We start from the raw sequence: 56,206 nt of genomic DNA, 5'->3' as shown, positions 1-56,206 counted from the left end.
GCGAGCGCGCTTGACATATTTCGATAGTTAGCTAACTATCGCATTATGAGCCAGGTATTCAAAGCCCTTTCCGACCCCACCCGGCGACAGGTGCTGCAACTCCTGCGCAAAGGCCCGCTGAGCGCGGGGGAGCTGAGCGACCACTTCGACGTCTCCAAGCCGACGATGTCCGCCCACTTCGCGGTGTTGAAGGAGGCGGACCTGGTCCACGCGGAAAAGGCCGGCAAGTCCGTCATCTACCACTTGAAGCTGACGGTGCTGGAAGACGCACTGCTCGGCTTCGTCCATTCCTTCGGCGCTGGTGCCGGGAAATCGAAGTCCAGGAAGGAGAGAGCACGATGAACAGAGAGCTGGCTTCAGACCTCGCGTGGGGTATCGGCATCGTGGTACTCGCACTTGCAGCGAAGTACGCACGCACCCTGGGCTACATCGAAGACGAGACGGTCACGCGAATCGTCATGTGCGCCATTGGCTTGATGGTCGCCTGGTTCGGCAACCGGATGCCAAAGAAGTTCGTTCCCAACGCTTCGGCACGCCGGGCCGCGCGCGTTGGCGGCTGGTCGATGGCACTCAGTGGGCTCATCTACGCTGCGCTCTGGGTGTTTGCCCCGACACAGGTAGCCGTAGTGGGAGGTTCGGCTGCCGTCATCCTGGGAATCGTGGTCACGATCAGCTACTGCCTGTCGCTGCGCAGCAAAGCGAGAACGCGTCCATCCCCCTGATTCGGCCCTGCTTCCTTCTACAGAGTCGGGTCGTCAGCCGGGGCCGGCCCACAAGCCGGCGCCTGGGCAGACGCCACATCCATGTCCGAATCCGGCCAGTCCGAGCCCATCCACGGTGCTAGCCTGCACCCATGCCGACCCCTTCCCCCAGCCACTCCGACATCCTGCCCGCCTGGCAGGTCTGCGAGCAGGCGCGCAAGAGTCGCGACCCTCGCTTCGACGGCCTGTTCTTCACCGCGGTGCCGAGCACGCGCATCTACTGCCGTCCGGTCTGCCCCGCGCCGATGGCGAAGACGGTCACGTATTACCGCCATGCCGCGGCCGCCGAAGCCGCCGGCTTCCGTCCGTGCCTGCGTTGCCGACCCGAGCTGTCGCCCGATGACGGCAGCTGGCGGCGTGGCGATGCCGCGGTGGCACGCGCGCTCAAACTCATCGACGACGGCGCTTTGGCGGAACAGCCACTGTCCGCGCTGGCCGAACGCGTGGGACTGGGCGAACGGCAACTGCGCCGGCTCTTCGTCGAACGTGTCGGCGTGGCGCCGATCGGCGTGCACGGCACCCGTCGCCTGTTGTTCGCCAAGCAGCTGCTGACAGAGACCACGCTGCCCATCACCGAGGTCGCGCTGGCATCGGGATTCGGCAGCCTGCGCCGTTTCAACGATGCATTCCGCGCGGCCTACCGCATGGCGCCGCGTGACTTGCGCAAGCAGCGCGAACACGTGCGCCACGACAACAACCAGCCGCTGACGCTGCGACTGGGGTATCGCCCACCCTACGACTTCGAGGCAATGCTCGACTTCCTCCGCGGCCGCGCCCTGCCCGGCGTCGAGGTCGTCGACGTGCACAGTTACTCGCGCGTGATCGGTCCGATCGAGCAGGCCGGGTGGCTGCGCGTGAGCGCATGGCCCGGTGGTGAGCATGCGCTGAAGCTGGAGTTGTCCGGCCCGGCAACGACGCGACTGCTGGAGATCGTGCAACGCCTGCGCCGCATGTTCGATCTGGATGCCGATCCGCAGGCGATCGCCGCGGCACTGTCGAGTGACGCCAGGCTCGCACCGCTGCTGGCGAAGCGCCCCGGATTGCGCCTGCCCAGCGGCTGGGACGGATTCGAGATCGCCGTGCGCGCGATCATCGGCCAACAGGTCTCCGTCGCCGCGGCACGCACCGTCGCCGCGCGCCTGGCGCAGCGATTCGGCCAGCCCTTGCCGCAAGCGTTCGCACCCGGCCTGGAGCATCTGTTCCCGACGCCGCAGGCACTGGCCGATGCCGACCTGGGCGCAAGCGGCATGACCCGTGCGCGTGCCGAAACGGTACGCACCGTCGCACGCGCATTGCTCGACGACCGCGTCGATTTCCGCGCCGAGCGCACGCTCGACGATTTCGCGTCGCGTTGGGTGGCCCTGCCCGGGATCGGACCGTGGACCGCGCAGTACATCGCCCTGCGCGCACTAGGCCACCCCGACGCGTTCCCCGCCGAAGACCTGGTCCTGCAGCGCGCGGTTCCCGCCGACGGATCCCGCCTGACTGCGAAGGCACTGACAGCGGCGTCGCAGGCGTGGCGACCCTGGCGCGGCTACGCGGTCATCCACCTGTGGCGCGACACGATGACCGCGCCACTGCCGGCCAAGACACCGTGATCGTGCACACCACCATCGACAGCCCGGTCGGCCCGCTCCTGCTGGCAGCGAGCGATGGCGGCATGCACCTGATCGAGTTCCACACCCCGCGCCACCCGATGCGACGCGATGCCGGTTGGCACGAAGGCGACAACGCGCTGCTGCGCATGGCACGGCGGCAACTGGAGGAATACTTCGCCGGCGAGCGCCGCCAGTTCGAATTGCCGTTGGCGCCGCAAGGCACGGCCTTCCAGTGCGAGGTCTGGCACACGCTGGCGGCGATCCCCTACGGCGAAACCATCAGCTACGCGCAACTGGCGCAGCAGGTGGGCAAGCCGAGCGCGGTGCGTGCCGTGGGCGCGGCCAACGGCCGCAACCCGTTGCCGCTGGTCCTGCCGTGCCACCGCGTGATCGGCAGCGATGGCAGCCTGACCGGATTCGGCGGCGGCCTGCCGACCAAACAGTTCCTGCTGCAGATGGAAGGCGCCCTGCCCGCCAGCACCGACCTGTTCGGCGCTTAAACCACTTGCCTCAGGCCATCAGCTGCGACATCGCCGCACGGTAGCGGGCGGCGATCGCATCGCGCTGCACATGGTGCCCGCCGGCCACCACGCGTCGTCCACCGACATGCACGTCGCGCACAAGGTTGCGGTTGCCGCTGAAGATCCAGCGGTCGATCGCATCGGCCGCCGACAAGCCGAACAACGGCGGCGCATCGGTGTCGAGCACCACCGCATCGGCGAGCTCGCCGACGGCAAGGCGGCCGATCGCATGCCCGGTCGACTGGCGAGCACTGGCCGAAACGTCCTGCAGCAGCGTCTCGCCGACACTGGGCGAGGTCGCCCGCACGGCAATGTTGCGATGGCGCGTGATCAGGCGCTGGCCGTACTCGAGCCAGCGCAACTCTTCCACCGGCGACACCGAGATGTGCGAGTCCGAACCGATGCCCCAGCGTCCGCCGGCGGCGAGATAGTCGCGCAGCGGAAACAGGCCGTCGCCGAGGTTGGCCTCGGTGGTCGGGCAGATCGCCACCGTGGCGCCGCTGCGAGCGATGCCCTGCACTTCGGCCGCGGTCAGGTGGGTGGCGTGGACGAGGGTCCAGCGCTGGTCGACCGCGGCGTTGTCGAGCAACCACTCGACCGGCCGCGCATTGCGGATCGCCAGGCAGTCCTGCACTTCGCCGACCTGTTCGGCGATGTGGATGTGCACGGGCATCGCCGGCGGCAATGCGGCCAGCACCGCCTTCATCGCATCGGCCGGCACTGCGCGCAGGCTGTGCAGTGCGCAGCCGATGTGCAGGTCCGGCGCGGCCTCTTCGCACAGCGTGTCGATCAGTTGCAGGTAGGCATCGAGGTCGTGGCCGAAGCGGCGCTGGCGCTCGCCCAGCGGGCGACCGTCGAAGCCGCCGGTCATGTACAGCACCGGCAGCAGCGTCAGGCGGATGCCGGTTTCGCGCGCGGCAGCGATCAGCGCGCGCGACATGGCCGCCGGGTCGTCGTACGGGCGGCCGTCCGGCGCGTGGTGCAGGTAGTGGAACTCGCAGACGGTGGTGTAGCCCGCTTCCAGCATCTCGGCGTAGAGCTGCGCGGCGACGGCCTGCAACAGCTCCGGGCTGAAGCGTGCGGCGAACCGGTACATGGTCTCGCGCCAGGTCCAGAACGAGTCCTCCGGGTTGGTCTGGCGCTCGGCCAGGCCGGCCATCGCCCGCTGGAACGCATGCGAGTGCAGGTTGGCGATGCCGGGCACGATCCAGCTGGCGCTGGCGGTCGGTTCGGCGGCGTCGACTGCGACTATCCGGCCCTGGTCGTCGATGTCGAATCCGGCATCGGCCTGCCAGCCATCCGGGGTCCACAGCATCGCGGCGTCGAGTGTCTTCATGGCGTGGATTGTCGCCTAGAATCGCTGGCATGACCGCAAGCACCCCACCGGCCTGGGACGGCATCGTCCTCGGCGTTTCCCTGGCCACGCTGGACTCGCCCCAGGGCTATGCCGAAATCGTCGACGGCGCGCTTGCCTGGAAAGACGACCTGCTGACCTTCGTCGGCCCGCGCGCCAACCTGCCCGATGCGCCGCAACGTCTCGCGCGCGAGGTGATCGAAGCCAAGGGCTGGATCACGCCCGGCCTGGTCGACTGCCATACCCACCTGGTGTTCGCCGGCGATCGCGCACGCGAGTTCGAGATGCGGCTGCAGGGTGCCAGCTACGAGGACATCGCCCGCGCCGGCGGCGGCATCCTCTCCACCGTGTCCGCCACCCGCGCCGCCGACGAGAGCGAACTGCTGCGCCAGTCGCTGCCGCGTGCGCACGCGCTGATCACCGACGGCGTGACCACGCTGGAGATCAAGTCCGGCTACGGCCTGGACTTCGAGAACGAGCGCAAGATGCTGCGCGTCGCGCGCCGGCTCGAACAGCTCGGCATCGGCGTGCGCACCACGTACCTTGCTGCACACGCGTTGCCGCCCGAATACGCCGGTCGCAGCGACGACTACATCGATGCGGCGATCGAATGGTTGCCGCGCCTGCACCAGGACGGCCTGGTGGATGCGGTCGATGCGTTCTGTGAGGGCATCGGCTTCAGCCCCGCGCAGACGCGCAAGCTGTTCCAGGCGGCGCGCGCACTCGGCCTGCCGGTCAAGCTGCATGCCGACCAGCTCAGCGACCTCGGCGGTGCCGCGCTGGCGGCATCGTTCGATGGCCTCTCGGCCGACCACGTCGAACACACCAGCCTCGACAGCGTGCGCGCGATGGCCGCCCACGGCACCGTCGCGGTGCTGCTGCCGGGCGCCTTCCATGTGCTGCGCGAAACCCGGCTGCCGCCGCTGGACGCGTTCCGCGAGCACGGCGTGGCGATGGCGGTGGCCACCGACTGCAACCCGGGCACGTCACCGCTGCAATCGCTGCGGCAGGCGATGCAGCTGGCCTGCACGCATTTCCGCCTGACCCCGGAAGAAGCCTTGCGCGGTGCCACCGTCCACGCCGCCCGAGCGCTCGGCCTGCACGATCGCGGCGTGCTGCGCGTTGGCACGCGCGCCGACTTCACCCTGTGGAACATCAACCACCCCGCCGACCTGTGCTATTGGCTCGGTGGTCGCCTGGCGCAGGCGGTCTACGCTGGCGGACACCGCGTCATCTGAACAACACCGATTCCAATCGCTGCTCACCTGGGGATAAAAGCATGCGTCTTCCGTTCGTCTTCGGCCTGACCCTTTCCATCGCCGCCGCGCCCGCACTGGCCGCCAGCAGCGACGCTGCGCACAAGCTGGCGCAGGACGCCATCATCGTCGACACGCACATCGATGCGCCGGGCGAGTTGATGTCGCACTGGGACGACCTGGGAGAGGCGACGCCCAAGAAGGAGTTCGACTATCCGCGCGCGCGCCAGGGCGGGCTCAAGATCGGTTTCATGTCGATCTACACCTCGCCCGACGAGGACGACGCCGGCACGGCCTGGCAGATCGCCAACGCGCAGATCGACGCGGTCGAGGCGATGGTCGGCCGCCATCCGGACAAGTTCGCCAAGCTGACCTCGCCGGCCGACGTGGCGCGCCTGCGCAGCGGCGGCAAGGTGCTGCTGGCGCTGGGCATGGAGAACGGCGCGCCGATCGGCGCCGACCTGTCGCAGCTGGCGGCCTTCCACAAGCGCGGCGTGCGTTACATCACCCTCGCCCACAGCGCCAACAACCGCATCAGCGATTCGTCCTACGCGCTGCAGAAGAAGTGGGGCGGCCTGAGTCCGTTCGGCGAGAAGGTCGTGGCGGAGATGAATCGCCTCGGCATCATGGTGGATGTCTCGCACCTGTCGGACGATTCGATCCGCGATGTGCTGGCCGCGACCGATGTGCCGGTGATCGCCAGCCATTCGGGCATGCGTCACTTCACGCCGGGCTTCGAGCGCAACATCAGCGACGAGCTGGCCAAGGCGGTTGCCGCCGAAGGTGGCGTGGTGCAGCTGGTGTTCGGCACGGGCTTCATCGATGCGAAGGCAGCATCGGATCTGCAGGCATCATTCCAGGCCGAGGCGGACTTCGATCGCGAGAATGCGGCGCTGGTCGCGGCTGGCAAGCCGGCACGCTCGAAGGACGATTTCGAGAAAGCGTGGAAGGATGCGCATCCGATGCCGGTCACGCATATCGAGGCGGTGCTCGACCAGATCGACTATGCGGTCAAGCTGATCGGCATCGACCATGTCGGCATCGGTTCGGACTTCGACGGCGTGAGCGGCAACCTGCCGGTCGAGCTGAAGTCCGTAGCCGATTATCCGAACCTGGTCGCCGGCCTGCAGGCGCGTGGCCACTCGGATGCGGACATCCGCAAGATCCTCGGCGGCAACCTGCTGCGGGTCTGGACGGCGGTGGAAAAGGCCGCGACCGCGCGGTAGTGGTCGTTCCCGCGAAGGCGGGAACCGATGGACGCTGCTTCTCGCTCGTCAGTCCCACAAAAAAGCCCCGCGTCAGCGGGGCTTTTTCGTTCGGAACAGCGCCGGGGCGCTTATTCCTTGGAAGCGGTCTTCTTGGCCGGGGCCTTCTTGACAGCCGGGGCCTTGGCCACGGTCTTGGTCGCCTTCTTGGCGACCGGCGCAGCGGCGTTGCCGGTGGCCTTGGTCACGGTCGAGCTGCTGCGGGCGTTGCCGTAGCTGGAGTTGTAGCGCTTGCCTTTGGCGGTCTTGCGGTCGCCTTTACCCATGGTCGTGCTCCTGGAACTATCGAAAATCCGCACGAAGGGTGCGGCGTTATAAGAATGCGCGGCCGCAAAGTCTATCACGCGGGTGCCGGCATGGGCTCCGGGCCTGGGGTCTCGGCCTGCGCCGGGATGACCCGCTTCAGCTCAATGCATGCACGTAGCGTCGTGTATATGGCCCAGGCGCAGATTCGCCAGATGTCCCAACCCGACCAGCGTGCCGCCGAGAGTCATCGTGATGGCGTGCGGGATCAGGGTTTCATGCAGCGGGCGGTACAGCACGCCCAGCCACAGCAACGCCAGGCCCGGCACCACCAGTGAGAGGGCGCGCAGGCCATGGTGGCGGCGATAGCCCCACAACGTGCTGAAGAGCCCCAGCCCGGTGGCGAAGATGACGAAACCCGCCTCGAAACTGCTGCCCAGCCAGCTCGCGACACCCAGCGACGGCAGCGTCGCGATCAGCACCGGCAGCAGCGCGCAGTGGATCGCGCACAGCAGCGAGCCGAAGGCGCCGAGGCGATCGATCAGGCGGCGGGGGAGGATCTGCGGCATGGGCATGACTTCCGGGGGAGTGCGTGACCGTTGGTTGTTATAATATAACATTCCACGGAACCCGCCACGCCACTTTACCCGAACCCATGCCCAAGCGCTTCTCCCCCCGTCGCCTCCCCCTCGCCCTGGCCCTGGCCATCGCCCTCCCCCTGTCGGCCCAGGCCGCAGACGACCAGGACACCAACCACGACCATCCCACGGACCTGGCCGGCGTCGAGGTCAAGGCAACGCCGCTGGCGGGCACCGCCGAGGACCTAGCGCGGCCGGTGGAGGTGCTGGCGGGCGAGAAGCTGGACGAAATGAAGGCCAATTCGATCGGCGAGACGGTCAGCAAGCTGCCCGGCGTGCAGTCGTCGTACTTCGGCCCGGGCGTCGGCCGGCCGATCGTGCGTGGCTTCGATGGCGCCCGCGTGCAGGTGCTCAGCGACGGCCTGGGCTCCGGCGACGTGTCCACGGTCAGCGTCGACCACGCGGTCAGCGTCGAGCCGTTCCTGGCCGACCAGATCGAAGTGCTCAAGGGCCCGGCCACCCTCCTCTACGGTAGCGGCGCGATCGGCGGCGCGGTGAATGTGGTCGATGGGCGCATCCCCGAAGTCGTCACCGACCAGCCGCTGCAGGGCCGCGCCGAGTTGCGTGGCAACACCGTCAACGATGAGACCACCGGCATGTTCCGCCTCGATGGCACCTCGTCCGGCGGTGGCTTCGTCTTCCACGTCGACGGCCTGCATCGCGAGACCGGCGATTACGACATCCCCGGCTACCCCGAGAGCGCGCAGCGCATGGCCGAGGAAGGCGAAACGCCGGACCCGGCGGAAAAAGGCACGCTGCCCAACAGCTTCGTGCGCACCGACAGCGGCGCGCTGGGCGTGACCTGGATCGGCAGCCGCGGCTTCCTCGGCGTCGGCGCCAGCCTGTTCAACACCCGCTACGGCGTTCCGGGCGCGGCACACGAACACGACGACGGCGCGCCGCCCGCAGAGGACGGAGGCGAGGAAGGCCCGGTCAGCATCTCGATGGACCAGCACCGCTATGAGCTGCGCGGTGGCCTCGACAACCTCGGACCGTTCAAGTCGTTGCGCGCGAAGGTTGCACGCACCGAGTACACCCACACCGAGTTCGAAGGCGAGCAAACCGGCACCATCTTCGAGAACACCAGCACCGAAGGCCGCATCGAACTCGTCCATGAGCCGCTGCTCGGCTGGAACGGCGCGATTGGCCTGCAGTTCGGCCAGCGCGACTTCGAAGCGATCGGCGACGAAGCGTTCGTGCCGCCGTCGAAGTCGAACGACGGTGGCGTGTTCTGGCTCGGCGAGCGCTCGTTCGGCGCCGTGAAGGCCGAGCTGGGCGCACGCGTCGACCGCAACCGCATCGACGTGGACCAGGCCATCGCGATCGGTCCCGACCGCGACTTCGACACCAGCAGCCTCTCGGCCGCGCTGAAGTGGGACATCAACCAGGCCTGGCACCTTTCGTTCGGCCTCGATCGCGCGCAGCGCTCGCCGACCGCGGAAGAGCTGTATTCCAACGGCCTGCACGTCGCCACCTCGAGCATCGAGCTGGGCTCGCCCGAGCTCGACGTCGAAACCGCCAATCGCGCCGAGATCGGACTGCACTGGCACAGCGGCCCGTTCAAGCTCGGCGCCTCGCTCTACCACGTGCGCTACGACGACTTCATCTACCTGGCCGACACCGGCGTCGAAGACGTTGACGGGCCGGTGCGGGTGTGGACCCAGGACAACGCGCGCTTCAACGGCGCCGAGGCCGAGGCCAGCTGGAACTTCGCCGAGAACGACAGCGGCGACTGGGAAATGCGCATCTTCGCCGACATGGTGCGTGGCGAACTCAGCGGCAGCGGCAGCGGCACGCGCGAGCTGAGCTTCGCCGTACCGCACGGCGACCACAGCGACGAGTACACCATCGACCTCGCCCGCGGCGGCAACCTGCCGCGCATCGCGCCGGGCCGCATCGGCGGCGAACTGCGCTGGGAGCGTGGCCCGTGGCGCGCATCGCTCGGCGCGGTGCGCTACGGCAAGCAGGACGACGTGGCCGAATTCGAAAGCACGACGCCTGGCTACACGCTGGTCGACGCGCACGTGGCCTGGCATCGCGACACCAAGGCCGGCAACGCTTGGGAACTGTTCGCCGACGGCAGCAACCTGCTCGACGAGGAAGCACGCGTGCACACGTCCTTCCTCAAGGACGTCGCCCCGCTTCCGGGCCGCGGCGTCGCCTTCGGGGTGCGCGCCTACTTCTGACGCAGGTCGCTACCGCAGCTTCGGAGAACGCCGGCCCCGTGCCGGCGTTTTTCGTTCAGGGATGACGGCGGTCGAATATAGGTGTATATACACGCTTATGGAAAACACCGCCCTCCAGCCCAGCCAATGCACCTGCTTCCGCCTGCGCAAGCTGGCGCGGCTGGTCAGCCAGCGCTACGACCGCGAGCTGGCGCCAGTCGGCATCAACATCAACCAGTACTCGATCCTGCGCCGCGCCGCGGCGACGCCCCGCGCGGTCGGCGACCTGGCGCGCGAGCTCGGCATGGACCGCACCACGCTCAGCCGCGACCTCAAGCCCCTCGCGGCCGCCGGCTGGGTCGAACTCGTCAGCGGCGACGACGCGCGCCAGCGGCTGATCAAGGTCACTGCCAGCGGCAAGCGCCTGCTCGCCCGCGCCCAGCCAGTCTGGCGCCGCGCGCAGGACGCCATCGAAGACAGCATCGGCAGTGATCGCATCGAAGCGCTGAACGCGCGACTCGACGACGCTGCGCATTCGCTCGACGCCGGAGCCAGCGCATGAGCACCGCCACCCACCAGGCGTCGCGCTACTGGCCGCTGGTCCTCGCCGCGACGGCGATGCTGATGATCACCATGGGCGTTCGCCAGTCACTCGGCCTGTTCGTGGCACCGATCGGGCGCAGCACTGGCCTGGGCGTGGCGCAGATCAGCTTCGCCCTCGCCGTCGGACAGTTTGTATGGGGCGCCGTGCAGCCGGTGTTCGGCGCCATCGCCGACCAGCGCGGTCCCGGCCGCGTGCTGGTCTTTGGCGGCCTGCTGCTCGCCACCGGCATGGTGCTTGCACCGGTGCTGGATTCGTCGTGGGGCCTGTTGCTGACCGTGGGCGTGCTGTCGGCCGCCGGCGCCGGTGCAGGCAGCTTCTCGATCCTGATCGGCGCAACCGCACGGCACATGCCCGCCGAGAAGCGCTCGATGGCCGCCGGCGTGATCAATGCCGGCGGATCGTTTGGCCAGTTCCTGTTCGCGCCGCTCGTGCAGGCCGTGATCAGCGCCGCCGGATGGGCCGCGGCAATGTGGACGCTGGCACTGTCGGCGCTGGCGACGTTGCCGCTGGCATGGCCACTGCGCCGGCGTGAAGGCAGTGGGGAAGCGTCGCAGTCACAAGTCGCGACCGGAATGACCCTGCGCCAGCAACTGCGCGTTGCCCTGCGCGACCGCAGCTACTGGCTGCTGCACGTCGGCTTCTTCACCTGCGGCGTGCACATCGCGTTCCTGGTCACGCACCTGCCGGGCGAGATCGCGCTGTGTGGCCTGCCTGCCAGCGTGTCGGCAATTTCGCTGGCGCTGATCGGTCTGTTCAATGTCGCCGGCAGCCTTGGCGCCGGGTGGCTGGGCCAGCGCTACCGGATGAAGCACCTGCTTGCCGCCATGTACGCCAGTCGCGCGGTAATGATCGCGATCTACCTGGTCTCGCCACCGACGCCGCTGACGTTCTTCGTGTTCTCCGCAGGCCTCGGCCTGACCTGGCTCGCCACCGTGCCGCCCACGGCCGGACTGGTCGGCAAGCTCTTCGGTCCACGCTACCTCGGCACGCTGTTCGGCCTGACCCTGCTGTCGCACCAGCTCGGTGGCTTCTTCGGCGCGTGGGTAGGCGGACTGGTGATGGAACGCTTCGGCGACTACAGCTGGATGTGGTTCGCCGACATGGCCTTGGCCGCGGCGGCGGCATTGGCGAACCTTCCGATCCGTGAGAGTCGTCCTGTCTTGCAGGCGGCGGCGGCTTAACTCGACAAACCCGGGTTGCGTCTTGCCGGGAACGGCCCGATCGCACCGTTCGCGCCTTCCCGAAAATCAAGCGAAGTACTTGTACTGAAGCCTCCGACGAATGGACGGCCACTCGGCAGTGGGCCGGCCTAGTCTGGCAACGCGGTGAAGCGAATCCAAACGCCCGCGCCGTGTCTCATATGGGAAATGGAACCCCTGGAGAGATCACCATGAAATTTGTCGCAGCAAGCGTTGTGGCGTTGTGCAGCCTCGCCATCGGAGCGATGCAGGCCGCTTCTGCCACTGATGGCACCATCTACTTCAACGGCGAGATCGTGCTGTCTACGATGGCGCCCGAGGAGTCCACGGCGCCGATTTTCCATTCGATGCCGCAACACTCCATGGTCCGGAAATCGCTGGCACTGGAGGCGGAGTTCGACCTGCTCGACTACTACGCCGAGTACATGGTTGAGCGGGGTGTCGCCCGCACCAGGTTGACCCTGCAGACGTCGGCGTACGATTGACCCGTCGCGGCGGGATGGCTGTCCCGCAGCCTCAGGCCGCCTCTTTGCCCGCGCAGTCGGCGCAGACGCCATGCACTTCCAGCGTCTGCGCCTGGGCGGTGAAACCCAGCGCGCGAGCGCGCGCATCAAGCAGTTCGACGATGCGTTCGTCTTCGAGCTCGGTCGCCGACTGGCAGCGATCACAGATCAGGAACGGCACCGCGTGCTGGGCCGCGCCCGGGTGGTGGCAGCCGACGTAGGCATTGATCGAGGCCAGCTTGTGGATGAAGCCGTGCTCGAGCAGGAAGTCGAGCGCGCGGTACACCGTCGGCGGCGCCGCGGCATCGTGCGTGGCCTTCATCTGGTCGAGCAGTTCGTAGGCCTTGACCGGCCGGCCCGCATCGGCGATCAGTCGCAATGCATGGGCACGGATCGGCGTGAGCCGCAGGCCACGCTGCTCGCACGACCGCTCCACCTCCTGCACGAAGGCGTCGCCGTCGTGGACGTGGTGCTTGGGGTCGGTGCAGGCGTGATCGTGGCTCATCAGCGTCAGTGTCGGCTATGAACCCGATTTAGGCCCCGACCGGCACTTTTGCAAGGGCCGCATCGATGCGGGCGACGGCTTCGCCCTGCCCCGCCAGGTAGACGGTCTGCGAAATGTCCGGGCTGACCTGGGTGCCGGTGATGGCCACGCGCAGCGGCTGGGCGACTTTGCCCATGCCGATGGCGAGTGCCTCCGCGGTCTCGTGCAGGGCCTCCGACACGCTCTCGGCACTCCACTGCCCCAGGGCGGCCAGACGCTCGCGCGCATCGGCCAGCGGCGCGCGCGCGGCCGCGACCAGATGCTTGGCGACCGCGGCATCGTCGTAATGCGTGAGCGGCTGGAACCACACCGCCGCGCGCTCGGCCATTTCCTTGAGCGTCTGCACGCGGTCGCGCAGGGCGATGACGACGTCCTTCGCCGCCGGACCCTTGGCGAGGTCGTAGCCATGCTCGCGCAGGTGCCATTGCAGGTGCTCGCCGACGTCCGCCGGATCATCGGACTTGAGGTACTGCTGGTTGAGCCAGCCAAGCTTCGCCGGGTCAAGGCGCGAGGCCTTGGAATTGACGTCCTTGAGGTCGAACAACTCGGTCATCTGCGCGATCGAGAACACTTCCTGGTCGCCGTGCGACCAGCCCAGGCGCACCAGGTAGTTGAGCAGCGCGTGCGGCAGGTAGCCCATGTCGCGGTACTGCATGACGTCGGCGGCACCGGTGCGCTTGGACAGCTTTGCGCCTTCCGGGTCGAGGATCATCGGCAGGTGGGCGAAATGCGGCACTTCGGCGCCCAGTGCGCGGTAGATGTTGATCTGGCGCGGAGTGTTGTTGACGTGGTCGTCGCCGCGCACGACATCGGTGATGCGCATGTCGAGGTCGTCGACCACCACGGCGAAGTTGTAGGTCGGATAGCCGTCGGAGCGGAAGATCACCAGGTCGTCGAGCTCGCTGTTGGCGATCTCGATGCGACCCTTGACCTTGTCGTCCCACGCGACCACGCCGTCGAGCGGATTCTTGAAGCGGATGACGCGGTTGGGATCGTCGCGATGGCCCGCGTTGCGATCACGGTAGGCGCCGTTGTAGCGCGGCTTGTCGCCGGCGGCCATGGCGGCCTCGCGCATCGCCTCCAGCTCGTCCTTGGTTTCGTACGCGTAGTAGGCGGTGCCGGCCGCGACCATCTGCTCGGCGACCTCGCGGTAGCGGTCCAGCCGCTGGGTCTGGTAGATCGGGCCTTCGTCGTAGCCAAGACCCAGCCAGTCCATCGCCTCCAGGATCGCGTCGATCGCCGCCTGGGTGCTGCGCTCGCGGTCGGTGTCCTCCACGCGCAGGATGAACTGCCCGCCGTGGCGCCGCGCTTCCAGCCAGCAGTACAGCGCGGTGCGAGCGCCGCCGATGTGCAGGTAGCCGGTGGGACTGGGGGCGAAACGGGTACGGCAGCTCATGCGGGGGGACTCGGACGGCGGAAAGCGGGGATTTTACCGGAGTGGGGGCCTGGCCATCGGATCCCGTAACCGTTCGTCCTGAGCGTAGCGCCACAGGCGCGAAGTCGAAGGACGCCGTGCCCTAGAATTCCCACCATGACCACCTTGTTCATTTCCGACCTCCACCTCGACGCCGAGCGTCCACGGATCACAGAGCTGTTTGGCCAGTTCATCCGCAGCGAAGCGCGCGGTGCCGACGCGCTGTACATCCTCGGCGACCTGTTCGAAGCCTGGGTCGGCGACGACGACCCGTCCGAGACCGGCGCCTTCGTCGCCAGCGAGCTGCGCGCACTCGGCCAATCGGGCGTGCCGGTGTATTTCATCCGCGGCAACCGCGACTTCCTGATCGGCGAGGCCTTCGCGCGCCGCGCCGGTGCGCGGATCCTGCCGGATCCGTCGGTGGTGATGCTGTACGGCCGCCCGACGCTGGTGCAGCACGGCGACCTGCTGTGCACCGACGACGTTGCCTACCAGCAGTTCCGCGCGCAGACGCGCCAGCCGCAGTGGCAGGCGCAGTTCCTGTCGCAACCGCTGCCGGCCCGCATCGCCTTCGCCCAGCAGGCACGCGCGGCCAGCAAGGCGCACCAGAGCGGGCTGAAGACCCAGGGCACGATGGAAACCATCACCGATGTCGCCCCGGCGACGGTGGCGGGCACCTTCAGCCGCTACGGCATCGACACGATGATCCACGGCCATACCCATCGCCCGGCGATGCATGAGCTGGATGTCGATGGACACGCCTGCCTGCGCATCGTGCTGGGCGACTGGTACGACCAGGGCTCGGTGCTGCGGGTGAACCCGGACGGGTATGACCTGCAGGCGATTGGCTGAACCACCGTCATTCCCGCGAAGGCGGGAATCCATGGACTTTAGAGCAACGTCAACGGTCAATGGATCCCGGCATTCGCCGGGATGACGTGACTGGGACGACGGGAGCTATCCCGCCAGCTTTTCCAGCGCCGCAAGCTCCTCGTCGTCGAATCCCGCCGCGCTGCGCGCGGAGTGATTGAACGGTCCGTACAGCACCGCCCGCGCGTACTCGGCAATCAGCTCACGGAAACGCGGCGCAGGCTCCACGCCTGCGCGCTCGCAATACCAGCGGAACCAGCGGGAACCGGCCGCGACGTGCGCGACTTCCTCGCGCAGGATCACTTCGAGGATTTCGGCGGTGGCGTCATCGCCGAGCGAGCGCAGCTTGACGATCATCGCCGGCGTCACGTCCAGACCACGCGCCTCCAGCACGCGCGGCACCAGCGCCATCCGCGCCAGGCCATCGTGTGCGGTTTTTTCCGCCATCTCCCACAGGCCGTTGTGGGCGTCGAAGTCGCCGTAGTCGCGACCGAACGCCTGCAGGCGCGCGCGCAGCATCGCGAAATGGCGCGCCTCGTCGGCGGCCACGCCGACCCAGTCGGCGTAGAACCCGGCGGGCATGCCACGGAAGCGGTACGCCGCGTCCCACGCCAGGTCGATGGCGTTGAACTCGATGTGGGCGATGGCGTGGATGAAGGCCGCACGCCCATCGGCGGTGCCGAAGCCACGCTTGGGAAGGTCGCGCGGATGCACCAGCAGCGGGCGCTCCGGGCGCCCGGGCATGCGGATCGCTTCGGGCCCTGGCGCGTTCTCGTCTATGGCCAGCTTGCCGCTGGCGAAGGCCTCGGCGGCGGCGAACGTCAGCGCCAGCTTGTCGTCCGGCGTGATCGCGTCGAGGCAGGCCCGCGCGGCGGAAAACAGCGAGCCTTCCATCCCGGTATCAGTGCGCGGTTTCGTCCGCGGGCGGGCAGCCCCAACCGTCGGCGTAACCACGGTGAGACTCGGCCAGTTCGCCCAGTTGCAGCTCCAGCGCGGTGATGGCCGCGTGCGACGGCGCCATCACGCGGATCACGCACACCTGCCAGATGCCTTCCTCGTCCTCTTCGGCATCCTCGACCATCAGGTCGGGCAATGCGGCCGCCGCTTCGACGAACGCGTCGGCATCGGCCTGCTCGGCGAACACGTGGAAGAACTCGATGCCGCGCGGCACGTCGAGGTCGTCGCCGTCGTCGAGCATCTGCCGCAGCACCTGGCCGTTCTCGTCGTCGGGGATCATCATTCGGCGCAGCTCGTGCATGGCTCAGGCCCTCCGCGTCTTCTTGGCTTCGTCCGAGCGCAGTTGCTTGATGCGCTCGAAGTAACCCGGCTCGATGCCGGTGACGTATTCGCCGTTGAAACACGACGAATCGAAATGCTCGATGTTGTGCTTGGGCCCGGAGACCGCTTCTTCCAGGTCCGACAGGTCCTGGTAGATCAGCCAGTCGCAGCCGAGCAGCGTCTGCACTTCGTCGTCGGTGCGGTCGTGGGCGACCAGTTCCTCGGCCGACGGCATGTCGATGCCGTAGACGTTGGGGAAGCGCACCGGCGGCGCGGCCGAGGCCAGGTAGACCTTGCGCGCACCGGCGTCGCGCGCCATCTGCACGATCTGCTTGGAGGTGGTGCCGCGCACGATCGAGTCATCGACCAGCAGCACGACGCGGTTGCGGAATTCCAGCGGAATAGGATTGAGCTTGCGGCGCACCGACTTCGCGCGCTCGCCCTGCCCCGGCATGATGAAGGTGCGGCCGACGTAGCGGTTCTTGATGAAACCCTCGCGGTACTTCACGCCGAGCACGTTGGAGATTTCCAGCGCGGCGTCGCGCGACGTGTCGGGGATCGGGATCACCGTGTCGATGTCGTGGTCCGGGCGCAGGCGCAGGATCTTCTCGCCGAGCTTCTGGCCCATGCGCATGCGCGCCTTGTGCACCGACACCTCGTCCATCATCGAGTCGGGACGGGCGAAGTACACGTATTCGAAGATGCACGGCGTGTGCATGCGCGGCTCGGCGCACTGGCGCGTGAACAGCTCGCCACGCGGGGTGATCACGATCGCTTCGCCCGGGCGGACATCGCGCAGGCGTTCGAAACCGAGCAGGTCGAGGGCGACCGATTCGGAGGCAACCGCATACTCGTCCTGGCCATTGCCCTGGCGCTTGCCCAGCACCAGCGGACGGATGCCGTTGGGGTCGCGGAACGCCACCAGGCCCAGGCCCAGCACGGTCGCGACCACTGCGAAGCCGCCGACGCAGCGCTTGTGCACGCCTTCGATGGCGCGGAACGCGGCCTCGGGATTGAGCGCCTTCTGCGTGTCGAGCTCATGCGCGAACACGTTCAGCAGCACTTCCGAGTCCGACTCGGTGTTGACGTTGCGGCGGTCCTGCTCGAACACCTCGCGACGCAGCGCGTCGGTGTTGATCAGGTTGCCGTTGTGCGCCAGCGCGATGCCGAACGGCGAGTTGACGTAGAAGGGCTGTGCCTCGTCGGAGCCTTCGCTGCCGGCGGTCGGGTAGCGGCAGTGGCCGATGCCGACGCGGCCTTCCAGCAGCGCCATCGCCTTGGCGTCGAAGACTTCGCTGACCAGGCCATTGCCCTTGTGCACGCGCAGCTTGCTGCCGTTGGCGGTGGCGATGCCGGCGGCGTCCTGGCCGCGATGCTGCAGCACCGTCAGGCCGTCGTAGAGCTGCGCCGCGACGTCGTTATGGCCGACGATACCGAGAATGCCGCACATGGTGATGAGTCCTGCTGAGTAAAGAGGGTTGGTGCTGGCGCGGCCGTCAGGCCTCGCTGACCGGCGCAGGCAGGGCCTGGCCGGTTTCGTGCGCCGGCGCTTGCGGCGCCGGCAGTGATTCTTCACGACCATCCAGGTCGACTTGCGCGGCCACCCAGTCGGGCAGCCAGGTACGCAGCCACTGCGCGCCCGGAACGAACACCGGCACCACCTGCGAGCGTTGCCACTGTGGCTCGCGCGGCATCGCCGTCAGGCCCAGCAGCAACACCAGCGCGCAGGCGACGAACGCGCCACGCGCCAGGCCCAATGCCAGGCCGAGCAACCGGTCCAGCCCGGACAGGCCGACCGACTGCACCAGCTTGCGTACCAGCCAGCCCACCAGGCCGACCACGATCAACACGCCGATGAAACTCAGTGCGTAACCGGCGAGCAGCTCACCGGGACCGGCGTCACCGTCGCCGGCCAGGACCAGCGCCACCTGCGCACCGAACCGGAACGCCACCCATCCCGCCAGCAGCCACGCTGCCAGCGAGGCAAGCACGCCGACGAAGCCGCGCATCAGCCCGAACAGCGCCGATGCCGCCACCACCGCCAGCAGCACCCAGTCGAACGCACTCATGGGGTGCGCCGCCCACGGGTGCGTCGCTCATGTGATGCGCTCATCTGCCCGGCCTAGATGGGGTCAGGGATGCGGTCGGACAATGCCGCTGACGCCCAGCTTGGCCGCGACCTGGCCCTTGAGCTGGTCGGCGTCGGCGCGGCTGGCCACGGGCCCGACCCGGACCCGGTTCAGCATGCCCTTGTCGGTCCGGACCTGCTCGACGAAGGCGCTGAATCCGGCCGCGCGGGCACGATCACGCAACTTGCCTGCCTCCTCGGCACTGCCGAAGGCGCCCAGCTGGACCGCGAAACCGGTATCGGCAGCGGCCGGCCGGGCCGGCGTCGCCGCGGGGGCGGCGCTAGCCACGGTGGTCGGCGCCGGCTTTGCGACGGGCTTGGCCGGGGTTTCGACCGCGGGCTTGGCGGGCCTGGAAGGTTCGGGCGGCAACGGGGCCGGGCGAGCGGCCGGCGTCGAGTCCGCGAGCGGGACCGCCGCCGACACCGCCGGTGCCGACTGCACCGCAGCGGTCTGCGCGGCCGCCGCAGGCGCGGCGGCATCGGCGTCGAGCGTCACGACCTTGGCGCCGACGTCGCTGCGCACGCGCGCCGACTGCAGGCGCGCGGCCTCGGCCTCGGCCAGGGTCTCGTACGGTCCGATGCGGACGCGGTAAAGCGTGCGGCCGCCACTGCCAGGCGCGGCTTCCTGGTAGCCCGGCAGCTGCGCGGACGACAGCGCCTTGACCACCCGGTCGGCGTCGCCGGTGGAGGCGTAGCTGCCGAAGCTCACGGCGTAATTGCCACCGGCGGTGCCGGCGGGCGAATGGGTGTCATCGGGTGCGGGAGCGGTCGCCGCGGCCGTGGTGGTGTCGACTGTCGGCAAGGTGTCGCCATCGCCTGCGTCCATCCCGACGGCCCCGCCCTGCGGTGCCACGCCCGGGGTGACGAGCGGCAGCTCGCGCGTCTCGAATTCGCCCTGCGGCGCATCGGGAAGCTTGAGGGGAACGTCGGAGGCTCCGCTTTCGGGCGCCGGGCCCTTGATCAGCATCGGCAGGAAGATCACCGCCAGCGCGACCAGTACCGTCGCGCCGATCAGTCGCTGTTTCAGGGCAGGTTCCATCGGGTCTCGCACACCGCAGGCGGATTGCCGCGCGAATTATACCCTCGCCGCCCGCCGTGGCCGCGGAACGACGAAAAGTGATTACTTCGTACCGTTCAGTCGCGACCCAGCCACGCGAGCGCGGCGGCCGCGGTGTGGAACGAACCGAACACGATCACGCGGTCGCCCGGCGTCGCCCGTGCGTGCGCTTCGCGCAGCGCGGCCTCGACGTCGGCATGGCGCGTGGCCGCGGCCGCAGGCGTATCCCGGAGGCGCTCGGCCAGCGCCTCGACACTGCCGCCGCGCGGGCCTGGCAGGCCGGCCAGATGCCAGTGCCCGACCTGCGGCGCGATCGCGGCAACCACGCCCGCGACGTCCTTGTCGGACAGCGCCGCGTACACCGCGTGCACCGCACCGGCCACCGGGTTTTCCGCCAGCCATGCCGACAGCGCGCGCGCCGCCTGCGGGTTGTGGCCGACATCGACCACGACCTCGACGCCAGCGCGATCGAAACGCTGCAGGCGACCACTGACGTCCGCATGGGCGACGCCCTCGGCAATGGCCTGGCGCGGCACGGCCTTGCCCAGCGCGCGCAGCGCGGCGATGGCGACGGCGGCGTTGCGCAGTTGCACCGGCGCCGCCAGGCGCGGCATCGGCAGTTCCTGCCGGTAGCCGACCTCGCGCCAACGCCAGCGCGCTGGCAGCGCATGGCCATCGGCATCGACCTGCGCCGGCAGCACCTCGAAGAAGAAATCGTTGCTGATGCGCCAGGTCGAGGCGCCAATGCGGTAAGCGTGGCCGAGCACGCTCGACGGCGGATCGTCGTCGCCGAGCACCAGCGCCTTGCCCATCCGCGCGATCCCGACCTTCTCCGCGCCGATGGCCTCGCGCTCGTCGCCGAGGTAATCCTGATGGTCGAGGTCGACGGTGGTGATGATGGCGACATCGGCATCGACCAGGTTGGTCGCGTCCAGGCGCCCGCCCAGGCCGACCTCGAGGATGGCCAGGTCCAGCCCGGCGCGCTCGAACAGCCACAGCGCCGCCAGCGTGCCGTACTCGAAGTAGGTCAGCGCGACGTCGCCGCGTGCGGCCTCGATCGCCTCGAACGCGGCGACGAGATCGGCATCGCTGGCGTCGTTGCCGTCGATGCGGATGCGCTCGTTGTAGGCCAGCAGGTGCGGCGACGTGTAGGCACCGACCTTGCGGCCGGCGGCGCGCGCGATCGCCTCGATGAAGGCCACCGTCGAGCCCTTGCCGTTGGTGCCGCCGACGGTGATGACCTTCTTGCCCGGGCGCTTGAGGCGCAGGCGCCGGGCCACTTCGCCGATGCGCTCCAGGCCCATGTCGATGGTTTTCGGGTGGATGCGCTCGATGTACTCGAGCCAGTCGGCAAGCGTGCGGGTCATCGCCGCATTATCGCCCGCCCCTGCATGGCCTGTCCTGCCGGGAGTGTCCTGCCGGGAGTGTCCTGCCGGGAGTGTCCTGCCGGGAGTGTCCTGCCGGGAGTGTCCTGCCGGCTACAGCGCCCGATGCACCGCTTCGCCGAACAGCAGCGTGTGGTGGCTGCAATCGTTGAGGCGGACCACTTCGAGATGGTCGACGTCCGGGCCTTCCAGCAGGTTGATGGTGGTGGGCGCCTGGCGGAAGCCCCACAGCCGCGACAACGGGATGCCCAGCACGTGGCACAGCAGCACCCGGTTGACCGCATCGTGTGCAACCACCAGCAGCGTGTCGCCATCGCCCAGGCCATCGGTGGCGCGGGCGAAGGCCGGCCAGGCGCGGTCGAACACGTGCTGCAGCGACTCACCCTCCGGCATCAGCACCTCATGCGGCGCATCGCGCCAGGCCTGCAGGCGCTCGCCGTCGCGCTCGCGGATCTCGCTGGCGAGCAGGCCTTCCCACGTGCCGTGGGCGATTTCCATCAGGCCCGGGTCGAGGGTCAGCGGCAGGTCGCGCTCGCCCAGGGCGAACTCGGCCGTCTGCCGGGCCCGTGTCAGCGGCGATGCCACGGCGCGGGTGATCGGCAGTTCGCGCAGGCGCTCACCCAGCGCACGTGCCTGGCCGATGCCGACCGGCGACAGCGGGATGTCTTCCTGGCCCTGGTAGCGGCCTTCGGCGTTCCACGGCGTCTCGCCGTGACGGGCTAAGAGGATGCGCATGCTCTGGTCTGTGGGGACGACAGCCCTGCAGCCTAGGCAAATGGCGGCGACGGCACAACCGTTGCACTGGCAACCGCTGCAGTCGTGAGCGAGGATTCACGCAACGACCGCGCAGGGAGCACGACATGGCACACCAGGTGAAGGGCGAATTCGAGGTCAAGCGCACGCCCGAGGGGGGCTGCGACCTGGGCGACGGCGCGGTCGCCGGCCATTTCCGATTCGACAAGCGCTTCCATGGCGCACTCGATGCGACCGCGGTGGTGCACATGCTGGCGGTCGGCACCGAGGTCGAAGGTTCGGCGGCTTATGTCGCCGTCGAGCGCATTGCCGGCGCGCTCGATGGCCGTGTCGGCGCGTTCCTCACGCAGCACACCGGCACCCTCGATCGCGGCGCGCCGACACTCACCGTGACCGTGGTGCCGGACTCGGGCAGCGGTGAGCTCAAGGGGCTGTCGGGGCGGATGACGATCGATATCGCCGACGGCAAGCACTACTACAGTTTCGAGTACGAGCTTGCGCGGGAGGAGTGAGGCGCGCGCGTCCCGGGTGCGCTGCGCTTACCCGGGCTACTGCTTCTTCGGGACGGCCAGTTCCTGCAGCAGTTGGGGGGCCGGGTAGACCTCCTGCATGATCCAGCGCATGTAGCGCTGGTCGACCGAGATCATCCGCGTCATCGCCGGATCGAACACCCAGTTGCTGCTGACCGATTCCCAGTTGCCGTCGAAGGCCAGGCCGACCAGCTTGCCCTGTGCGTCGAGCACCGGTGAACCGGAATTGCCGCCGGTGATGTCGAGGTCGGACAGGAAGTTCACCGGCACGGTGCCAAGCTTCTTGTCGGCCAGGCCTGCGTAGTTCTTCGCCGCGACCGCATCGAGCAGCGCCTTGGGCGCATTGAACGGATCCTGGCCGGTGGCCTTGGCCGCCACTTCCTCCAGGCGCGTGAACGGCACCTGCTTGCTGCCGTCGAGCTTGGTGTAGCCGGTGACGTTGCCGAAGGTGATGCGCAGCGAGGAGTTGGCATCGGGGTAGACGAACTGGCCCTTGCTCTTGCGGTAGTCGGCCACCGCCTGCAGGTACACCGGTCGCGCCAGCAGCGCATCGCCGGCACGCGCCTTGCCTTCGCTTTCCAGCTGCAGCACGGTCGGCATGATCGCCACCGCGAACTGGATCGCCGGGTCCTTGCTCTTCTCCAGTTCGGCGCTGCTGGCCGTCATCAGCCGCAGGCGCTGCTCGGTGATGCCCAGGTTGGTCTTGGCCAGCTTGTCGAGGGCGCGATTGATCGCCTTGTCGTCACTGCCACCGAGCCACTTCTCGACCGCGGCGACGCGCTGCGACGCCGGCAGCTTGGTGTACTCACGCAGCCAGTAAGCCTGCAGCTGGCGATCCATCGCCGGCACGTAGCGACGCTCCATCTGCCGCATGCCGCCTTCGAAGGTGGCCATGTCGCGCTGCTGGTAGCCCTGCTCGCGCTGCGCATCGGGCTTGGCGCGCTCGAGCGACAGGCGGTACAGCTGGGTCGCGGCACCGAGCACGCCGGTGCTGCGCAGTTGTCCGAACACCAGGTCGCGTTCGCGATTGACACGCGCGGCATCGTCAAGCTGGATCAACTTGGCGTGCGCGGCCAGCGCTGCCTCGCCCTTGCCGCCCTGCTTGCGCAGCCAGTCGAGCACCGCGGTTTCCTCGGCCTGCTTGGTGCTGGCGGCATCGATGCGCTTGAAGCCGGCGAGCTGGCCGTCGTAGTTCTTCATCGTGTTCTGCCAACCCTTGACGGTGTTGGCGTACTTCACCGCGACGTCGGGGTTCTTGCGTCCCTCGGCCCGGACCAGCGCGACCAGGTCCTTGTAGTGGCCGGCGATCGTCGGATAGGTCCAGTTCGCGGTTTCCTCGAACTCTTCGGCCAGCGCGTAACGCGCGGTGCGGCCGGGGTAGCCGGCCACCATCACGAAGTCGCCGGCCTGGAGCGGCTTGTCGGCGAACTTCAGCCACGCCTTGGGCTGGTAGGGCACGTTGTCGGGCGAGTAGGCCGCGGGCTTGCCATCCTTGCCGACATAGGCGCGATAGAACGCGAAGTCGCCGGTGTGGCGCGGCCAGGTCCAGTTGTCGACCTCACCGCCGAAGTTGCCCACGCCAGCGGGAGGCGCGTACGCCAGGCGCACGTCGCGGATCTCGAGGTTGCGGAACAACCGGTAGGTGTTGCCACCGGAGAAGCTGTACAGCCGGCAGCGGAATCCGGCTTCGCGCTCGCACGAGGCCACCAGCTGCTTCTCGATGTTCTCCAGCGCGACCGTGCGGCCCAGCGCATCGGGTGCGGCGGCGATCGCGTCCTGAACCTGGCGGGTCACGTCCTGGATCGTGTCGAGCGCATAGATGCGCGCATTGGGACCGGCCGACACTTCCTGGGCTGGCGTGGCGGCGTTGAAGCCGTCCTTGATGAGGTTCTTCTCGGGCGTGGAGTTGAGCTGGATCGCGCCATAGGCGCAGTGGTGGTTGGTCACCACCAGCCCCTGCGGCGAAACGAAGCTGGCGGTGCATCCGCCCAGCGAAACCACCGCGGCCATCGGGTCGCCGGTGAGGTTGGCCAGTTGCTTGGGATTGAGCTTGAGGCCGGCCTTCTTCAGCGGGCCGGCGATTTCCGGCAACTGCTGCGGCACCCACATGCCCTCGCCTGCCCGGGCGGCGCCGACGCCAGCCATCGCACCCAGTACCGCAACTGCCAACACGCCATGACGCATGCATCCGCTCCGAACAGGAAGATCAACGGTCGAGTCTAGCCTTTGCCGCGCCTGCACGGCCATGGCAAGGACCATGGCCGCGTTCAGGTTTGACGGAGTGGTTATTCCGCCGGCAGGTTCATTTCCTTGAGCAGGTGCGGCGCCGGATACACCTTCGCCAGCAGCCAGCGCAGGTAACGCATGTCGACATGGATCGCGCGCTTGTAGCGCGGATCGAACATCCAGCTCGCGCTCACCGCTTCCCAGTTGCTGTCGAAGTTCAGCGCGATCAGGTCGCCCTTGGCATCGAGCACGGGCGAGCCGGAATTGCCGCCGGTGGTATCGAGGTTGGTCATCAGGTCGACCGTCTGCGTGCCCAGGCTGGGCTCGGCGGTGCTGCCGAAATCGCCCTTGGCGATTGCGTCAAGCAGCGACTGCGGTGCGTTGAACGGCTCCTCGCCGGTGTGCTTCTCGACGATGCCCCGCACCGTCGTCAGCGGCAGGTAATGAACGCCGTCGCGCGGATCCATGGCACTGATGCGGCCGTAGCTCACGCGCAGCGTCGAGTTGGCATCCGGGTAGACGGCTCGGCCCTGCGAGTTGCGGTAGGCGATCAACGCGCGCATGTAGGCCGGGCGCAGGCGCAGCAGTTCGCCCGCATTGGCCTTGTTCTCGTCTTCCATGCGCTGGATCGCCGGCAACAACTTCGCTGCGGCCTTGAGCAGCGTGTCGCCGGATTCGGCCAGCGTGGCGGTGTCGGCGTTCATCGCATCGAGGCGCGTGGCTTCGTCGCCCAGCTTCGTGCCTGCGTACAGCGCATCCAGGCGGTACTTCAGCTGCGCCGGCGAGATGCCGAACACCGCATCGAACTCGGCCACGTGTTGCGGCGCCGGCAACGCCAGGTACTGGGTCAGCAGCTCGGTCAGCAGCGCCTTCTCGATTGCCGGCGCGTAGCGGCGCTGCACCTGCTTGAGCTGGCCGGTGATCAGCACTTCGTCGCGCTGCTGGTAACCGCTCTCGCGCTCTGCGTCGGGCTTGGGACGCTCCGCGGCCCAGCGCTGCAGCGTGATGGCCGAACGCAACAGTTGCGACTGCGACTGGATCAGGCCCAGCAGCTGGTCGCGCTCGCGCGTCGTCACGCCCCGATCGATGACCGCCTGCGCGGCATCGATGTCGGCGCGCGTGGCGGCGGCATCGGCCTGCTTGTCCAGCCATGCGTACATGGCGGCCTCGTCGTCGCTGCGCACCTTGGCGGCATCGCTGCGAATCAGGCCGTCGAGTTCGCCCTGTGCACGCTTGAGGGTGTTCTTCATGCCGCGCACCTGCGAGGCGTAGCTCACGCGCGCGGCTTCATCCTTGCTGCCGCCTGCCTCGATCACGTCGATCATGCGCTGGTACAGCGCCACGCGCGACGGCAGCTGCCAGTCGATCTGGTTGGCGAACTCCGACGCCATGCGATGACGGAACGTCACGCCCGGATAGCCGGCCAGCATCGCGAAGTCGCCGTCCTTGACGTTGCGCGTCGACACCTGCAGGTGTGCCGGCGGCACATACGGAACGTTGTCGGGCGAGTAGTCCGCCGGCTTGCCGTCCTTGCCGACGTAGGCGCGCAGCAGGGTGAAGTCGCCGGCATGGCGCGGCCAGACGAAGTTGTCGACTTCGCCGCCGTAGTTGCCGATGTCGTTCGGCGGCGCGTAGACCAGTCGCACGTCGCGCAGTTCGAGCTGGCGCACCAGGTAGAAGTCGGTGCCGTAGTACATGTTGGCGACGCTGCAGCGATAGCCCGGCTCGCTTTCGCACTGGCCGACGGCAGCCTTGCTGGCGCTGTCGACGGCGTCGAAGTACTCGCGCCCCTGCTTGCCGCGCGCAGCAGCGAGGATGCGGTCGGTGATGCGGTCGAAACCGGTGGTGACCAGCACGCGGTAGTCGGGATTGGCCGGCAACTCAGCGGCCCGGTCGCTGGCGATGTAGCCGTCCTTGATCAGGTCGCGGTCCGGCTTGGAGTTGTACTGCACGACGCCGAAGGCGACGTGGTGGTTGGTCAGCACCAGGCCGTCCTGGGACACGAACGCGCCACTGGCACCGCCGACCTTGACCACCGCATTCATCGGCGGCCGCGCCAGTTCGGCCAGGTCGCCGGGCTTGCCCTTGAAGCCGGCCGCCTTGAGCTGGCGGGCGATATCAGGCAACTGCGACGGCATCCACATGCCCTCGTCGGCGCGCGCGGCGCCCGCTCCCAGGCCCAGCAACAGGGATACAGACAGAACGGACAAACGGTGGCGCATGGTCGACATGACAGGCATTCGGCGATTCGGGCAAGCCGGGGACGATAGGCCAATCCTGCCGCCCCGGGCAAACCCGCCCCCCGGCCGGACCGGGTCGGCGGCGTATAATTGCCGTCTCTTTACCGCCAAACCGCCAAACCGCGGATTACCCCCCAATGACGCAATCGATGAAGGCGCTGGTCAAGCGCGAAGCTGGCAAGGGCATCTGGATGGAAGAGGTGCCGGTGCCGACGCCCGGCCCGAACGAAGTCCTGATCAAGCTCGAGAAGACCGCGATCTGCGGCACCGACCTGCACATCTACCTGTGGGACGAGTGGAGCCAGCGCACGATCAAGCCGGGCCTGGTGATCGGCCACGAGTTCGTCGGCCGCATCGCCGAAGTCGGCCCGGGCGTGACCGGCTACAAGATCGGCCAGCGCGTGTCGGCCGAAGGCCACATCGTCTGCGGCCACTGCCGCAACTGCCGCGCCGGCCGCCAGCACCTGTGCCCGAACACCGTCGGCATCGGCGTGAACCGCAATGGCGCCTTCGCCGAATACATCGTGATGCCGGCCAGCAACCTGTGGCCGATCCCGGACCAGATCCCGAGCGAGCTGGCCGCCTTCTTCGACCCCTACGGCAATGCCGCGCATTGCGCGCTGGAGTTCGACGTGGTCGGCGAGGACGTGCTGATCACCGGCGCCGGCCCGATCGGCATCATTGCCGCGGGCATCTGCAAGCACATCGGTGCGCGCAACGTGGTGGTCACCGACGTCAACGACTACCGCCTGAAGCTGGCCGCCGACATGGGCGCCACGCGCGTGGTCAACGTCGCCAACACCTCGCTCAAGGACGTGATGGCCGACCTGCACATGGAAGGCTTCGACGTCGGCCTGGAGATGAGCGGCAACGCACGCGCCTTCAACGACATGCTCGACTGCATGTACCACGGCGGCAAGATCGCGATGCTCGGCATCATGCCCAAGGGCGCCGGCGCCGACTGGGACAAGATCATCTTCAAGGGCCTCACCATCCACGGCATGTACGGCCGCAAGATGTACGAGACCTGGTACAAGATGACGCAGCTCGTGCTCGGCGGCTTCCCGCTCGGCAAGGTGCTCACGCACCAGCTGCCGATCGACGATTTCCAGCAGGGCTTCGAACTGATGGAATCGGGCAAGGCCGGCAAGGTCGTGCTGAGCTGGAACTGATCTGGCATTTCGACTGACGGGCGCCAGCAGGCGTCCGTCAGTCCATCAGCGCCACGCGCAGCCCATCGCGCCACCAGCACCACGCCAGCACCGCGAACATCGCGGTCAGCCACAGCCCGACGTGCCATTCGAGCACGTTCTCCCAGCGATCGCCGTAGGGCGTTGCGGCCAGCGCATACGCCAGCACCACCGCGACGACGCCGATGGCCAGGAATCCCCAAGCGACCACCATCAAGGGCGCGTACGCGCGCGGCCGCGGCTGCACGCGTGACAGCGTCTGCAGCACCAGCATCAGCGCGATATAGCTGCAGCCGAAGTACAGATAGACGCCGTAGCGGCGCAGCACCTGGTAGACCGCGCCATCGCTGCCGAGGAATGTCGCGTACATCCCCAGGAACACACCGGCCGCCAGTCCCAGCCACGGCAGCACGCGCGCACGCACGTGCCATTGCCGCCGCAGCCACACCGTCGCCACCAGCCAGCACAGCGCCTGGAGGGTCGCAGCCGGAAGCATGACCATCCGGAACAAGTGGTTGCCCAACCCATGGCGCGCCGCGCGGCTGATCGACACGCAACCATCCCAGTACGGATTGCAGGGAAGAATCAGCCCGTCGCGCACCGACAACCACCACGCCACGTGACTCACCACGAACGGCAGCACTGCGGCCAGGAATGGCAGCGGCCACAGCGGCAGCGTGGTGCGCAGGGACACGTCCGGGCTCATGGGGCGGATGGTAACCAGTGTTTACGTCCATGGATTCCCGCCTTCGCGGGAATGACGAAGTCTCTGGTTTCCCGCCTTCGCGGGAATGACGAAGTCGCTGGGTCCCCGCCTTCGCGGGGATGACGGGTAAACGCCGCAGACGGGGGCGGAGCAATCCCCAGCCCGGCGGACGGCGCCATTCCGCAGCCAATGCCCTTGTCGCCTCCAAGCACCCGCTAAAATGCCCGCTTGCCGCAGCGCCCCTGCCACCGACGGAATCCCGCCATGTCCAACTCCCCCGCCCTGACCGCCCGCTACGCGGAAGAACTCGACACCATCCGCAGCCAGGGCCTGTTCAAGGCCGAGCGCGTGATCACCTCGCCGCAGTCCGCGCAGATCACCCTCGAAGACGGCCGCAGCGTTCTGAACTTCTGCGCCAACAACTACCTCGGCCTCGCCGATCACCCCGACGTGATCGAAGCGGCGAAGGCCGCACTCGACAGCCACGGCTTCGGCATGGCCTCCGTGCGCTTCATCTGCGGCACCCAGGACCTGCACAAGCAACTCGAAAAGACCATCGCCGACTTCTTCGGCACCCAGGACACCATCCTCTACGCCGCCTGCTTCGACGCCAACGGCGGCCTGTTCGAACCGCTGCTCGGCGAAGAAGACGCGATCATCTCCGACGCCCTCAACCACGCATCGATCATCGACGGCGTGCGCCTGTGCAAGGCCAAGCGCTTCCGCTACGCCAACTGCGACATGGCCGACCTCGAGAAGCAATTGCAGGCCGCCGACGCCGCCGGCTGCCGCACCAAGCTGATCACCAGCGACGGCGTGTTCTCCATGGACGGCTTCATCGCCCCGCTCGACGAGATCACCGCACTGGCGAAGAAGTACAACGCACTCGTGCACATCGACGAATGCCACGCCACCGGCTTCCTCGGCGCCAGCGGCCGCGGCTCGGCCGAAGTGAAGGGCGTGATGGACAAGATCGACATCTTCACCGGCACGCTCGGCAAGGCCATGGGCGGCGCGCTCGGCGGCTTCACCACCGCACGCAGCGAAGTGATCGAGATGCTGCGCCAGCGCTCGCGTCCGTACCTGTTCTCCAACTCGCTGCCGCCGCACGTCGTCGCCGCCGGCATCAAGGCCTTCGACATGCTGTCTTCGGCAGGCGAACTGCGCGAGCAACTGGCGGCCAACACCGCCTACTTCCGCGAAAAGATGTCCGCCGCCGGCTTCGACATCAAGCCGGGCGTGCACCCGATCTGCCCGGTGATGCTGTACGACGCACCGCTCGCGCAGAAGTTCGCAGCGCGCCTGCTCGAAGAAGGCATCTACGCGATCGGCTTCTTCTTCCCCGTCGTGCCGCAGGGCCAGGCGCGCATCCGCACGCAGATGTCGGCCGCGCACACGCGCGAACAACTCGACCAGGCGATCGCGGCGTTCGTGAAGATTGGTCGCGAGCTGGGCGTGGTGAAGGGCTGACCCTCATCGCCATCCCGGCGAAAGCCGGGATCCAGTTGCGGTTGGCGAAAAAACAAAAGGCCGGTCATTGACCGGCCTTCTGCTTGCATCCGACGAGGATGTGAATCGATTACTTGCCCTTGGCGTCGCTGGCGACCTGCGTGCCACCCTGCGCGGCAGCAGGCTGCGCGCCGGCGGCCGGTGCGCCCTTGGCGACGCGGATGCCGCGCGACTTCATCCAGGCATCGAATTCTTCGGCCGTCATCTTCTTGCCGTTCTGGTTCATGTTGAAGCGGTACGGCGTGTTGTCGAACTGCGTCTTGGGCTTGTACTCACCCGGCAGCGTCGACTCGGCTGCCGCTTCGGTCTTGGCTTCCTCGGCCTTGGGTGCAGCTTCGGCAGCCTTGGTCTTCTTGCCGGCGGCAACCATCACGCCCTGGTCCATGCGCACGGCCGAACGAGCGACGTCGGACTGGGCGGCACCTGCCGGGCTGCGATCGTTCACACCCGTATGCGCTGCGGCAACACCCGACACCAGCAGCAGCGAAACCACCATCGACATCTTGCGCATCTCAAGCTCTCCCCACGACGAAGTTGGCCGCAGTGTAGGCGTCAAAACGGCGCAAAGGAAACGTTAAAAGAGTGATGCGGCCCACAATCCGACACTGCGGATTCAACGCCGCCTGCCCATCACACAGATGAACAGGGAGGCGAAACCAACGCCGCCACTTCGGCTTCGCTCAATTCACGCCATTGCCCCTTGCCGAGCTCACCCAACGCCAGCGAGCCGATGCCGACCCGGACCAGGCGCAATACGCCGACGTCGAACGCGGCAAGCAGCCTGCGGATCTGCCGGTTGCGGCCCTCGTCGAGGACGATCTCCAGCCAGGCGTTGCGCTCTCCGCTGCGCAGCAGGTTGACCCGGCTGGCGCGCAGCCACTCCCCTTCCTCCTCGACGCCGGCCACCAGGGCGTCGAGCAACGCAGCGTCCGGCAGGGTGTCGATCTGCACGTGGTAGGTCTTGTCGGGGCCGGTTTCCGGATCGGTGATCCGGGCCGCCCAGGCCGGGTCGTTGCTGAACAGCAGAAGGCCTTCGCTGGCCTTGTCGAGCCTGCCGACCGGCGCCAGCCACGGCAGGCCGGCGCCGTCGAAGCATCGATAGACGGTATCGCGCCCGCGCTCGTCCTGCGTCGTGGTGACCAGGCCGCGCGGCTTGTTGAGCATCAGGTGGATGCGTGGCGCCTGGTCGAGGTCGCGGCCATCGACGACGATGCGGTGGCGGCCCTGCACGATCGGGAACTCCGGATCGCGGATCACGCGACCATCGACCGCGACGCGGCCGGACTGGATCCAGCGCGCGGCTTCGCTGCGCGAACACACGCCCTGCTTCGACAGCACGCGCGCCAGGCCGTGGCGAGGCGTGGACGACGGGGCGCCAGCGCGCCCCGCATTACTCACTTCTTTTCGTCCTTGGCCGGTGCGGCAGGCGCAACGGGAGTGGTGGTCGCAGCCGGCGCAACTGCAGCGCCCTTGCCCTTGGCCACGCGCACGCCCTTGGCCTTCATCCACGCGTCGAACTCTTCGGCCGTCATCTTCTTGCCGTTCTGGTTCATGTCAAAACGCCACGGCGTGTTGTCGAACTGCGTCTTGGGCTTGTATGCGGCAGGATCGGTTGCACTGGGCATCGCCGCGGCGGGCGCTGCCGCCGGCAATGCCTTGGCCACCTGGCAGCCTTCCAGTCGCAGGCGGAACAGCACCTGGTCAACGGAGAGCGCTTCGTCGAAGGCTTGCGACAGCACGCCGGTCGGTGCACCGAGCTGATGGCTGGGCACGACCAGTTCTGGCGCGATCGGTGCCACCACGGTCGGGCGGATGGGCAACGCAGGTGCCGCCATCGAACCGCATTGCGCGGATTGCGCCTGCGCCACTCCTGCGAGCAACAACAACGACACACCGATCATCGCGCGCATGGCACGGCTCCTTCCATTCGTCCCGGGAACCAGACGTTCCAGGGTTGCGTCGGCAGTGTAGGCGCCACCGTCGTGTGCGACAACCGCAAGCACATGCAAAAAAGCAGCAGAAATTCAGCTGATCAGCGGCATCACGCGAGCATCACGAAATGCAGCCTTCACAAACGACGAAGCCCGGCACGAGGCCGGGCTTCGAAGTTTTTGCGGAGTGCCGAAGCGTCCGCGCAGCGAGCTTAGTTCTGCACGTTCAGCTCGGTACGACGGTTCTTCTCGCTCTTGCAGGCCGGGAAGGCCTGGCCCACGTCCTCGAGCGGACGGCTCTCGCCGTAACCGATCGGGCCCACGAGGCGAGCAGCGTCCACGCCATTGCTGGTCAGGTAGTCGTACACCGTGGTGGCGCGACGCTCCGACAGCTTCTGGTTGTACGCGTCCTTGCCGCACTGGTCGGTGTGACCGGCGACTTCAACCTTCAGTTCCGGATAGCGCTTCAGGATCTCGGTGGCCTCGGAGAGGATCGAGACGGCGTCCGGACGCAGCGTGGCCTTGTCGAAGTCGAAGTTCACGCCCTTCAGGTCGATCGACACCGGCACCGGGCAACCGTCCGGACCGATCGTCTGGCCGGCCTGCGAACCCGGGCACTTGTCGTCGCAGTTGTTGACGCCGTCACCGTCGTCATCCAGGTCTGCGCAGCTCGGCGCAGCCGGAGCCGGGGCAGCAGCCACCGGCGGCGGGCCCAGCGGGATCACGACGCCGACCGAAGCCAGCACGTCGCCGAACCAGTCTTCGTCCGGAGCCGAAACGCTGCCGTCGTCGAAGTCGGCGCGGTAGGCCACTTCGGTGCGCAGCGACACGCGCTCGCCCAGGGCGGTCTGCAGGCCGACGCCGACCTTGGCGGCGAGGTTGCCCTCGTCACGCTGGCCCGGCGAGTTCGGGTTCGGGTTGGCGTCGAACTCTTCTTCCGACTGCTGGTAGCCCAGGCCCATCAGCAGGTACGGCGCCCAGTTGCGGCCTTCGGCCAGGAAGTGACGACGCAGGTCGAACGAGATGCCGTACTGGCTCCAGCGCAGGTCCTGGTTGGCGTCGTTGTTCGGGTTCTGGTAGTTGAGCTCGCCATCCAGCGACCATTCCGGTGCGATGAACTTGCCAACGCCAAGCGCGCCGAACGGCGCATTGCGGGTGCCGCGATCGTTGTCCTGGATGTTCATGCCGGCGGTGCCGGTCAGGTACCAGCGATCATCGAACTCCTGGGCACTGGCGACCTGGGAAACGGCCAGGCCAGCCAGCAGGGCCGTGCTCAACAAACGGGTCTTCATGTGTCACTCCTTGATCAGTCAGAAACGGACGGGGAAATACAGGCGTACTGCAGCAAGCGCGTTGCGGTAGCTGAATCGGCCTTGGCGGGGGCCAAGGGGGTCACTGACGGCGGCGATCATACACCGTGATTGTAAATGTTAATACTGGTTAACGTTTTTTCGGGAAAAAGTCTGCTAAGCCATGCCCTCATAAACGACGAAGCCCGGCACGAGGCCGGGCTTCGAAGTTTGCGGAGTGCCGAAGCGTCCGCGTATCGAGCTTAGTTCTGCACGTTCAGCTCGGTACGGCGGTTCTTCTCGCTCTTGCAGGCCGGGAAGGCCTGGCCCATGTCCTCGAGCGGGCGGCTCTCGCCGTAACCGATCGGGCCCACCAGGCGAGCAGCATCCACGCCATTGCTGGTCAGGTAGTCGTACACCGTGGTGGCGCGACGCTCCGACAGCTTCTGGTTGTACGCGTCCTTGCCGCACTGGTCGGTGTGACCGGCGACTTCAACCTTCAGTTCCGGATAGCGCTTCAGGATCTCGGTGGCCTCGGAGAGGATCGAGACGGCGTCCGGACGCAGCGTGGCCTTGTCGAAGTCGAAGTTCACGCCCTTCAGGTCGATCGACACCGGCACCGGGCAACCGTCCGGACCGATCGTCTGGCCGGCCTGCGAACCCGGGCACTTGTCGTCGCAGTTGTTGACGCCGTCGCCGTCGTCATCCAGGTCTGCGCAGCTCGGTGCGGCGGGGGCCGGCGGAGCCGCCACAACCGGCGGACCCAGCGGGATCACGACGCCGACCGAAGCCAGCAGATCGCCGTACCACGAGTCGTCGTTGTCGCCGAGCCTTACACCCTGAGAGTTGGTGAAGTCGCCGTTGTCGTCGAAGTCGGCGCGGTAGGCCAGCTCGGTGCGGATCGCGGCGCGCTTGCCGTACAGGGCGCTCTGGATACCCAGGCCGACCTTGGCGGCGAGATTGCCTTCGTCGCGCTGGATCGGCGAGTTCGGGTTCGGGAAGTTGTCGTACTCCTGCTCCGCCTGCTGGTAGCCCAGGCCCATCAGGATGTACGGCGCCCAGTTACGGCCTTCCTGGACGAAGTGGTAGCGACCGTCGAACGAAATTCCGTACTGGCTCCAGTTGAGATCCTGGTTGTCGTCCATGTTCGGATTCTGATAGTTCAGTTCGCCGTCGATGGACCAGTTCTGGTTGAGGAACTTGCCCACGCCGAGCGAAGCGAACGGCGCATTGCGCGTGCCGCGATCGTTGTCCTGGATGTTCATGCCGGCAGCGCCGGTCAGGTACCAGCGATCGTCGAATTCCTGCGCAGCGGCAGCCTGGGCCAGACTCAGACCACCCAGCAGGGCGGCGCAGAGGAGTTTCTTATTCATATATCCAGCTCCTTGATCATAAAAACGGAAACAGCGTCTGCGAGGTTCCCACTTAGGACGGCCGCCAGACGACGCCATCGGGGCGGAGGTTAAGTTTGCCTATGTGAAAGCGGTGTTAACGGTGATCTAACAAACCCGGAAGTTCCCCGACCAACGTCAGGCAATCGGTCAGGATTCAGCAACGCAGGCCGTTCATCAGGTCGGTCACCGGAAGGGCCAGCAGACGCTCGCTGTCGGCCGCCAGCGCAAACAGTGCCGCTGCCTGGCTTTGCGGCAGTTTTCCCGCAATTGCCGCTTCAAACTTGCCCATCAGCAGGTCAATACCTTCGCCGCGACGGCGACGGTGTCCGACCGGATAATCGATGGTGAACTTTTCGCTTTGCGTTCCGTCCTTGAAGAAGACCTGAACGGAATTGCCGATATACCGTTTGTCGGGATCGAAATAATCGCGGGTGAATCGCGGATCTTCTTCCACCCGCATCGTGGCGCGCAGCGCGTCGATGCGCGGGTCCGCCGCCACGGTGTCGCCATAGTCGTCGGCGCGAAGCCGGCCGAACAGCAGTGGCACGGCGACCATGTACTGGATGCAATGGTCGCGATCGGCGTAGTTGGCCAGCGGGCCGGTCTTGTCGATGATGCGCATCGCCGCTTGCTGGGTCTGGATGACGATCGCTTCGATGGCATCCACGCCTTCGGCTTCGATGCGCGAGCCGACCTGCGCGTGCAGTTGCATCGCGCACTCGACCGCGGTCTGCGCATGGAACTCGGCCGGATAGCTGATCTTGAACAGGATGTTCTCCATCACGTAGCTGCCGAACGGCCGCTCGAACTCGAACGCCTGCCCCTCGAATGCGATGTCCTGGAAGCCCCACGTGGTGGCGCTCAACGCGCTCGGGTAACCGACTTCGCCCTTGGCCGCGTTGAGTGCGTGGGTCACCGCGCGGCGGCAGGCATCGCCTGCGGCCCAGCTCTTGCGCGGCCCGGTGTTGGGCGCATGCCGGTAGGTGCGCAGCACGCCGTTGTCGATCCAGCTGTGCGAGATGGCGTTGATGATCTGCTCCTTGCCGCCGCCGAGCATCGAGGTGGCCACTGCAGTCGACGCCAGGCGCACCAGGATCACGTGGTCGAGGCCGACGCGGTTGAAGGAATTCTTCAGGGCATAGCAGCCCTGAATCTCGTGCGCCTTGATGGCGTGGCCGAGCACGTCGCGCACGGTGATGGCATGGCCACTGCGGCCGAGGTAGTCGGCCACGGCGAGGATCGCGCCCAGGTTGTCGGACGGATGCCCCCACTCGGCCGCCAGCCAGGTGTCGTTGAAGTCGAGCCAGCGGATCTGCACGCCGATGTTGTACGCGGCCTGGACCGGATCGAGTTCGTGCGCGGTGAACGGCACGCGGGCACCGCCCGGCAGCACCGCACCGGGCACCAGCGGCCCCAGGTGCCTGACGCACTCGGGGTGATCCATCGCCAGCGCCGCGCAGGCCAGCGAGTCGAGCAGCATGTAGCGGGCAGTGTCGTAGGCCTCCTGCGAATCGATGCGGTAGTCGATGACGTAGTCGGCGATATCCACCATCGGCGCATCCGGCGGCGGGCGGACTGCGGAGCGCAGGTCGGGGTGGCTCATGGCGGGTCCCTTGAACGCGGCGTCGCGTTGTCGAAGGGCAGCATTGTCGAAGGGCGGCAGTGGCCCCGATGTGAGGCAGCATCGTTGCCGCTGGCAGCGGAACGCACCGGCATGCGCATGGCGCTTGGAAAAGCCGCGCCGCAGGCCCACCCTTGTTGCATGGACGTCCCTACCCGCCTTCCGACCCTGTTCCTCTCCCACGGCTCGCCGATGCTGGCGGTCGAGGATTCACCTGCCGGCCGCTTCCTCGATGGCCTCGGCCGCGAGCTGCCGTGGCCGCGCGCGATCGTGGTCGTCTCGGCGCACTTCATGACCGACCGGCCGATGGTGGGCGGGCACATCCAGCCGCACACCGTGCATGACTTCGGCGGCTTCCCGGAGCCGCTGTACCAGTTGCGCTACCCGGCCCCCGGCGCGCCCGACCTGGCCGAAGAGATCGCCCGGCGTATTGCCGACGCCGGGCTCAATCCGCGCGTGCGCGAGAACCACGGCCTCGACCATGGCGTGTGGGTGCCGCTGCTGCGCATGTATCCCGATGCCGACGTGCCGGTGGTGCCGGTCTCGGTGATGCCGCACGGCGACGCGGCGCAACACTTCGCGCTCGGCCAGGCACTGGCGCCGCTGCGCGATGAAGGCGTGCTGGTGATCGGATCGGGCGGCTTCGTGCACAACCTCGGCGACCTCGACTGGAAGCATCCGCAGGCACCGCTGGCGCCATGGGCGCAGGAGTTCGGCGACTGGATGCACACGATGCTGTCGGCGCACGACTGGCCGGCATTGCTGGACTGGCAACAGCGCGCGCCGCACGCAAGGCACGCGCATCCCACGGTCGAGCACCTGATGCCGTTGTTCGTCGCACTCGGCGCGGCGGGCGACACGCCCTCCGTGCGCGCGATCCATCGCTCGCACCAACTGGGATCGCTGGCGCTGGATGCGTTCGCGTTCGACTGACGCTGCACGCGACCGTCAATCCCGCGGCAGCACCTGCGCCAACCGTTCCTCCATGAAGTCGACGAACGCGCGCACGCGCGGCGGCACCAGCCGCCGTTGCGGCATCACGGCGTAGATGCCGGTCTCGGCCACGGGATAGTCGGCGAGCACGATCTGCAGGCGGCCGCTGCGCAGGTCATCGGAGGCGTGCCAGGTCGAATGCAGGGCGATGCCCAGTCCGGCGACGGCGGCATCGCGCACGACTTCACCGTAGTTGCTTTCGATGCGGCCGTGCACGCGCACCGCGACCTCGCCACCGGCACCGTCACTCATCCGCCAGACGTCCTGCCGGCCCTGGCTGCCAACCAGCATCACGCAGTCGTGGTCGGCCAGGTCCTGCGGCGTGCGCGGCGTGCCGTGGCGGCGCAGGTAACCCGGTGACGCGCACAGCACGCGCCGGTTGGGCGCGAGCCGGCGTGCGACCAGGTTGGAGTCGGCCAGTTCGCCGATGCGGATGGCCAGGTCGAAGCCGGAGCTGACCAGGTCGACCATCTGGTCGTTGAGGTTGAGGCTCAGGCGCACCCGTGGATGCCGCTCGAGGAACTCGGGAACCAGTGGCGACACGTACAGGCGCCCGAACGAGGCCGAGGTGGTCACCCGCAGGGTGCCGGTGATCTCGCTGCCGCCCAGCCCCAGGCTGCTGGTGAGGGTCTCCAGGTCCTCGACCAGCGCCCGCCCCTGCTCGGCCAGCGCGGCGCCCTCTGGCGTGGCGTGCAGGCGGCGGGTGGTCCGGTGCAGCAGGGGGACGCCCAGGTCGCGCTCGAGCCGCTTGAGGCGCTGGCTGGCCACCGCGACCGACAGGTCGAGGCTGCGCGCGGCGGCACTGATCGAGCCCAGGTCGAGCACGCGCAGGAACAGGCTGATGTCGCCGATGCGGTCCATGGGTCGATTATCAACGCTTCATTGAAACTGATTAGCCATATAGGCCGTTTCCGCAGAATATGCAAAGGCCTAGCCTGCGCACCTTCCTATATGAAGTGGACGCCGCAGCATGGCCCTCGCCACCGCCCCCTCCCTGCCCGCCTCGCCATCCAGTCGGATGCCGGTGGCGCTGTTCGCCCTGACCGCCGGTTCGTTCGGCATTGGCTGCGCCGAGTTCGTGATCATGGGCCTGCTGCTGCAGGTTGCCGCCGACCTGCACGTCTCGATCGCCGCCGCCGGCATGCTCGTGTCGGGCTACGCGCTGGGCGTGTTCGTCGGCGCCCCGGTGCTGACCCTGCTGACCCGGCGCATGCCGCGCAAGGCGGTGCTGCTGGCGCTGATGGCGATCTACACGATCGGCAACGCTGCCTGTGCACTGGCACCGGACTACACCACGCTGATGGCGGCGCGCGTGCTGACCTCGCTGACCCACGGCACCTTCTTCGGCGTCGGCGCCGTCGTGGCGACCGGGCTGGTGCCCGCCGACCGCAAGGCCTCGGCCATTTCCATCATGTTCTCGGGCCTGACCCTGGCGACGCTGCTGGGCATGCCGGCCGGCGCCTGGCTCGGCCTGCACCTGGGCTGGCGTTCGACCTTCTGGGCGATGAGCGTGGTCGGCATCGTCTCGTTGCTGGTGATCGCGCTGCTGGTGCCGCGCAGCCGCGAACAGCAGGCCACGGTTGCAGTGCGCGATGAGCTGCGCACGATCGTGCGCCCGCAGGTCCTGCTGGGACTGCTGATGACGATGCTCGGCTTCGCCGGTGTGTTCGTGGTGATCACCTATATCCAGCCGTTGCTGACGAGCGTTGCCGGATTCTCCGAAGCGGCGGTGTCGCCGATCCTGTTGCTGTTTGGTGCGGGCATGGTGGTGGGCAACCTGCTCGGCGGCCGCCTCGCCGACCGCACGCCGACGCCGGCGTTGCTGGGCACGCTGGCTGCACTGGCCATCGTGCTGGCGTTGATGAGCTTCGTGTTGCACAACCCGTTCGCCATCGTCGCGTTCATCGCCGCGCTGGGCATCGCCGCGTTCGCCACGGTCTCGCCCTTGCAGCTGCGCGTGCTGCGCCACGCCTCCGGTGCCGGCCAGAACCTCGCCTCGAGCTTCAACATCGCCGCCTTCAATCTCGGCAATGCCATGGGCGCCTGGCTCGGTGGCGTGGTGATCGAACGCGGTCCGGGCCTGCAGGCGGTGACGTGGGCGGCAGCGGCGGTGACCGTGGCCGGCCTCGCGGTCGCGCTGTGGAGCGTGCGTCTGGAAAGCGCGCAAGAGCGTCGCGCGCAGCTTCCCGCTGCTTGCGTGCCCGAGCACCCCTGATCGACTGATCATCAAATCGCGAAGGAATTGCGTGCCATGAACCAACTTGCTTCCCCTACCTTGCTGGCCGCGCTGCTACTGGCCGCATCCGGCGCAGCGCCGGCGCAATCCAATGCCGATGCGCCCGCAACCTGGGCCACCACCTGGACCGCCAGCCCGCAGCCGCTATGGGCCGGCGACTTCGTCCTGCCAACCAACGTTCCCTACCACCTCTGGAACCAGACCGTGCGGCAGACCGCGCGCGTCAGCATCGGCGGACGCCGCGTGCGCGTGCTGCTGTCGAACGAGTACGGCACGCAGCCGTTGCGGATCGGGGCGGCACGCATCGCCGGCAGCGCGCCCGATGGCCGCATCGTCGCGGCGAGCGATCGCCCGCTCACCTTCGGTGGCAAGACCTCGGTGACCATCCCGCCCGGCGCGCCGATGCTCAGCGATCCGGTCGAGCTGGAGGTGAAGGCGCTTGGCGATGTCACCGTCAGCCTCTACCTGCCCGAACCGACGCCGCCGTCGACGTTCCACTGGGACGCACGGCAGACCACTTACGTCGGTGCCGGCGACCAGACCGCCGCCGCGGCGATCCAATCCGGGACGACGCTGAGCACGCGCGTGTTCCTGTCGGCGATCCAGGTCGAAGCCGCCCCTGCCACACGCACCGTGATCGCGCTGGGCGACTCGATCACCGACGGCAACATGTCGACGGTCGATGGCAACCGCCGCTGGCCCGATGTCCTCGCTCGCCGTCTGTCGGGAGAGGGCGTCGCCGTGCTGAATGCCGGCATCTCCGGCGCACGCCTGCTGCAGGACAAGATGGGCAGCAACGCACTGGCCCGCTTCGATCGCGACGTGCTGTCGCAACCGGGCGTGGCGACTGCCGTCGTCTTCATCGGCATCAACGACATCGCCTGGAATGGCACGGCGTTTGCGCCATCGGACCCGGCCGCGCGCGTCGAGGACCTTATCGCCGCCTACCGCCAGCTGATCGCCCGCGCCCATACACGCGGCGTGCGCATCGTCGGTGCGACGCTGACGCCGTTTGAAGGTGCCTTGCAGGACACTCCGATGCGCGGCTATTACGGCGCCGACAAGGAACGCGTGCGCCAGGCCGTCAACACCTGGATCCGCGACGGCGGCGAGTTCGACGCCGTGCTGGATTTCGACGCAGTCACCCGCGACCCGTCGCATCCGGCCCGTTTCTTGCCCGCGTATGACTCGGGCGACCATCTCCATCCCGGCGACGCCGGTTACCGGGCGATGGCCGACTCGATCGATCTGCGCGCCCTGCTCGGCGACGAACCGGCAGTGGCCACTTCCGCACCACCACTTGTCCACCACGAACACTGACTCCAGGAACCGCAACGATGGAATACCGCTTTCTCGGCAACTCCGGCTTCCGCGTCCCCGCGTTGAGCTTCGGCACCGGCACCTTCGGCGGCAAGGGCGAACTGTTCGGTTCGTGGGGCAACACCGACGTCGCCGAAGCGACGCGCTTGGTCGACATCTGCCTTGATGCCGGCCTCAACATGTTCGACAGCGCCGACGTCTACTCCGGTGGACTGGCCGAAAGCATCCTCGGCGCGGCCATCAAGAACCGCCGTGACAAGGTGCTGATCTCGACCAAGGCGACGTTCCGTTTCGACGACGGCCCCAACAGCGTCGGTTCGTCGCGCTTCCACCTCATCAACGCCGTCGACGACGCACTCAAGCGCCTTGGCACCGACTACATCGACCTGTTCCAGCTGCACGGTTTCGACGCGCGCACACCGATCGAGGAAACCCTGTCGACCCTCGACAACCTGGTTCGCGCCGGCAAGATCCGTTACCTGGGCGTATCGAATTTCTCCGGATGGCACCTGATGAAGTCGCTGGCCGTGTCCGAGCGCCACGGTTGGTCGCGCTATGTCGCCAACCAGACGTACTACTCGCTGATCGGTCGCGACTACGAATGGGAGCTGATGCCGCTCGGCCTCGACCAGGGCGTCGGTGCGGTGGTGTGGAGCCCGCTCGGCTGGGGCCGCCTCACCGGCAAGATCCGCCGCGGCCAGCCGCGACCGGACGTGACGCGCCTGTCGGCCACGGCCGATTACGGCCCGCCGGTCGATGAGGAGCGCCTGTACCGCGTCGTCGATGCACTCGACGCGATCGCTGCCGAGACCGGCAAGTCCGTGCCGCAAATCGCATTGAACTGGCTGCTGCAGCGCCCGACGGTATCGACCGTGGTGATCGGCGCACGCAACGAAGAGCAGCTGCGGCAGAACCTCGACGCGGTCGGCTGGAACCTCACGCCCGGACAGGTCGCCTCGCTCGACGAAGCCAGCGCCGTGACAGCGGTGTACCCGTACTGGCACCAGGCCGGTTTCGGCGAACGCAACCCCTCGCCGGTCTGAGCCGCATGAAAGCCATCGCCCTCACCCGTTACCTCCCCATCGACGATCCGCAATCGCTCGTCGACGTCGACCTTCCCGATCCTGCCGCGCCGACCGGCCGCGACCTGCTCGTGCGCATCGAAGCCGTCTCGGTCAACCCGGTCGACACCAAGGTACGCTCGCCCAAGCCGCACGTGGAAGCGCAACCCAAAGTGCTCGGCTACGACGCTGCCGGCATCGTCGAAGCCGTCGGCGAGAACGTCACCCGCTTCGTTCCTGGCGACCGCGTCTACTACGCCGGCGACATCACCCGTCCCGGCAGCAACGCGCAACTGCAACTGGTGGACGAACGCGTCGTCGGCCACGCACCGAAGTCGCTCGATGCCGCGCAGGCGGCCGCACTGCCGCTGACCGCGCTGACCGCGTGGGAGCTGTTGTTCCAGCGCATGCCGTTCGACAGCGAGCACGGCGGCGAGCGCAAATCGCTGCTGATCATCGCCGGCGCCGGCGGCGTCGGATCGATCGCCATCCAGCTCGCCAGGCGCGCCGGCTTCACCGTGATCGCCACCGCATCGCGCAGTGAAACCATCGAATGGTGCAAGTCGATGGGCGCCCACCACGTCATCGACCACCGCCAACCCCTGCCACCGCAACTGGCCGCACTGGGCTTCACCACGATCGACGCCGCACTCAACCTCGCCGACACCGTCCGTTACTGGGACGTACTGGGCGAACTGCTGGCCCCGCTCGGCCACGTCGGCCTGATCGTCGAACCCTCCGAACCGCTGCGCATCGGCGACCCGTACAAGGCCAAGAGCATCGGCATCCACTGGGAAATGATGTTCGCCCGCACCCGCTTCGGCACCGCCGACATCGACGAGCAAGGCCGCATCCTCGACCGCGTCGCCAGCCTGATCGACAGCGGCGAACTGCACGGCACGCAGCACGACGCCCTCAGCCCGATCAACGCCGCCAACCTTCGCGAAGCACACCGGCGCTTGGAATCGGGCACGACGATCGGCAAGCTGGTGCTGTCGGGCTGGTGACGGCAACGAGCAACGACACTGGGTCCCCGCCTTCGCGGGGATGAGGGCAAGAGCAACGTCCATGGGTTCCCGCCTTCGCGGGAATGACGAGCAAGTGCCGAAGACCGGGCAATGACATGCCGGAGCGTCGGCCGACGGGCCGGGGATTGATCCGCAGTGGGCCATGGATGGCCCACGCCCCGCATCAGACAGGATGTCTGACTAAGGGGCGGAGCAATCCCCGGCCCGGCGGACGGCGCCCGTCCGCAGACGACAGCTCGCCAAGCAGCTTGAAGCCAGCAAGCTTTCCCGGCATCGTGCCCGCTTCCGTACGCCAGCGTATTCGCCATGACGGCCGCCAGCCCCCTGAGCCTCGAAAGCACCGCCACCCCGCACCCGCTGTACCCCCGCCTCTTCGAACCCCTCGACCTCGGCTTCTGCACCCTGCGCAACCGAGTGCTGATGGGCTCGATGCACACAGGACTGGAAGACAAAGCCGCCGACTTCCCCAAGCTGGCCGCCTACTTCGGCGAACGCGCCGCCGGCGGCGTCGGCCTGATCGTCACCGGCGGCTTCTCGCCCAACCTCGCCGGCTGGCTCAAACCCTTCGGCGGCACCCTGCGCTGGCCCTGGGAAGTGAACCGCCACCGCCAGGTCACCACCGCCGTCCACAGCCACGGCGGCCGCATCTGCCTGCAGATCCTCCACGCCGGCCGCTACGGCTACAGCCCACTGCAGGTCGCACCGAGCAAGCTCAAGGCCCCGATCAACCCCTTCACCCCCCGCGCCCTCTCGGCCGGCGGCGTCGAACGCCAGATCCGCGCCTTCGTCCGCACCGCACAACTGGCCCGCGAAGCCGGCTACGACGGCGTCGAAGTGATGGGCTCCGAAGGCTACCTGCTCAACCAGTTCACCGCCCCGCGCACCAACAAACGCAACGACGCCTGGGGCGGTGACGCCACCAAGCGCATGCGCTTCGCCATCGAGATCGTCCGCCGCATCCGCGAAGCGTGCGGCCCGGATTTCATCATCGTCTACCGCCTGTCGATGCTCGACCTCGTCGACGAAGGACTGGCGTGGGATGAAGTGGTGCAGCAGGCGAAGGCCATCGAAGCCGCCGGCGCAACGCTGATCAACACCGGCATCGGCTGGCACGAAGCACGCATCCCGACCATCGCCACCTCCGTGCCGCGCGCCGCGTTCACCGCCATCACCGGCCGCCTGAAGCCGCACGTATCGCTGCCGCTGATCACCACCAACCGCATCAACATGCCGCAGGTCGCCGAACGCGTGCTCGCCAGCGGCGACGCCGACATGGTGTCGATGGCGCGTCCGCTATTGGCCGACCCGCAGTGGGTCAACAAAGCGCGCGAGCAGCGCGCCGACGACATCAACACCTGCATCGCCTGCAACCAGGCCTGCCTGGACCACGTGTTCGAAAACAAGACCGCCAGCTGCCTGGTCAATCCCCGCGCCTGCGCCGAGACCGAACTCAACTACACGCCGACGACGTCGCCGCGTCGCATCGCCGTGGTCGGCGCCGGACCGGCCGGCATGGCCTGCTCCACGATCGCCGCCGAGCGCGGCCATCGCGTCACCCTGTTCGAAGCAGGCAGCGAGATCGGTGGTCAGTTCAACCTGGCCAAGCGCATCCCGGGCAAGGAAGAGTTCCACGAAACGCTGCGCTATTTCGCACGCCGCATCGAGCAGACCGGCGTGGAGCTGCGCCTCAACACCCGCGCCGACACGGGCGCCCTCGCCGGCTTCGACGACGTCGTGCTCGCCACCGGCATCCGTCCGCGCGAGGTCGACTTCGCCGGCGCCGACCATCCCAAGGTGGTCAGTTACCTGGACGTCCTCAGCGGGCGGGTCGTGCCGGGGCGCAAGGTCGCCCTGATCGGTGCCGGCGGCATCGGCTTCGACGTGGCCGAGTTCCTGGTGCACCACGCGGGCCCCACCGACCCCGACGCGGTCGACGCCGCCCGCTGGCGCGCCGAGTGGGGCGTCGACCTGGGCTACGACGGCGCCAGCCGTGGCGGCCTGGCAGCGGCGCAACCGGAGTCGCCCGCCCGCGAAGTCTGGCTGCTGCAGCGCAGCCCGGGCCGCCCCGGCGCCCGCCTCGGCAAGACCACCGGCTGGATCCACCGGGCCACGCTCAAGGCCAAGAAGGTACGCATGCTCGGCGGGGTGGAGTACCTCGGGGTCGACGACGAAGGCCTGCACATCCGGGTCGACGGCAGCGACCAGACCCTGCCGGTCGACCACGTGGTGATCTGCGCGGGTCAGGAGCCGTTCAAGCCCCTGGAGGGTCAATTGACCGGTACCGGCACGGTCACCCATGTGATCGGAGGAGCCGATGTGGCCGCCGAACTCGACGCAAAACGCGCCATCGCACAGGCCTCGCGACTCGCCGCGACGCTCTGACAGGCGCCGGCGCCGGGACGCTGAGAGCCCCACGGGACGGGGCTTTCAGCGTCCTGTTCAGATAAAAAACCCAAGACAATCCGATGGTTACGAATTAGCCATTCAGCTGGCATTTATACTTCCGCCGCTACCTTGCGCCAACTTTTCAGCCACCCCCTTGGTGGCGACCCACACCGCCCGCGCCTTCTGCGCGGTTTAGGTGAAGGGGCAAAAGCGTGCCGCAGAGCCCGCTGCCCTCCCCAGTACGCCATGCCGGTTCGCGCCGCAGTTGCCGTGTTTCCCAAAAGGGACGGCGACCTCGCTGCGGAACGGCGCAACGGAGCAAGGAGTCCGATTAGATGAAACTGGCTTGGATACTGTGGCTGGCCTCCGTGCTTCCGCCACAAACCGCTGATTCGCTGTGCCTGAGCACCACCGTCTACCTGGAAGCCCGTGACCAGTCCGTCACCGGCCAGAAGGCAGTGGCTGAAGTGGCCCTGCGCCGCCGTGACAGCGGCCTGTGGGGCAACACGGTCTGTGACGTGGTCACCGCCCGCAAGCAGTTCGCACCGACCCTGGTGGCCCCAGGCACGCGCCTGACCAACACCGAGGCATGGGGCGAGGCCGTCACCGTGGCCCTCGACGCCGAGCGCAACTGGGCCCTTCCGCCCGGCCAGCGCAAGGAGATCGTGCCCGGCGCCAGCCATTTCGCCGCGCATGCCATCGCCAGCCCGAGCTGGCGCACCGCTTACCAGGTGGCCACCATTGGCGACCACACCTTCTACAAGGTGCAGTCGTTGAAGCCGCGCCGCACCTGAGGCGAAATGATGAAATGCGGCTTCGCCTGAAGCCGCCCACAGACTGTTGCAGCCGTGGCGTTGAGCACGCGGGACGAGTCGGCGATAGTGGCTGATTGCCCATCGCCCCCGCGGAGTTCGCCATGAAGCTCTACACCAAGCCCGGTGCCTGTTCGACCGCCGACCACATCGCCCTGGAGTGGACCGGCCAGCCGTTCGAATACGAAGTCCTCGACAAGGACTCGATGAAGGCGCCCGCCTACCTCGCGATCAACCCGACCGGCGCCGTGCCGGCCGTCGTCGACGGCGATTTCGTGCTGACCCAGAACGCCGCGATCATGGGCTACATCGCCGACAGCTATCCCGAAGCCGGCCTCGCCGGTGACGGCAGCGCGCGCCAGCGCGGCGAGGCCGCCCGCTGGCTGGCCTTCGTCAACTCCGACCTGCACCCGGCATTCAAGCCGCTGTTCGGCCCGGCCGCCTTCATCGGCGACGAGTCGCAGTTCGAGGCGGTCAAGGCCACCGCGCGCCAGCGCATCCGCAGCCAGTTCGAAATCGCCGACCGGCAGCTGGCCGGCAAGCAGTGGCTGGCCGGCTTCCGCAGCTTCGCCGACCCCTACCTCTACATCACGCTGCGCTGGGCCGATGGCCTGGGCATCGACCTGGGTGGCCTGTCCAACCTGGCGGCGTTCAAGCAGCGCATGGAGGCCGACCCGGGCGTGCAGAAGGCATTGAAGGACGAAGGCCTGGCCTGAGCCAGTGCGTCCGCGTGGCGACGGCCTAGGCCGTCGCCAGCGAACGCAGTCGCCGCTCCATCTCGCCGGCGAATCCGACGTTGTGGGCCTTGGCCAGGGCCGTGTACAGGTCCGGCAGCAATGCCAGCAGTTCGCCGACGTCGGTACAGCGCTCGATCTTCAGCTGCAGGAAATAGCCGCGCATGCCCAGGTGCTCGCGCACCGTCTCGGACATCTGCGTGTACAGCGGGGCATAACCGCCGCCGCTGCCGTTGCCGGCCGTCGAGCCGGGAGCCACTGCCGCCGTCACCGCGGCGGCGAGGAACTGTCCCGTCACCCGCCCCGGAATGGTGGCCGCCGCAACGGCCGCCATCGTCTGCGGCACGTCGACCAGTCCCAGCGCGCGCAATTGCTCGAGCCCATCGGGCGGCCCGCGCAATCCCGCGATCACGTCGCGCAGTTGCCCGGCACTGCGCTGGCCATCGACCAGCAGCAGGATCGAACGCAATACGTTGGGCAGTTTGCGCGTGCGCAGCTGGATCTCTTCGCGCCCGGCATCGGTCTTGTTCGGCACTTCGTCATCGCGCATGGCTTCCCCCAAAACCATCGGCCACGAAAGGCGTGGCCGACTATGCCATGGGCGGCGCGGCTGGGGGATGGCCGAAGGGGGGCAATCAGACGAAAGGCGAATGCCCTGCCCTCACCCCAACCCCTCTCCCGCCAGCGGGCGAGGGCTCAATTCCTTCTCCCGCCTGCGGGAGAAGGTGCCCGCAGGGCGGATGAGGGCCGCTTTGCGCTTCAGCGCTTGTCGATCGCCACGTACTCGCGATCTTCCGGACCGACGTAGTTCGCGCTCGGGCGGATGATCTTGCCGTCCTCGCGCTGCTCGATCACGTGCGCGCTCCAGCCGGTGGTGCGCGCGATCACGAACAGCGGCGTGAACATCGGCGTCGGGATGCCCATCATGTGATAGGCCGATGCGCTGTACCAGTCGAGGTTCGGGAACATCTTCTTGGTGTCCATCATCAGGTTCTCGATGCGCTCGGACACGTCGAACAGCATCTGGTTGCCGCCCTCGGCACACAGCTTGCGCGAGATTTCCTTGATGATCGGATTGCGCGGATCGCCGATGGTGTACACCGGGTGGCCGAAGCCGATGACGATCTCCTTGCGCTCCATGCGTGCGCGGATATCGGCCTCGGCCTCGTCGGCGCTGCCGTAGCGGCTGATGATGTCCATCGCCACTTCATTCGCACCGCCGTGCTTGGGACCGCGCAGCGCACCGATCGCGCCGGTGAGGCACGAATGCAGGTCCGAACCGGTGCCGGCGATCACGCGCGCGGTGAACGTGGATGCATTGAACTCATGCTCGGCGTAGAGGATCAGCGACTTGTCGAGCGAGTCGGCATGCAGCTTGCTCGGCGGCTCGCCGTGCAGCATGTGCAGGAAGTGCGCGGCGACGCTGTCGTCGTCGGTCTCCACGTCGATGCGGCGACCGTTGCGGGTGAAGTGCCACCAGTAGATCAGCATCGAACCGAAGCTGGCGATCAGCTTGTCGGCGATGTCGCGCGCCTCGGCGGCCGGGTGGCCTTCGCGCTCGGGCAGCACGGTGCCCAGCACCGAGCAACCGGTGCGCAGCACGTCCATCGGATGCGCATTGGCCGGCACCAGCTCCAGCGCTTCGGAGACGATCGCCGGCAGGCCGCGCAGGCGCTTGAGCTTGGCCTTGTAGGCCTTGAGCTGCGACACCGTCGGCAGGGCGCCGTGCACGAGCAGGTGCGCGACTTCCTCGAAGGTCGACTTCGTCGCCAGGTCGTGGATGTCGTAGCCGCGGTAATGCAGGTCGTTGCCGCTGCGGCCGACGGTGCACAGTGCGGTGTTGCCCGCGGCGGTGCCGCTCAGGGCGACGGATTTCTTGGCCTTGGGCAGGTTCTGTGCCGAGTCACTCATTGGTATGTCTCCTCATTCGGCCGTGCTGGCGGGATTTCTTGTCCGGTCCCGCCGGGGGCCGTCGTTCTCAGGGATAACGCGGTTAGCTGCAGGTACTGAAGTCAGGTGCCGCTGAGCAGGGGGTTAAGCCAGTTGCGACGGGCAGGTCGCAGACGACCGTGACGGGCCAGTATCGCGCTCGTCGCGGTCGCAGGGCGGACGGACGCGCCGGCGGAGAAAGGGACAGGGGGACTCAACGTCGAGGCCCTGTACGCTCCGTCGGCCGACCACTCCATCACGACTGCTTACTTCTCGCGCGCGAACAGCGCGTCGAGCTTGTCTTCGTACGCGTGGTAGCCCAGATAGTCGTAGAGCTCCGCACGCGTCTGCAAGGTCGGCACGAGGCTCTTCTGCGTACCTTCGCGGCGCACGGTCTCGTAGAAATTCAACGCTGCCTTGTTCATCGCGCGGTACGCACCGCAGCAGTACAGGGCGATGTCGACGCCGGCCTCACGCAGCTCGTCGGTGGTGAAGAACGGCGTGGAGCCGAATTCGGTCAGGTTGGCCAGGATCGGCACCTTCACCGCAGCCTTGAAGCGGCGGTAATCCTCGAGCGTGTTCATCGCCTCGGGGAAGATCATGTCGGCGCCGGCCTCGACGTAGGCACAGGCGCGCTCGATCGCCGAATCGATGCCTTCGACCGCGGCCGCGTCGGTGCGGGCCATGATCACGAAGCTGCTGTCGGTGCGCGCATCGACGGCCGACTTGACGCGGTCGACCATCTCCGACAACGGCACCACTTCCTTGCCCGGCCGATGGCCGCAACGCTTCTGCCCGACCTGGTCTTCCATGTGCACGGCGGCGACGCCGACGTTGATGAAGGACTTGATGGTGCGGCCGATGTTGAAGGCACCGCCCCAACCGGTGTCGATGTCGACCAGCAACGGCATCTGCGTGGCGTCGACAATGCGGCGCGCGTCGGTGAGCACGTCTTCCATCGTGCTGATGCCCAGGTCCGGCACGCCGAGCGAATTGGCGGCGACGCCACCACCGGACAGGTACAGCGCCTTGTAGCCCACGCGCTTGGCCATCAGGCCGGCGTAGGCGGTGATGGCACCCATTACCTGCAACGGGGATTCTTCAGAAACGGCGGCGCGGAAACGGGCACCGGCGGAGGCCTGCGAGGTCATGTCATCTCCTGGTTGAAGGGGCATTTTAGGCCACCTCGGGCGGCGGCGTCGGCCTGCCGGTCACCGCTCGTCATTCCCGCGAAGGCGGGAACCCAGGGACGTTGCCTTTCGCCGACATCGGTGTCGCGATCAGTCAACTCAATTGCCGGGTCAGTTGCCAGAATCAGCCCCCCGCTCCAGCGCCCGTCGCACCTCGTCCAGCGCGCCTGGATCGTCCAGCGTCGACAGGTCACCCGGATCGCGGTTCTCCGCCAGGGCCTGGATCGAGCGCCGCAGCAACTTTCCCGATCGCGTCTTGGGCAAGGCGTTGACGACGTACACCCGCGCCGGCTTTGCCACCCCGCCGAGCTGCTCGACCACCCGCTGCTGCATGCTCGCCGCCGCCTGTGCGGCCGACTCGCCGCCCAGCGCCTGCTTCAACGTCGCGAACACCACCGGCACCTGCCCCTTGAGCTCGTCATGCACCCCGATCACCGCCGCCTCGGCGACGCTGGGATGGGTCGAGCACGACTCCTCGATCTCGCGCGTGCCCAGGCGGTGCCCGGCGACGTTGATGACATCGTCGGTGCGGCCGAGGATGAAGGTGTAGCCGTCCTCGTCGCGGATTGCCCAGTCGAGCGAGCTGTAGACGAGTTGCTTGAAGTGACTGAAGTAGCTCGACAGGAAACGCGCATCGTCGTTCCACACCGTGGTCAGGCACCCCGGTGGCAACGGCGGCTCGATCACCAGCACGCCCTTCTGCCCAGCCGCTACATCCTCACCGGAGTTGTCGTCGATCACGCGCAGTTTGTATCCGGGCGTCGGCAGGCCGGGCGAGCCGAACTTCACCGGCTTCATCTCCAGTCCCGGCATCAGCGACAGCACCGGCCAACCGGTCTCGGTCTGCCAGTAGTTGTCGATGATGGTCTTGCCGATGCCGTCGGTGATCCAGTGCGCGGTCGGTTCGTCCAGCGGTTCACCGGCCAGGAACAACCAGTGCAGCTTCGACAGGTCGTGTTTCGTCAGCCACGACGGATCCTGCTTCTTCAGCACGCGGATGCCGGTGGGCGAAGAGAACATCGTGCGCACGCCGTACTGCTCGCAGATGCGCCACCAGATGCCCGGATCCGGATTGGTCGGCAACCCTTCGTACAGCACCGACGTCGCGCCGGCGATCAGCGGACCGTAGACGTTGTACGAATGCCCGACTGCCCAACCGACATCGGACGTGGAGAACATCACCTGCCCTGCGCGCACGTCGTAGATCGACCACATCGACAACGCCATCGCCACCGCATAGCCACCGACATCGCGCTGCACGCCCTTGGGTTTGCCGGTGGTGCCCGAGGTATAGAGCAGGTAGCTGGGCTCGTTCGACTCCAGCCACTCGACCTCGACCTGCGCACCTTCATGCTTCGCGCGCAGCGTTGCGTAATCGACATCGCGGCCTTCAACGATGTTGAGCGCAGGATCGAGCCCGCGGCTCACGACCAGCACATGCGGCGGCGGCGACGCGGCCTCCTCGCAAGCGGCATCGACCAGCGGCTTGTAGGCGATGACCTTTCCGCCGCGCATGCCGGCATCGGCGCAGACGAGCAGCTTCGGCTTCGCATCGTCGATGCGCAGTGCCAGGTTGTGCGCGGCGAAGCCACCGAAGACGACCGAGTGCACCGCACCGATGCGCGCACAGGCCAGCATCGCGAACACCGCCTCGGCCATGTTCGGCATGTAGATCACGACGCGGTCGCCGCGACCCACACCGAGCGACTTCAGCACCGCGGCGAAGGTGTTCACCTCGGCGTGCAATTCGCGGTAACTGATCTCGCGGGTGACGTTGGTCTCCGACGAAATCGCCACCAGCGCCAGCTGATCGCCGCGCTCATCCAGGTGGCGATCGACCGCGTTGTAGCAGAGATTGGTTTCGCCGCCGGCGAACCACTTGCGGAACGGCGGGTTGGAATAATCGAGGATCTGCTGCGGCGGCCTGTGCCAATGGATCGCCCTCGCCTGCTCCGCCCAGAACGCCTCGGGCTCTTCGATCGAGCGGCGGTAGAACTCTTCGTAACCCATCGCGATACCCTCAACGACCATTGCGTCGAGGCTAGTCCCAGCGGCGGAAGGAAGCGTTACGACCTTGGTCGAAATTCCCTCCACCCGTCATTCCCGCGCAGGCGGGAACCCAGCGCCGTTGCTTGTCGCTTCCAGCCCATTGCTCTCCGAAGACCGTGCAACCAATCGACAGAGCGTTGGCCGCAGGGGCGGGGAGTGCACCGCAGCGGGACATGGATGTCCCGCGTCCCGCATCAGACAGGATGTCTGACTAAGGGACGGGGCACTCCCCGCCCCTACGGACGACGCCGCTCCGGAGCAACCGCAACGTCAAGATGGATCCCGGCGTCCGCCGGGATGACGGTGATAGGGCGGGATGACGGAGCCACAAAAAAAGGCGGCCCGAAGGCCGCCTTTTTTCAGCGCAACCGGCAAGAAGCCGGCAGCAGGCGATCAACCCAGCAGATGGGCCACGCCGGCGCGCTCTTCTTCCAGCTCGGCCAGCGTCTTGTCCATCGCCGCACGGCTGAACTCGTCAACCGGCAGGCCCTCGACGCGCGTGTACTCGCCATTGGCCGTGGTCACCGGCACGCCGTACAGCACGCCTTCCGGAATGCCGTAGCTGCCGTCCGACGGCACGCCCATCGTCACCCACTTGCCGTTGCTGCCCAGCACCCAGTCACGGATGTGGTCGATGGCCGCGTTGGCCGCCGAAGCCGCCGACGACAGACCACGCGCCTCGATGATCGCCGCGCCGCGCTTGGCGACCTGCGGGATGAACGTGTTGGCGTTCCACTCGGCGTCGTTGATCTGGTCCTTCAGCGAGGCACCGTTGATCGTGGCGAAGCGGTAGTCCGGGTACATGGTCGGGCTGTGGTTGCCCCACACGACCAGCTTCTCGATGTCGGCCACGGCCACGCCGGCCTTGGTGGCCAGCTGCGACAGCGCACGGTTGTGGTCCAGGCGCAGCATCGCGGTGAAGTTCTTCGCCGGCAGGTCCGGCGCCGACTTCATGGCGATGTAGGCGTTGGTGTTGGCCGGATTGCCGACCACCAGCACCTTGACGTTGCGCGAAGCCACCTTGTTCAGCGCCGCACCCTGGGCGGTGAAGATCTTGGCGTTTTCCAGCAGCAGGTCCTTGCGCTCCATGCCCGGGCCGCGCGGACGCGCGCCGACCAGCAGGGCGATGTCGGCGTCCTTGAACGCGACCTCGGCGTCATCGGTGCCGACCATGCCGGCCAGCAGCGGGAACGCGCAGTCTTCCAGCTCCATCATCACGCCCTTGAGCGCGGCCTGGGCCTTCTCCATCGGCAGCTCGAGCATCTGCAGGATGACGGGCTGGTCCTTGCCGAGCATTTCGCCGGATGCGATGCGGAACAGCAGCGAATAGCCGATCTGGCCGGCAGCACCGGTAACGGCAACGCGGACGGGGGTCTTCATGGGTAACTCCTGAAATGAAAAGCGGGGCGACCGGCGCCCCGCGTTGGATCACGAAATTTAGGAAAGCTCTGCAAAGAATTCCTGGAAACGCTGCAGGCCCGGAGCGAGCTGCGGCGTCGGGCAGGTGTAGCTGATGCGCAGCGCGCGCGGCTCGCCGAACGCCGAGCCCGGCACGCAGGCCACGCCCTTGGCTTCCAGCAGCGCGTTGCAGAAGTCGACGTCGTTGCCGATCTTCGTGCCTGTCGGGCCATGGGTCTTGCCGAAGGCGACGCTGATGTCCGGGAACACGTAGAACGCGCCCTGCGGACGCGGGCAGACCACGCCCGGGATCGAATCCATCACCGCCATCACCTGGTCGCGCTTGGCCTGGAACTCTGCGCACTTGGCCGTCGGCACGTCCTGCGGACCCGACAGCGCGGCGACCGCAGCGGCGCTGACGATCTCCGGGATGTTGGTGATGTGGTTGGAGTTCATCGTCACGATCGCCTGCGCGATCGCTTCCGGACCGGCCATGAAGCCCACGCGCCAACCCGGCATGCCGTAGGTCTTGGACAGCGAGTCGATGAAGATCACGCGATCGCGCAGCTCCGGACGGGAGTGCACGAAGTTGTGGTAGCCCAGGCCGTCGAACACCATGCGGTTGTAGATGTCGTCGGTGATGACCCAGGTGTCCGGGTACTTGGCGACGACGTCGGCCAGCGCATCGATCTCTTCCTTCGAATAGACCATGCCGGTCGGGTTCGAGGGATTGTTGAACAGGAACACCTTGGGCTTCTTCGCCAGCGCGGCGTCGAGCTGCGCCGGGGTGAGCTTGTAGTCCTGCGAGGCCGGGCACGGCAGCAGGTCGATCTTCGCGTTGACGATGTCGGCGATGTCGAGGTAGCTGGTCCAGTACGGCGTCGGGAAGACGATCGTGTCGCCTTCGTCGAGCAGCGCCTCGGCGAGGTTGTAGATGACGTGCTTGGCGCCGATGCCGGTGGCGACGTTGACGCGGCCGTAGCCGGTCAGTCCGATCTTCGCCATGTGCTCGATGAAGGCATCGAGCATCGCGTCGGCGCCGCGATTGCTGCCGTACTGGCCGCTGTCCTTGCTCAGCGCATCACGCGCTGCGGCATAGACATGCTCGCCGGGGAGGAAGTTGGGAACACCAATCGAGAAACTGATGATGTCGCGGCCTTCGGCTTTGAGCCGCTTGGCCTTCTCGGCAACCTGCATGATCGCGCTGGGCTTGGCGCGACCGATGCGCCGGGCAAGCTGGGGCATCGCGGGAACCTCTGGGAGTCGATGTGGGGTCGCTGCGGGCGACACGTCCAACCGCCGCCAGAGCCCGCAAATGTTAGCACGGAGGTTCGCCGCGGCTCGTTGCACGCGCGGGCCGGATGCCATCAACGTCATCCCGGCGCACGCCGGGATCCAGGCTGTCTCGGCGTCGGGGCCCGGGCCAAAAAAAACGCCCGCCCCGGCAAGGCCGGAGCGGGCGCCTGTGCGTGACCGGCTGGCGCCGCTTACGGGCGGGCGTTCTGGTCCAGCGTCTTGTTCCATTCCGCCACGCGGTCGGCCTTGGCGGCCAGCACGGCGGCGGTGTCACCCTCGATCTTGACCGACTTGATCGTGTCGCCCTGCTTGACGCTGTCGACGATCTGCTGGCCTTCCAGGACCTTGCCGAAGACGGTGTGCTTGCCGTCCAGCCACGGGCACGGGACGTGGGTGATGAAGAACTGGCTGCCGTTGGTGCCCGGGCCGGCATTGGCCATCGACAGCACGCCGCGCTCGTGGCTCAGGCCATTGCGGGTCTCGTCCTCGAAGCGGTAGCCGGGGCCGCCGGTGCCGGTGCCCAGCGGGCAGCCGCCCTGGACCATGAAATCGTTGATGACGCGGTGGAAGCTCAGGCCGTCATAGAAGCCGCGCTGGGCCAGGTTGACGAAGTTGGCGACCGTGAGCGGCGCCTTGTCGGCGGCGAGCTCGATGCGGATCGGGCCGCGGTCGGTGTCGAAGGTGGCGATCAGGCTCATGAATCCGTCTCCTGGGACGTGGGCGAAGCTTGGGTGGGGGTTGTTCAGCCGGAAATGCGTTCAGGCTCGCCGTTCAGATGGCGACGTCCGGGCCAATAGACAAGGGTACTTGCAGCGCCTCCAGCTGAACAGGCAGAGGTCATCATTGACAGGTATAATGCCCGGCTACCTCCTCGCCCGAGCGCCGGTCTGCCGGCCTTTTCGCATGTCCATCGAACGCCTCCGCAATATCGCCATCGTCGCCCACGTCGACCATGGCAAGACCACTCTCGTCGACTGCCTCCTCAAGCAGTCGGGCACCCTGTCTGAACGCACGGTGCTGGCCGAGCGCGCGATGGACAGCAATGACCAGGAAAAGGAACGTGGCATCACGATCCTCGCCAAGAACACGGCGATCACCTGGCAGGGCAACCGCATCAACATCGTCGACACCCCGGGCCACGCCGACTTCGGCGGTGAGGTCGAGCGCGTGCTGTCGATGGTCGACTCGGTGCTGATCCTCGTCGACGCGATGGACGGCCCGATGCCGCAGACCCGCTTCGTCACCCAGAAGGCGTTCGCGATGGGCTTCAAGCCGATCGTGGTCGTCAACAAGATCGACCGTCCGGGCGCCCGTCCGGACTGGGTCATCGACCAGGTGTTCGACCTGTTCGACAAGCTCGGTGCCACCAACGAGCAGCTCGACTTCCCGATCGTCTACGCCTCGGCGCTGCACGGCTACGCCAGCCTCGACGACAGCGCCCGCGATGGCGACATGACCCCGCTGTACGAAGCGATCATGAAGCACGTCGCGCCGCCGCAGGTCGACATGGACGGCCCGTTCCAGATGCGCATCAGCCAGCTGGATTACAGCAACTTCGTCGGCCTGATCGGCATCGGCCGCATCCAGCGCGGCAAGGTCCGCC

The 56,206-nt window shown here is 67.5% G+C and carries 52 protein-coding genes (1 of these 52 only partly in view); 23 read left to right on the top strand and 29 right to left on the bottom strand.

What is annotated here, in order from left to right; translation table 11 throughout:
* Positions 1–45: 45 nt before the first annotated feature.
* The 4 genes from ACFOPO_RS02515 to ACFOPO_RS02500 all read left to right on the top strand — a co-directional run bounded on the left by ACFOPO_RS02515 (position 46) and on the right by ACFOPO_RS02500 (position 2,859).
* A complete protein-coding gene (locus ACFOPO_RS02515) occupies positions 46–342 on the top strand; it encodes an autorepressor SdpR family transcription factor (protein ID WP_386700512.1) in 297 nt (98 codons plus the stop codon).
* The gene (locus ACFOPO_RS02510; RefSeq protein WP_386700511.1) at positions 339–722 is read left to right on the top strand and encodes a hypothetical protein; all 384 of its coding nucleotides are present in this window, start codon (positions 339–341) and stop codon (positions 720–722) included. The genes ACFOPO_RS02515 and ACFOPO_RS02510 overlap by 4 nt, the downstream gene beginning before the upstream one ends.
* A 131-nt stretch (positions 723–853) precedes the next feature.
* A complete protein-coding gene (locus ACFOPO_RS02505; protein ID WP_386700509.1) occupies positions 854–2,359 on the top strand; it encodes an AlkA N-terminal domain-containing protein in 1,506 nt (501 codons plus the stop codon).
* Positions 2,356–2,859, top strand: coding sequence for a methylated-DNA--[protein]-cysteine S-methyltransferase (locus tag ACFOPO_RS02500; RefSeq protein ID WP_386700507.1), 504 nt, complete (start codon positions 2,356–2,358; stop codon positions 2,857–2,859). Before ACFOPO_RS02505 ends, ACFOPO_RS02500 begins: the two co-directional genes overlap by 4 nt.
* Positions 2,860–2,869: 10 nt before the next feature.
* Here ACFOPO_RS02500 and ACFOPO_RS02495 read toward each other — a convergent pair whose 3' ends face one another.
* Positions 2,870–4,216: a formimidoylglutamate deiminase gene (locus tag ACFOPO_RS02495; RefSeq protein ID WP_386700505.1), complete on the bottom strand. Its 1,347-nt coding sequence runs from the start codon at positions 4,214–4,216 to the stop codon at positions 2,870–2,872.
* A 29-nt stretch (positions 4,217–4,245) separates the two neighbouring features.
* Here ACFOPO_RS02495 and hutI point away from each other — a divergent pair, with 29 nt between their 5' ends.
* Together hutI and ACFOPO_RS02485 are read left to right on the top strand one after the other, a co-directional pair.
* Complete coding sequence (gene hutI, locus ACFOPO_RS02490) at positions 4,246–5,472, top strand: imidazolonepropionase (protein ID WP_386700502.1); 1,227 nt, start codon at positions 4,246–4,248, stop codon at positions 5,470–5,472.
* Positions 5,473–5,513: 41 nt separating this feature from the next.
* A complete protein-coding gene (locus tag ACFOPO_RS02485; protein ID WP_386700500.1) occupies positions 5,514–6,716 on the top strand; it encodes a dipeptidase in 1,203 nt (400 codons plus the stop codon).
* Between the two features lie 110 nt (positions 6,717–6,826).
* Here the strand turns inward: ACFOPO_RS02485 and ACFOPO_RS02480 are convergent, their stop codons facing one another.
* The gene (locus ACFOPO_RS02480; protein WP_241918729.1) at positions 6,827–7,021 is read right to left on the bottom strand and encodes a 30S ribosomal protein THX; all 195 of its coding nucleotides are present in this window, start codon (positions 7,019–7,021) and stop codon (positions 6,827–6,829) included.
* A 141-nt stretch (positions 7,022–7,162) separates the two neighbouring features.
* Positions 7,163–7,573, bottom strand: coding sequence for a MerC domain-containing protein (locus ACFOPO_RS02475; protein ID WP_386700498.1), 411 nt, complete (start codon positions 7,571–7,573; stop codon positions 7,163–7,165).
* Positions 7,574–7,653: 80 nt separating this feature from the next.
* Between ACFOPO_RS02475 and ACFOPO_RS02470 the strand changes: the two genes are divergently transcribed.
* From ACFOPO_RS02470 to ACFOPO_RS02455, 4 genes are all read left to right on the top strand, one after another.
* Entirely contained in the window at positions 7,654–9,822 is a 2,169-nt protein-coding gene (locus ACFOPO_RS02470; RefSeq protein ID WP_386700496.1) for a TonB-dependent receptor, read from the top strand.
* Positions 9,823–9,919: 97 nt separating this feature from the next.
* Positions 9,920–10,363 (top strand): MarR family winged helix-turn-helix transcriptional regulator, encoded by a 444-nt coding sequence (locus tag ACFOPO_RS02465; RefSeq protein ID WP_386700494.1) that lies wholly within the window; start codon positions 9,920–9,922, stop codon positions 10,361–10,363.
* On the top strand, positions 10,360–11,586 hold the full coding sequence (locus tag ACFOPO_RS02460) for an MFS transporter (protein WP_386700492.1): 1,227 nt from the start codon (positions 10,360–10,362) through the stop codon (positions 11,584–11,586). Before ACFOPO_RS02465 ends, ACFOPO_RS02460 begins: the two co-directional genes overlap by 4 nt.
* Positions 11,587–11,795: 209 nt before the next feature.
* Positions 11,796–12,089 (top strand): hypothetical protein, encoded by a 294-nt coding sequence (locus tag ACFOPO_RS02455; protein ID WP_386700490.1) that lies wholly within the window; start codon positions 11,796–11,798, stop codon positions 12,087–12,089.
* 31 nt (positions 12,090–12,120) lie between these two features.
* Here the strand turns inward: ACFOPO_RS02455 and ACFOPO_RS02450 are convergent, their stop codons facing one another.
* Both ACFOPO_RS02450 and gltX read right to left on the bottom strand, forming a co-directional pair.
* Positions 12,121–12,621, bottom strand: a complete 501-nt coding sequence (locus ACFOPO_RS02450) for a transcriptional repressor (protein WP_386701251.1) — start codon at positions 12,619–12,621, stop codon at positions 12,121–12,123.
* Positions 12,622–12,640: 19 nt separating this feature from the next.
* Complete coding sequence (gene gltX, locus ACFOPO_RS02445) at positions 12,641–14,047, bottom strand: glutamate--tRNA ligase (protein WP_386700488.1); 1,407 nt, start codon at positions 14,045–14,047, stop codon at positions 12,641–12,643.
* Positions 14,048–14,182: 135 nt separating this feature from the next.
* On the opposite strand from gltX, the gene lpxH reads away from it, so the two are divergent.
* Positions 14,183–14,917, top strand: coding sequence for a UDP-2,3-diacylglucosamine diphosphatase (gene lpxH / locus ACFOPO_RS02440; RefSeq protein WP_386700486.1), 735 nt, complete (start codon positions 14,183–14,185; stop codon positions 14,915–14,917).
* Between the two features lie 105 nt (positions 14,918–15,022).
* Here lpxH and ACFOPO_RS02435 read toward each other — a convergent pair whose 3' ends face one another.
* From ACFOPO_RS02435 to ACFOPO_RS02405, 7 genes are all read right to left on the bottom strand, one after another.
* Positions 15,023–15,829 (bottom strand): ferritin-like domain-containing protein, encoded by an 807-nt coding sequence (locus ACFOPO_RS02435; RefSeq protein ID WP_386700484.1) that lies wholly within the window; start codon positions 15,827–15,829, stop codon positions 15,023–15,025.
* A gap of 7 nt (positions 15,830–15,836) precedes the next feature.
* Entirely contained in the window at positions 15,837–16,175 is a 339-nt protein-coding gene (locus ACFOPO_RS02430) for a ribonuclease E inhibitor RraB (protein ID WP_386700481.1), read from the bottom strand.
* A 21-nt stretch (positions 16,176–16,196) separates the two neighbouring features.
* Positions 16,197–17,663: an amidophosphoribosyltransferase gene (purF, locus tag ACFOPO_RS02425; RefSeq protein WP_386700479.1), complete on the bottom strand. Its 1,467-nt coding sequence runs from the start codon at positions 17,661–17,663 to the stop codon at positions 16,197–16,199.
* A gap of 46 nt (positions 17,664–17,709) precedes the next feature.
* Positions 17,710–18,282 carry a CvpA family protein gene (locus tag ACFOPO_RS02420; protein ID WP_386700477.1) on the bottom strand — a complete coding sequence of 191 codons (573 nt, stop codon included), beginning with the start codon at positions 18,280–18,282 and terminating at the stop codon, positions 17,710–17,712.
* A 63-nt stretch (positions 18,283–18,345) separates the two neighbouring features.
* Positions 18,346–19,380 carry an SPOR domain-containing protein gene (locus tag ACFOPO_RS02415; RefSeq protein WP_386700475.1) on the bottom strand — a complete coding sequence of 345 codons (1,035 nt, stop codon included), beginning with the start codon at positions 19,378–19,380 and terminating at the stop codon, positions 18,346–18,348.
* A 95-nt stretch (positions 19,381–19,475) separates the two neighbouring features.
* Positions 19,476–20,765 carry a bifunctional tetrahydrofolate synthase/dihydrofolate synthase gene (gene folC, locus ACFOPO_RS02410; RefSeq protein ID WP_386700473.1) on the bottom strand — a complete coding sequence of 430 codons (1,290 nt, stop codon included), beginning with the start codon at positions 20,763–20,765 and terminating at the stop codon, positions 19,476–19,478.
* A gap of 111 nt (positions 20,766–20,876) precedes the next feature.
* The gene (locus ACFOPO_RS02405; protein ID WP_386700471.1) at positions 20,877–21,518 is read right to left on the bottom strand and encodes a histidine phosphatase family protein; all 642 of its coding nucleotides are present in this window, start codon (positions 21,516–21,518) and stop codon (positions 20,877–20,879) included.
* A 125-nt stretch (positions 21,519–21,643) separates the two neighbouring features.
* Between ACFOPO_RS02405 and ACFOPO_RS02400 the strand changes: the two genes are divergently transcribed.
* Positions 21,644–22,048 carry a DUF3224 domain-containing protein gene (locus tag ACFOPO_RS02400; RefSeq protein ID WP_386700469.1) on the top strand — a complete coding sequence of 135 codons (405 nt, stop codon included), beginning with the start codon at positions 21,644–21,646 and terminating at the stop codon, positions 22,046–22,048.
* Positions 22,049–22,084: 36 nt separating this feature from the next.
* Here the strand turns inward: ACFOPO_RS02400 and ACFOPO_RS02395 are convergent, their stop codons facing one another.
* Together ACFOPO_RS02395 and ACFOPO_RS02390 are read right to left on the bottom strand one after the other, a co-directional pair.
* Positions 22,085–24,250, bottom strand: coding sequence for a S46 family peptidase (locus ACFOPO_RS02395; protein ID WP_386700467.1), 2,166 nt, complete (start codon positions 24,248–24,250; stop codon positions 22,085–22,087).
* 101 nt (positions 24,251–24,351) lie between these two features.
* A complete protein-coding gene (locus tag ACFOPO_RS02390; protein WP_386701249.1) occupies positions 24,352–26,514 on the bottom strand; it encodes a S46 family peptidase in 2,163 nt (720 codons plus the stop codon).
* Positions 26,515–26,669: 155 nt separating this feature from the next.
* On the opposite strand from ACFOPO_RS02390, the gene tdh reads away from it, so the two are divergent.
* Positions 26,670–27,704 carry an L-threonine 3-dehydrogenase gene (gene tdh, locus ACFOPO_RS02385; protein WP_386700465.1) on the top strand — a complete coding sequence of 345 codons (1,035 nt, stop codon included), beginning with the start codon at positions 26,670–26,672 and terminating at the stop codon, positions 27,702–27,704.
* A gap of 37 nt (positions 27,705–27,741) precedes the next feature.
* Here tdh and ACFOPO_RS02380 read toward each other — a convergent pair whose 3' ends face one another.
* Entirely contained in the window at positions 27,742–28,416 is a 675-nt protein-coding gene (locus ACFOPO_RS02380) for a hypothetical protein (RefSeq protein WP_386700463.1), read from the bottom strand.
* 276 nt (positions 28,417–28,692) lie between these two features.
* Here ACFOPO_RS02380 and kbl point away from each other — a divergent pair, with 276 nt between their 5' ends.
* On the top strand, positions 28,693–29,898 hold the full coding sequence (kbl, locus tag ACFOPO_RS02375) for a glycine C-acetyltransferase (protein WP_386700461.1): 1,206 nt from the start codon (positions 28,693–28,695) through the stop codon (positions 29,896–29,898).
* 109 nt (positions 29,899–30,007) lie between these two features.
* Here kbl and ACFOPO_RS02370 read toward each other — a convergent pair whose 3' ends face one another.
* The 6 genes from ACFOPO_RS02370 to ACFOPO_RS02345 form a co-directional block, all read right to left on the bottom strand.
* Positions 30,008–30,448 (bottom strand): hypothetical protein, encoded by a 441-nt coding sequence (locus ACFOPO_RS02370; RefSeq protein ID WP_386700459.1) that lies wholly within the window; start codon positions 30,446–30,448, stop codon positions 30,008–30,010.
* 119 nt (positions 30,449–30,567) lie between these two features.
* The gene (locus tag ACFOPO_RS02365) at positions 30,568–31,335 is read right to left on the bottom strand and encodes a pseudouridine synthase (RefSeq protein ID WP_386700457.1); all 768 of its coding nucleotides are present in this window, start codon (positions 31,333–31,335) and stop codon (positions 30,568–30,570) included.
* Positions 31,332–31,847: a hypothetical protein gene (locus ACFOPO_RS02360; protein ID WP_386700455.1), complete on the bottom strand. Its 516-nt coding sequence runs from the start codon at positions 31,845–31,847 to the stop codon at positions 31,332–31,334. The genes ACFOPO_RS02365 and ACFOPO_RS02360 overlap by 4 nt, the downstream gene beginning before the upstream one ends.
* 233 nt (positions 31,848–32,080) lie before the next feature.
* Positions 32,081–33,160 carry an OmpA family protein gene (locus ACFOPO_RS02355; protein ID WP_386700453.1) on the bottom strand — a complete coding sequence of 360 codons (1,080 nt, stop codon included), beginning with the start codon at positions 33,158–33,160 and terminating at the stop codon, positions 32,081–32,083.
* A gap of 260 nt (positions 33,161–33,420) precedes the next feature.
* The gene (locus ACFOPO_RS02350) at positions 33,421–34,530 is read right to left on the bottom strand and encodes an OmpA family protein (protein ID WP_386700451.1); all 1,110 of its coding nucleotides are present in this window, start codon (positions 34,528–34,530) and stop codon (positions 33,421–33,423) included.
* A gap of 175 nt (positions 34,531–34,705) precedes the next feature.
* Entirely contained in the window at positions 34,706–36,154 is a 1,449-nt protein-coding gene (locus ACFOPO_RS02345) for a bifunctional 2-methylcitrate dehydratase/aconitate hydratase (RefSeq protein ID WP_386700449.1), read from the bottom strand.
* A gap of 159 nt (positions 36,155–36,313) precedes the next feature.
* Here ACFOPO_RS02345 and ACFOPO_RS02340 point away from each other — a divergent pair, with 159 nt between their 5' ends.
* On the top strand, positions 36,314–37,105 hold the full coding sequence (locus tag ACFOPO_RS02340; RefSeq protein ID WP_386700447.1) for a DODA-type extradiol aromatic ring-opening family dioxygenase: 792 nt from the start codon (positions 36,314–36,316) through the stop codon (positions 37,103–37,105).
* Between the two features lie 15 nt (positions 37,106–37,120).
* Here the strand turns inward: ACFOPO_RS02340 and ACFOPO_RS02335 are convergent, their stop codons facing one another.
* Positions 37,121–38,026 (bottom strand): LysR family transcriptional regulator, encoded by a 906-nt coding sequence (locus tag ACFOPO_RS02335; protein WP_386700445.1) that lies wholly within the window; start codon positions 38,024–38,026, stop codon positions 37,121–37,123.
* A 109-nt stretch (positions 38,027–38,135) separates the two neighbouring features.
* Here ACFOPO_RS02335 and ACFOPO_RS02330 point away from each other — a divergent pair, with 109 nt between their 5' ends.
* The 7 genes from ACFOPO_RS02330 (at position 38,136) to ACFOPO_RS02300 (ending at position 46,723) form a co-directional block, all read left to right on the top strand.
* Positions 38,136–39,380, top strand: coding sequence for an MFS transporter (locus ACFOPO_RS02330; RefSeq protein WP_386700442.1), 1,245 nt, complete (start codon positions 38,136–38,138; stop codon positions 39,378–39,380).
* A 36-nt stretch (positions 39,381–39,416) separates the two neighbouring features.
* Positions 39,417–40,721: an SGNH/GDSL hydrolase family protein gene (locus ACFOPO_RS02325; RefSeq protein WP_386700439.1), complete on the top strand. Its 1,305-nt coding sequence runs from the start codon at positions 39,417–39,419 to the stop codon at positions 40,719–40,721.
* A 17-nt stretch (positions 40,722–40,738) separates the two neighbouring features.
* A complete protein-coding gene (locus ACFOPO_RS02320; protein WP_386700437.1) occupies positions 40,739–41,764 on the top strand; it encodes an aldo/keto reductase in 1,026 nt (341 codons plus the stop codon).
* 5 nt (positions 41,765–41,769) lie between these two features.
* Entirely contained in the window at positions 41,770–42,789 is a 1,020-nt protein-coding gene (locus tag ACFOPO_RS02315; RefSeq protein WP_386700435.1) for a zinc-binding alcohol dehydrogenase family protein, read from the top strand.
* Positions 42,790–43,116: 327 nt separating this feature from the next.
* On the top strand, positions 43,117–45,192 hold the full coding sequence (locus tag ACFOPO_RS02310; protein WP_386700433.1) for an FAD-dependent oxidoreductase: 2,076 nt from the start codon (positions 43,117–43,119) through the stop codon (positions 45,190–45,192).
* A 338-nt stretch (positions 45,193–45,530) separates the two neighbouring features.
* Positions 45,531–45,989: a cell wall hydrolase gene (locus ACFOPO_RS02305; RefSeq protein WP_386700431.1), complete on the top strand. Its 459-nt coding sequence runs from the start codon at positions 45,531–45,533 to the stop codon at positions 45,987–45,989.
* A 122-nt stretch (positions 45,990–46,111) separates the two neighbouring features.
* Positions 46,112–46,723 carry a glutathione S-transferase N-terminal domain-containing protein gene (locus ACFOPO_RS02300; RefSeq protein WP_386700429.1) on the top strand — a complete coding sequence of 204 codons (612 nt, stop codon included), beginning with the start codon at positions 46,112–46,114 and terminating at the stop codon, positions 46,721–46,723.
* A 25-nt stretch (positions 46,724–46,748) separates the two neighbouring features.
* Here ACFOPO_RS02300 and ACFOPO_RS02295 read toward each other — a convergent pair whose 3' ends face one another.
* The 7 genes from ACFOPO_RS02295 to ACFOPO_RS02265 all read right to left on the bottom strand — a co-directional run bounded on the left by ACFOPO_RS02295 (position 46,749) and on the right by ACFOPO_RS02265 (position 55,301).
* Complete coding sequence (locus tag ACFOPO_RS02295; RefSeq protein WP_386700427.1) at positions 46,749–47,291, bottom strand: hypothetical protein; 543 nt, start codon at positions 47,289–47,291, stop codon at positions 46,749–46,751.
* 209 nt (positions 47,292–47,500) lie between these two features.
* On the bottom strand, positions 47,501–48,652 hold the full coding sequence (gene prpC / locus ACFOPO_RS02290) for a 2-methylcitrate synthase (RefSeq protein WP_386700425.1): 1,152 nt from the start codon (positions 48,650–48,652) through the stop codon (positions 47,501–47,503).
* A gap of 284 nt (positions 48,653–48,936) precedes the next feature.
* Entirely contained in the window at positions 48,937–49,821 is an 885-nt protein-coding gene (gene prpB / locus ACFOPO_RS02285) for a methylisocitrate lyase (RefSeq protein WP_386700423.1), read from the bottom strand.
* A 150-nt stretch (positions 49,822–49,971) separates the two neighbouring features.
* Positions 49,972–51,870: a propionate--CoA ligase gene (prpE, locus tag ACFOPO_RS02280; protein ID WP_386701247.1), complete on the bottom strand. Its 1,899-nt coding sequence runs from the start codon at positions 51,868–51,870 to the stop codon at positions 49,972–49,974.
* Between the two features lie 432 nt (positions 51,871–52,302).
* A complete protein-coding gene (locus ACFOPO_RS02275; RefSeq protein WP_386700421.1) occupies positions 52,303–53,289 on the bottom strand; it encodes a malate dehydrogenase in 987 nt (328 codons plus the stop codon).
* A gap of 57 nt (positions 53,290–53,346) precedes the next feature.
* The gene (locus ACFOPO_RS02270; RefSeq protein ID WP_386700419.1) at positions 53,347–54,552 is read right to left on the bottom strand and encodes an aminotransferase class I/II-fold pyridoxal phosphate-dependent enzyme; all 1,206 of its coding nucleotides are present in this window, start codon (positions 54,550–54,552) and stop codon (positions 53,347–53,349) included.
* A 242-nt stretch (positions 54,553–54,794) separates the two neighbouring features.
* Positions 54,795–55,301, bottom strand: coding sequence for a peptidylprolyl isomerase (locus ACFOPO_RS02265; RefSeq protein WP_386700417.1), 507 nt, complete (start codon positions 55,299–55,301; stop codon positions 54,795–54,797).
* Between the two features lie 205 nt (positions 55,302–55,506).
* On the opposite strand from ACFOPO_RS02265, the gene typA reads away from it, so the two are divergent.
* On the top strand, positions 55,507–56,206 hold the 5' portion of the coding sequence (gene typA, locus ACFOPO_RS02260) for a translational GTPase TypA (protein WP_200606482.1). 1,130 nt of this gene lie beyond the right edge of the window; 700 of the gene's 1,830 nt are visible here — the first part of the coding sequence; it begins with the start codon at positions 55,507–55,509; its stop codon lies off the right edge, out of view.

The organism is Lysobacter sp. GCM10012299 (genome assembly GCF_042649405.1).
GTDB lineage: Bacteria > Pseudomonadota > Gammaproteobacteria > Xanthomonadales > Xanthomonadaceae > Lysobacter_J.
This window is presented reverse-complemented; position numbering and strand designations above follow the sequence as displayed.

Coding starts and splice junctions, on each gene's coding strand:
- folC (WP_386700473.1), bottom strand. CDS start 20,765: ATGACCCGCACGCTTGCCGACTGGCTCGAGTACATCGAGCGCATCCAC.
- ACFOPO_RS02495 (WP_386700505.1), bottom strand. CDS start 4,216: ATGAAGACACTCGACGCCGCGATGCTGTGGACCCCGGATGGCTGGCAG.
- ACFOPO_RS02345 (WP_386700449.1), bottom strand. CDS start 36,154: ATGAGCCACCCCGACCTGCGCTCCGCAGTCCGCCCGCCGCCGGATGCG.
- gltX (WP_386700488.1), bottom strand. CDS start 14,047: ATGAGCTGCCGTACCCGTTTCGCCCCCAGTCCCACCGGCTACCTGCAC.
- ACFOPO_RS02430 (WP_386700481.1), bottom strand. CDS start 16,175: ATGATGATCCCCGACGACGAGAACGGCCAGGTGCTGCGGCAGATGCTC.
- lpxH (WP_386700486.1), top strand. CDS start 14,183: ATGACCACCTTGTTCATTTCCGACCTCCACCTCGACGCCGAGCGTCCA.
- ACFOPO_RS02400 (WP_386700469.1), top strand. CDS start 21,644: ATGGCACACCAGGTGAAGGGCGAATTCGAGGTCAAGCGCACGCCCGAG.
- ACFOPO_RS02355 (WP_386700453.1), bottom strand. CDS start 33,160: ATGAAGACCCGTTTGTTGAGCACGGCCCTGCTGGCTGGCCTGGCCGTT.
- ACFOPO_RS02390 (WP_386701249.1), bottom strand. CDS start 26,514: ATGCGCCACCGTTTGTCCGTTCTGTCTGTATCCCTGTTGCTGGGCCTG.
- ACFOPO_RS02475 (WP_386700498.1), bottom strand. CDS start 7,573: ATGCCCATGCCGCAGATCCTCCCCCGCCGCCTGATCGATCGCCTCGGC.
- prpB (WP_386700423.1), bottom strand. CDS start 49,821: ATGACCTCGCAGGCCTCCGCCGGTGCCCGTTTCCGCGCCGCCGTTTCT.
- ACFOPO_RS02415 (WP_386700475.1), bottom strand. CDS start 19,380: ATGGAACCTGCCCTGAAACAGCGACTGATCGGCGCGACGGTACTGGTC.
- ACFOPO_RS02515 (WP_386700512.1), top strand. CDS start 46: ATGAGCCAGGTATTCAAAGCCCTTTCCGACCCCACCCGGCGACAGGTG.
- tdh (WP_386700465.1), top strand. CDS start 26,670: ATGACGCAATCGATGAAGGCGCTGGTCAAGCGCGAAGCTGGCAAGGGC.
- ACFOPO_RS02275 (WP_386700421.1), bottom strand. CDS start 53,289: ATGAAGACCCCCGTCCGCGTTGCCGTTACCGGTGCTGCCGGCCAGATC.
- ACFOPO_RS02510 (WP_386700511.1), top strand. CDS start 339: ATGAACAGAGAGCTGGCTTCAGACCTCGCGTGGGGTATCGGCATCGTG.
- prpC (WP_386700425.1), bottom strand. CDS start 48,652: ATGAGTGACTCGGCACAGAACCTGCCCAAGGCCAAGAAATCCGTCGCC.
- purF (WP_386700479.1), bottom strand. CDS start 17,663: ATGTGCGGCATTCTCGGTATCGTCGGCCATAACGACGTCGCGGCGCAG.
- ACFOPO_RS02405 (WP_386700471.1), bottom strand. CDS start 21,518: ATGCGCATCCTCTTAGCCCGTCACGGCGAGACGCCGTGGAACGCCGAA.
- ACFOPO_RS02325 (WP_386700439.1), top strand. CDS start 39,417: ATGAACCAACTTGCTTCCCCTACCTTGCTGGCCGCGCTGCTACTGGCC.
- kbl (WP_386700461.1), top strand. CDS start 28,693: ATGTCCAACTCCCCCGCCCTGACCGCCCGCTACGCGGAAGAACTCGAC.
- ACFOPO_RS02460 (WP_386700492.1), top strand. CDS start 10,360: ATGAGCACCGCCACCCACCAGGCGTCGCGCTACTGGCCGCTGGTCCTC.
- ACFOPO_RS02305 (WP_386700431.1), top strand. CDS start 45,531: ATGAAACTGGCTTGGATACTGTGGCTGGCCTCCGTGCTTCCGCCACAA.
- ACFOPO_RS02505 (WP_386700509.1), top strand. CDS start 854: ATGCCGACCCCTTCCCCCAGCCACTCCGACATCCTGCCCGCCTGGCAG.
- ACFOPO_RS02335 (WP_386700445.1), bottom strand. CDS start 38,026: ATGGACCGCATCGGCGACATCAGCCTGTTCCTGCGCGTGCTCGACCTG.
- ACFOPO_RS02350 (WP_386700451.1), bottom strand. CDS start 34,530: ATGAATAAGAAACTCCTCTGCGCCGCCCTGCTGGGTGGTCTGAGTCTG.
- ACFOPO_RS02395 (WP_386700467.1), bottom strand. CDS start 24,250: ATGCGTCATGGCGTGTTGGCAGTTGCGGTACTGGGTGCGATGGCTGGC.
- ACFOPO_RS02480 (WP_241918729.1), bottom strand. CDS start 7,021: ATGGGTAAAGGCGACCGCAAGACCGCCAAAGGCAAGCGCTACAACTCC.
- ACFOPO_RS02340 (WP_386700447.1), top strand. CDS start 36,314: ATGGACGTCCCTACCCGCCTTCCGACCCTGTTCCTCTCCCACGGCTCG.
- ACFOPO_RS02455 (WP_386700490.1), top strand. CDS start 11,796: ATGAAATTTGTCGCAGCAAGCGTTGTGGCGTTGTGCAGCCTCGCCATC.
- prpE (WP_386701247.1), bottom strand. CDS start 51,870: ATGGGTTACGAAGAGTTCTACCGCCGCTCGATCGAAGAGCCCGAGGCG.
- ACFOPO_RS02300 (WP_386700429.1), top strand. CDS start 46,112: ATGAAGCTCTACACCAAGCCCGGTGCCTGTTCGACCGCCGACCACATC.
- ACFOPO_RS02295 (WP_386700427.1), bottom strand. CDS start 47,291: ATGCGCGATGACGAAGTGCCGAACAAGACCGATGCCGGGCGCGAAGAG.
- ACFOPO_RS02265 (WP_386700417.1), bottom strand. CDS start 55,301: ATGAGCCTGATCGCCACCTTCGACACCGACCGCGGCCCGATCCGCATC.
- ACFOPO_RS02360 (WP_386700455.1), bottom strand. CDS start 31,847: ATGCGCGCGATGATCGGTGTGTCGTTGTTGTTGCTCGCAGGAGTGGCG.
- ACFOPO_RS02330 (WP_386700442.1), top strand. CDS start 38,136: ATGGCCCTCGCCACCGCCCCCTCCCTGCCCGCCTCGCCATCCAGTCGG.
- ACFOPO_RS02320 (WP_386700437.1), top strand. CDS start 40,739: ATGGAATACCGCTTTCTCGGCAACTCCGGCTTCCGCGTCCCCGCGTTG.
- ACFOPO_RS02435 (WP_386700484.1), bottom strand. CDS start 15,829: ATGGAAGGCTCGCTGTTTTCCGCCGCGCGGGCCTGCCTCGACGCGATC.
- hutI (WP_386700502.1), top strand. CDS start 4,246: ATGACCGCAAGCACCCCACCGGCCTGGGACGGCATCGTCCTCGGCGTT.
- ACFOPO_RS02370 (WP_386700459.1), bottom strand. CDS start 30,448: ATGCGCAAGATGTCGATGGTGGTTTCGCTGCTGCTGGTGTCGGGTGTT.
- ACFOPO_RS02470 (WP_386700496.1), top strand. CDS start 7,654: ATGCCCAAGCGCTTCTCCCCCCGTCGCCTCCCCCTCGCCCTGGCCCTG.
- ACFOPO_RS02310 (WP_386700433.1), top strand. CDS start 43,117: ATGACGGCCGCCAGCCCCCTGAGCCTCGAAAGCACCGCCACCCCGCAC.
- ACFOPO_RS02485 (WP_386700500.1), top strand. CDS start 5,514: ATGCGTCTTCCGTTCGTCTTCGGCCTGACCCTTTCCATCGCCGCCGCG.
- ACFOPO_RS02315 (WP_386700435.1), top strand. CDS start 41,770: ATGAAAGCCATCGCCCTCACCCGTTACCTCCCCATCGACGATCCGCAA.
- ACFOPO_RS02465 (WP_386700494.1), top strand. CDS start 9,920: ATGGAAAACACCGCCCTCCAGCCCAGCCAATGCACCTGCTTCCGCCTG.
- ACFOPO_RS02420 (WP_386700477.1), bottom strand. CDS start 18,282: ATGAGTGCGTTCGACTGGGTGCTGCTGGCGGTGGTGGCGGCATCGGCG.
- ACFOPO_RS02270 (WP_386700419.1), bottom strand. CDS start 54,552: ATGCCCCAGCTTGCCCGGCGCATCGGTCGCGCCAAGCCCAGCGCGATC.